Source organism: Glycomyces tritici, from assembly GCF_030403505.1.
This window is the reverse complement of record NZ_JAUEMJ010000001.1, coordinates 1066617-1123041: the sequence shown is the minus strand read 5'-3', so window position 1 is coordinate 1123041 and position 56425 is coordinate 1066617. Positions and strand designations below refer to the sequence as shown.

General features: G+C 70.9%; 55 protein-coding genes and 1 pseudogene (1 of these 56 running past the window's edge). 30 read left to right on the top strand and 26 right to left on the bottom strand.

The features are described 5' to 3' along the window. From QWI33_RS05180 to QWI33_RS05170, 3 genes are all read right to left on the bottom strand, one after another. Positions 1–67 carry the start of an EXLDI protein gene (locus QWI33_RS05180; RefSeq protein WP_289955567.1) on the bottom strand. 452 nt of this gene lie to the left of the window's left edge, so the window shows 67 of its 519 coding nt (coding positions 1–67); its start codon is at positions 65–67; its stop codon lies beyond the left edge, outside the window. A 162-nt stretch (positions 68–229) separates the two neighbouring features. Beyond that, positions 230–1006, bottom strand: coding sequence for a sporulation protein (locus QWI33_RS05175; RefSeq protein WP_289955565.1), 777 nt, complete (start codon positions 1004–1006; stop codon positions 230–232). 99 nt (positions 1007–1105) lie between these two features. Continuing rightward, a complete protein-coding gene (locus tag QWI33_RS05170; protein WP_289955563.1) occupies positions 1106–2401 on the bottom strand; it encodes a nicotinate phosphoribosyltransferase in 1296 nt (431 codons plus the stop codon). Positions 2402–2558: 157 nt separating this feature from the next. Here QWI33_RS05170 and QWI33_RS05165 point away from each other — a divergent pair, with 157 nt between their 5' ends. The 8 genes from QWI33_RS05165 to QWI33_RS05130 all read left to right on the top strand — a co-directional run bounded on the left by QWI33_RS05165 (position 2559) and on the right by QWI33_RS05130 (position 9949). Then, a complete protein-coding gene (locus tag QWI33_RS05165) occupies positions 2559–3041 on the top strand; it encodes a M67 family metallopeptidase (protein WP_270115170.1) in 483 nt (160 codons plus the stop codon). Positions 3042–3145: 104 nt separating this feature from the next. Further along, positions 3146–3424, top strand: coding sequence for a MoaD/ThiS family protein (locus QWI33_RS05160; protein WP_289955559.1), 279 nt, complete (start codon positions 3146–3148; stop codon positions 3422–3424). Positions 3425–3442: 18 nt separating this feature from the next. Continuing rightward, positions 3443–4393 carry a PLP-dependent cysteine synthase family protein gene (locus QWI33_RS05155; protein ID WP_289955558.1) on the top strand — a complete coding sequence of 317 codons (951 nt, stop codon included), beginning with the start codon at positions 3443–3445 and terminating at the stop codon, positions 4391–4393. A gap of 240 nt (positions 4394–4633) precedes the next feature. Further along, positions 4634–5110: a hypothetical protein gene (locus QWI33_RS05150; protein WP_289955556.1), complete on the top strand. Its 477-nt coding sequence runs from the start codon at positions 4634–4636 to the stop codon at positions 5108–5110. Positions 5111–5233: 123 nt separating this feature from the next. Beyond that, a complete protein-coding gene (gene murI / locus QWI33_RS05145; RefSeq protein WP_270121045.1) occupies positions 5234–6037 on the top strand; it encodes a glutamate racemase in 804 nt (267 codons plus the stop codon). A 6-nt stretch (positions 6038–6043) separates the two neighbouring features. Continuing rightward, positions 6044–6802 (top strand): MBL fold metallo-hydrolase, encoded by a 759-nt coding sequence (locus tag QWI33_RS05140; RefSeq protein ID WP_289955552.1) that lies wholly within the window; start codon positions 6044–6046, stop codon positions 6800–6802. A 69-nt stretch (positions 6803–6871) separates the two neighbouring features. Further along, positions 6872–8668 carry a hypothetical protein gene (locus tag QWI33_RS05135; RefSeq protein WP_289955551.1) on the top strand — a complete coding sequence of 599 codons (1797 nt, stop codon included), beginning with the start codon at positions 6872–6874 and terminating at the stop codon, positions 8666–8668. Between the two features lie 39 nt (positions 8669–8707). After that, positions 8708–9949 carry a deoxyguanosinetriphosphate triphosphohydrolase gene (locus QWI33_RS05130; protein WP_289955549.1) on the top strand — a complete coding sequence of 414 codons (1242 nt, stop codon included), beginning with the start codon at positions 8708–8710 and terminating at the stop codon, positions 9947–9949. Between the two features lie 132 nt (positions 9950–10081). Here QWI33_RS05130 and trmB read toward each other — a convergent pair whose 3' ends face one another. Together trmB and QWI33_RS05120 are read right to left on the bottom strand one after the other, a co-directional pair. Continuing rightward, positions 10082–10771: a tRNA (guanosine(46)-N7)-methyltransferase TrmB gene (gene trmB / locus QWI33_RS05125; protein WP_289955548.1), complete on the bottom strand. Its 690-nt coding sequence runs from the start codon at positions 10769–10771 to the stop codon at positions 10082–10084. Positions 10772–10827: 56 nt separating this feature from the next. Next, complete coding sequence (locus tag QWI33_RS05120; protein WP_289955545.1) at positions 10828–11658, bottom strand: hypothetical protein; 831 nt, start codon at positions 11656–11658, stop codon at positions 10828–10830. Positions 11659–12037: 379 nt separating this feature from the next. Between QWI33_RS05120 and QWI33_RS05115 the strand changes: the two genes are divergently transcribed. Further along, positions 12038–14707, top strand: coding sequence for a sigma-70 family RNA polymerase sigma factor (locus tag QWI33_RS05115; RefSeq protein ID WP_289955543.1), 2670 nt, complete (start codon positions 12038–12040; stop codon positions 14705–14707). A 59-nt stretch (positions 14708–14766) separates the two neighbouring features. Then, on the top strand, positions 14767–15294 hold the full coding sequence (locus tag QWI33_RS05110) for a GtrA family protein (protein ID WP_289955542.1): 528 nt from the start codon (positions 14767–14769) through the stop codon (positions 15292–15294). A 67-nt stretch (positions 15295–15361) separates the two neighbouring features. Here the strand turns inward: QWI33_RS05110 and QWI33_RS05105 are convergent, their stop codons facing one another. The 3 genes from QWI33_RS05105 to QWI33_RS05095 all read right to left on the bottom strand — a co-directional run bounded on the left by QWI33_RS05105 (position 15362) and on the right by QWI33_RS05095 (position 17929). Next, the gene (locus tag QWI33_RS05105; RefSeq protein WP_289955540.1) at positions 15362–15886 is read right to left on the bottom strand and encodes a PH domain-containing protein; all 525 of its coding nucleotides are present in this window, start codon (positions 15884–15886) and stop codon (positions 15362–15364) included. A gap of 194 nt (positions 15887–16080) precedes the next feature. Further along, positions 16081–17073, bottom strand: a complete 993-nt coding sequence (locus tag QWI33_RS05100; protein WP_289955538.1) for a hypothetical protein — start codon at positions 17071–17073, stop codon at positions 16081–16083. A 58-nt stretch (positions 17074–17131) separates the two neighbouring features. Further along, positions 17132–17929 carry a biotin--[acetyl-CoA-carboxylase] ligase gene (locus QWI33_RS05095; protein WP_289955536.1) on the bottom strand — a complete coding sequence of 266 codons (798 nt, stop codon included), beginning with the start codon at positions 17927–17929 and terminating at the stop codon, positions 17132–17134. Positions 17930–17962: 33 nt separating this feature from the next. On the opposite strand from QWI33_RS05095, the gene QWI33_RS05090 reads away from it, so the two are divergent. From QWI33_RS05090 to QWI33_RS05075, 4 genes and pseudogenes are all read left to right on the top strand, one after another. Beyond that, entirely contained in the window at positions 17963–19546 is a 1584-nt protein-coding gene (locus QWI33_RS05090; RefSeq protein ID WP_353895399.1) for an acyl-CoA carboxylase subunit beta, read from the top strand. Positions 19547–19817: 271 nt separating this feature from the next. Continuing rightward, complete coding sequence (locus QWI33_RS05085; protein ID WP_289955532.1) at positions 19818–20831, top strand: NYN domain-containing protein; 1014 nt, start codon at positions 19818–19820, stop codon at positions 20829–20831. Between the two features lie 6 nt (positions 20832–20837). Next, positions 20838–21047, top strand: a complete 210-nt coding sequence (locus QWI33_RS05080; RefSeq protein WP_289955529.1) for an acyl-CoA carboxylase subunit epsilon — start codon at positions 20838–20840, stop codon at positions 21045–21047. Then, positions 21044–21691, top strand: a pseudogene (locus tag QWI33_RS05075) (Maf family protein); the annotation flags it as partial. The gene QWI33_RS05080 and the pseudogene QWI33_RS05075, both read left to right, overlap by 4 nt. A 90-nt stretch (positions 21692–21781) precedes the next feature. Here QWI33_RS05075 and QWI33_RS05070 read toward each other — a convergent pair. Next, positions 21782–22471, bottom strand: a complete 690-nt coding sequence (locus QWI33_RS05070; protein ID WP_289955528.1) for a GntR family transcriptional regulator — start codon at positions 22469–22471, stop codon at positions 21782–21784. 112 nt (positions 22472–22583) lie between these two features. Here QWI33_RS05070 and QWI33_RS05065 point away from each other — a divergent pair, with 112 nt between their 5' ends. Then, positions 22584–23762, top strand: coding sequence for an amidohydrolase (locus QWI33_RS05065; RefSeq protein WP_289955526.1), 1179 nt, complete (start codon positions 22584–22586; stop codon positions 23760–23762). 149 nt (positions 23763–23911) lie between these two features. On the opposite strand, the gene QWI33_RS05060 is transcribed toward QWI33_RS05065, so the two are convergent. Continuing rightward, positions 23912–24454: a thioredoxin family protein gene (locus tag QWI33_RS05060; protein ID WP_289955524.1), complete on the bottom strand. Its 543-nt coding sequence runs from the start codon at positions 24452–24454 to the stop codon at positions 23912–23914. Positions 24455–24578: 124 nt separating this feature from the next. On the opposite strand from QWI33_RS05060, the gene QWI33_RS05055 reads away from it, so the two are divergent. After that, positions 24579–25436 carry a sulfotransferase domain-containing protein gene (locus QWI33_RS05055; protein ID WP_289955522.1) on the top strand — a complete coding sequence of 286 codons (858 nt, stop codon included), beginning with the start codon at positions 24579–24581 and terminating at the stop codon, positions 25434–25436. 165 nt (positions 25437–25601) lie between these two features. Here the strand turns inward: QWI33_RS05055 and QWI33_RS05050 are convergent, their stop codons facing one another. Next, positions 25602–26384 (bottom strand): MerR family transcriptional regulator, encoded by a 783-nt coding sequence (locus tag QWI33_RS05050; protein WP_289955520.1) that lies wholly within the window; start codon positions 26382–26384, stop codon positions 25602–25604. 95 nt (positions 26385–26479) lie between these two features. Here QWI33_RS05050 and QWI33_RS05045 point away from each other — a divergent pair, with 95 nt between their 5' ends. From QWI33_RS05045 to QWI33_RS05035, 3 genes are all read left to right on the top strand, one after another. After that, positions 26480–27175 (top strand): DUF2306 domain-containing protein, encoded by a 696-nt coding sequence (locus tag QWI33_RS05045; protein WP_289955518.1) that lies wholly within the window; start codon positions 26480–26482, stop codon positions 27173–27175. 22 nt (positions 27176–27197) lie between these two features. Further along, a complete protein-coding gene (locus tag QWI33_RS05040) occupies positions 27198–27623 on the top strand; it encodes a GNAT family N-acetyltransferase (RefSeq protein ID WP_289955516.1) in 426 nt (141 codons plus the stop codon). 115 nt (positions 27624–27738) lie between these two features. Next, positions 27739–29880, top strand: coding sequence for a HelD family protein (locus QWI33_RS05035; protein ID WP_289955514.1), 2142 nt, complete (start codon positions 27739–27741; stop codon positions 29878–29880). A 3-nt stretch (positions 29881–29883) separates the two neighbouring features. Here QWI33_RS05035 and QWI33_RS05030 read toward each other — a convergent pair whose 3' ends face one another. The 3 genes from QWI33_RS05030 to QWI33_RS05020 form a co-directional block, all read right to left on the bottom strand. Beyond that, the gene (locus QWI33_RS05030) at positions 29884–30126 is read right to left on the bottom strand and encodes a hypothetical protein (protein WP_289955511.1); all 243 of its coding nucleotides are present in this window, start codon (positions 30124–30126) and stop codon (positions 29884–29886) included. Further along, entirely contained in the window at positions 30123–30425 is a 303-nt protein-coding gene (locus QWI33_RS05025; RefSeq protein WP_289955510.1) for a hypothetical protein, read from the bottom strand. Before QWI33_RS05025 ends, QWI33_RS05030 begins: the two co-directional genes overlap by 4 nt. A gap of 312 nt (positions 30426–30737) precedes the next feature. Beyond that, complete coding sequence (locus QWI33_RS05020; protein WP_289955508.1) at positions 30738–31424, bottom strand: lysoplasmalogenase; 687 nt, start codon at positions 31422–31424, stop codon at positions 30738–30740. Between the two features lie 222 nt (positions 31425–31646). Here QWI33_RS05020 and QWI33_RS05015 point away from each other — a divergent pair, with 222 nt between their 5' ends. Next, positions 31647–32486 carry a class I SAM-dependent methyltransferase gene (locus QWI33_RS05015; RefSeq protein WP_289955506.1) on the top strand — a complete coding sequence of 280 codons (840 nt, stop codon included), beginning with the start codon at positions 31647–31649 and terminating at the stop codon, positions 32484–32486. A 50-nt stretch (positions 32487–32536) separates the two neighbouring features. Here QWI33_RS05015 and QWI33_RS05010 read toward each other — a convergent pair whose 3' ends face one another. Genes QWI33_RS05010 through QWI33_RS05000 form a run of 3 tightly spaced genes read right to left on the bottom strand, consistent with a single transcriptional unit; the run spans position 32537 to position 35091 of the window. Then, positions 32537–33133, bottom strand: coding sequence for a histidine phosphatase family protein (locus QWI33_RS05010; protein ID WP_289955505.1), 597 nt, complete (start codon positions 33131–33133; stop codon positions 32537–32539). Positions 33134–33169: 36 nt separating this feature from the next. Continuing rightward, positions 33170–34150, bottom strand: a complete 981-nt coding sequence (gene egtD / locus QWI33_RS05005; RefSeq protein ID WP_289955503.1) for an L-histidine N(alpha)-methyltransferase — start codon at positions 34148–34150, stop codon at positions 33170–33172. A 53-nt stretch (positions 34151–34203) separates the two neighbouring features. Further along, positions 34204–35091: a carbohydrate kinase family protein gene (locus QWI33_RS05000; protein WP_289955646.1), complete on the bottom strand. Its 888-nt coding sequence runs from the start codon at positions 35089–35091 to the stop codon at positions 34204–34206. Between the two features lie 234 nt (positions 35092–35325). Here QWI33_RS05000 and QWI33_RS04995 point away from each other — a divergent pair, with 234 nt between their 5' ends. After that, positions 35326–36015 carry a DUF4245 family protein gene (locus QWI33_RS04995; RefSeq protein ID WP_289955501.1) on the top strand — a complete coding sequence of 230 codons (690 nt, stop codon included), beginning with the start codon at positions 35326–35328 and terminating at the stop codon, positions 36013–36015. Positions 36016–36116: 101 nt separating this feature from the next. Here QWI33_RS04995 and QWI33_RS04990 read toward each other — a convergent pair whose 3' ends face one another. Together QWI33_RS04990 and xseA are read right to left on the bottom strand one after the other, a co-directional pair. After that, positions 36117–36338, bottom strand: coding sequence for an exodeoxyribonuclease VII small subunit (locus QWI33_RS04990; RefSeq protein ID WP_289955499.1), 222 nt, complete (start codon positions 36336–36338; stop codon positions 36117–36119). After that, on the bottom strand, positions 36335–37540 hold the full coding sequence (gene xseA, locus QWI33_RS04985; protein ID WP_353895398.1) for an exodeoxyribonuclease VII large subunit: 1206 nt from the start codon (positions 37538–37540) through the stop codon (positions 36335–36337). The genes QWI33_RS04990 and xseA overlap by 4 nt, the downstream gene beginning before the upstream one ends. A gap of 188 nt (positions 37541–37728) precedes the next feature. Between xseA and QWI33_RS04980 the strand changes: the two genes are divergently transcribed. Then, positions 37729–38691: a 4-hydroxy-3-methylbut-2-enyl diphosphate reductase gene (locus QWI33_RS04980; RefSeq protein WP_289955496.1), complete on the top strand. Its 963-nt coding sequence runs from the start codon at positions 37729–37731 to the stop codon at positions 38689–38691. 137 nt (positions 38692–38828) lie between these two features. On the opposite strand, the gene QWI33_RS04975 is transcribed toward QWI33_RS04980, so the two are convergent. After that, positions 38829–39968, bottom strand: a complete 1140-nt coding sequence (locus tag QWI33_RS04975) for a DNA recombination protein RmuC (protein ID WP_289955493.1) — start codon at positions 39966–39968, stop codon at positions 38829–38831. Positions 39969–40009: 41 nt separating this feature from the next. On the opposite strand from QWI33_RS04975, the gene QWI33_RS04970 reads away from it, so the two are divergent. The 3 genes from QWI33_RS04970 to QWI33_RS04960 all read left to right on the top strand — a co-directional run bounded on the left by QWI33_RS04970 (position 40010) and on the right by QWI33_RS04960 (position 44499). Next, the gene (locus QWI33_RS04970) at positions 40010–40777 is read left to right on the top strand and encodes a hypothetical protein (protein WP_289955492.1); all 768 of its coding nucleotides are present in this window, start codon (positions 40010–40012) and stop codon (positions 40775–40777) included. A gap of 265 nt (positions 40778–41042) precedes the next feature. Then, positions 41043–43757 (top strand): S8 family serine peptidase, encoded by a 2715-nt coding sequence (locus tag QWI33_RS04965; RefSeq protein WP_289955490.1) that lies wholly within the window; start codon positions 41043–41045, stop codon positions 43755–43757. Between the two features lie 199 nt (positions 43758–43956). After that, positions 43957–44499 (top strand): hypothetical protein, encoded by a 543-nt coding sequence (locus QWI33_RS04960; protein ID WP_289955488.1) that lies wholly within the window; start codon positions 43957–43959, stop codon positions 44497–44499. Between the two features lie 18 nt (positions 44500–44517). On the opposite strand, the gene dgoD is transcribed toward QWI33_RS04960, so the two are convergent. The 3 genes from dgoD to QWI33_RS04945 are packed head-to-tail and all read right to left on the bottom strand — an operon-like array spanning position 44518 to position 47675. Continuing rightward, positions 44518–45663, bottom strand: coding sequence for a galactonate dehydratase (gene dgoD / locus QWI33_RS04955; protein WP_289955486.1), 1146 nt, complete (start codon positions 45661–45663; stop codon positions 44518–44520). Between the two features lie 28 nt (positions 45664–45691). Next, positions 45692–46429, bottom strand: a complete 738-nt coding sequence (locus QWI33_RS04950) for an SDR family NAD(P)-dependent oxidoreductase (RefSeq protein ID WP_289955484.1) — start codon at positions 46427–46429, stop codon at positions 45692–45694. Positions 46430–46439: 10 nt separating this feature from the next. Continuing rightward, positions 46440–47675 carry an ROK family transcriptional regulator gene (locus tag QWI33_RS04945; protein WP_289955482.1) on the bottom strand — a complete coding sequence of 412 codons (1236 nt, stop codon included), beginning with the start codon at positions 47673–47675 and terminating at the stop codon, positions 46440–46442. Between the two features lie 116 nt (positions 47676–47791). Here QWI33_RS04945 and QWI33_RS04940 point away from each other — a divergent pair, with 116 nt between their 5' ends. From QWI33_RS04940 to QWI33_RS04925, 4 genes are all read left to right on the top strand, one after another. Beyond that, positions 47792–49156 (top strand): extracellular solute-binding protein, encoded by a 1365-nt coding sequence (locus tag QWI33_RS04940; RefSeq protein ID WP_289955480.1) that lies wholly within the window; start codon positions 47792–47794, stop codon positions 49154–49156. Further along, positions 49153–50142, top strand: coding sequence for a carbohydrate ABC transporter permease (locus QWI33_RS04935; RefSeq protein WP_289955479.1), 990 nt, complete (start codon positions 49153–49155; stop codon positions 50140–50142). Before QWI33_RS04940 ends, QWI33_RS04935 begins: the two co-directional genes overlap by 4 nt. Continuing rightward, positions 50142–50978 carry a carbohydrate ABC transporter permease gene (locus QWI33_RS04930; protein ID WP_289955477.1) on the top strand — a complete coding sequence of 279 codons (837 nt, stop codon included), beginning with the start codon at positions 50142–50144 and terminating at the stop codon, positions 50976–50978. The genes QWI33_RS04935 and QWI33_RS04930 overlap by 1 nt, the downstream gene beginning before the upstream one ends. A 439-nt stretch (positions 50979–51417) precedes the next feature. After that, complete coding sequence (locus tag QWI33_RS04925) at positions 51418–52248, top strand: SDR family NAD(P)-dependent oxidoreductase (protein ID WP_289955476.1); 831 nt, start codon at positions 51418–51420, stop codon at positions 52246–52248. A gap of 10 nt (positions 52249–52258) precedes the next feature. On the opposite strand, the gene QWI33_RS04920 is transcribed toward QWI33_RS04925, so the two are convergent. Continuing rightward, entirely contained in the window at positions 52259–53902 is a 1644-nt protein-coding gene (locus QWI33_RS04920; RefSeq protein WP_289955644.1) for an N-acyl-D-amino-acid deacylase family protein, read from the bottom strand. Positions 53903–53941: 39 nt separating this feature from the next. Further along, the gene (locus QWI33_RS04915; protein ID WP_289955474.1) at positions 53942–54349 is read right to left on the bottom strand and encodes a RidA family protein; all 408 of its coding nucleotides are present in this window, start codon (positions 54347–54349) and stop codon (positions 53942–53944) included. 35 nt (positions 54350–54384) lie between these two features. Between QWI33_RS04915 and QWI33_RS04910 the strand changes: the two genes are divergently transcribed. Beyond that, the gene (locus tag QWI33_RS04910) at positions 54385–55608 is read left to right on the top strand and encodes a type III PLP-dependent enzyme domain-containing protein (RefSeq protein ID WP_289955472.1); all 1224 of its coding nucleotides are present in this window, start codon (positions 54385–54387) and stop codon (positions 55606–55608) included. Between the two features lie 20 nt (positions 55609–55628). Here the strand turns inward: QWI33_RS04910 and QWI33_RS04905 are convergent, their stop codons facing one another. Next, positions 55629–56036 (bottom strand): (deoxy)nucleoside triphosphate pyrophosphohydrolase, encoded by a 408-nt coding sequence (locus QWI33_RS04905; protein WP_289955471.1) that lies wholly within the window; start codon positions 56034–56036, stop codon positions 55629–55631. Positions 56037–56425 lie beyond the last annotated feature (389 nt).

Genomic DNA, 56425 nt, shown 5'->3' with positions numbered 1-56425 from the left:
CGAGTTCCTGCGCTCGGGTGTAGAGCGGCAGGTCCTTGTCGGCGACGTAGATCGTCTTGTTGGGCATGACGGCATCTTAACCTCCTTCCAGGGGCTGTCCTTCGTATACGTAGATACTATACGTATACGTAGAACATGCGCAAGTCCGCTCCCTAAGTTTTCCGCCGGCACGCGAGAAGGCGGCCCCGCGATTGCTCGCGGGACCGCCCCTTGGCTCTTCTAGCTGCGCTTATGCGCCCTTCTGGGCCAGCAGCTGCGTCAGCTGCGCCTTCACGGTCTCCGTCACATCGCCCGGCTCGGCCGTCGGCAGCGAGAACCGGATCGTCGAGTTCAGGTCCGGAGCCAGCAGCTCCGCCGAGTTGTCCGCAGCGAACACCACATCGGTGTTCGCCTCGCCGGCCACGAACACGACCTCCAGCTCGCGCACCCGGCCGTGGAACTCGCCCTCGGTCGCCCAGAACTCGACCTCCTGGTAGAACGGCACCGTCGCGCCCTGGATCGTGCCCAGCTCGAGGTCCGTCTCCTGGAACGCGAAGCCCAAGGCCTCCAGCGCCTCCCAGACCGCCCGGTGCACCGGCAGCGCCTCCACCGTCAGCCAGTCCAGGTCGCCCTTGTCCAGGGCCTGGTCCAGCGACAGGTGCGTCGACACGCCCAGCTTCATGCCGCCCACGAGCGGGCGCTCGGCGACATTGTTGAACGGCGTCTCCCAAGGCACCTGCACCTCGAACGCGATCGGGTGGGCAGTGCCTTTCGCGAGGTCGAACTTGCCCGAGATCTCCGCCCGGAAGTAGTCGTGCACGACGCCGGCCGCGTCCTCGCCCTTGCTGTCGTCCTCGACCAGAGCGGTGAACTCGATCTCGACGCTCTCCACCGCGGCGTCCACCTCGGCACCGGAGATCCGCACCTCGCCCTTGATCACGCCGCCGGGGACGACGTGCTTCTCGTGCAGGAGCGTGTCGACTTGGATGCCACTACCGAGAATGGCCTTGAGCTTGCTGAACACCATTGGGGCGGTTCCTTTCGGGGAGGATCGCAGGTACTACGAAGGCACAGGGGGTGGGAACGCGGACAGGGGCGCGTCGATCGTATCCCGAAAGCGCCGCCGCTATTCGCCCCCATGCAGCTGGACCACCGGAATCGCCGGATCGCCGGGGGAGAGTTTCAGCCCCTCCCAAGGGATCGAGATGAGCCGCTGGCGCAGCAGTTCGCGCGACTCCTCAAGCGACGACTGCTGCACGAGTTCGCCTTGGCGGAACAGCGGCGTCTGCAGCAGCTTGTCGCCCGGCATCGACTCCGGCACTCCCTGGGAGACGATCACTTCCTCCGTCGCCGTGCCCGTCGGCTTGTGCCGGCGCACCGCGACTTTGCGACCTCCATTGGTGCCCTTGTGCTCCGAGCGCTTCGCAACCGGGCGACCCTCCACTTCGACCAGTTTGTAGACCAGCTGTGCCGTGGGCGCGCCCGACCCGACCACGACCGCCGTGCCCGCCCCGTAGATGTCCACAGGGGCCGCCGCCAGCGCCGCGATCGAGAACTCGTCCAAGTCACCGGAGACCACGATCTTCGTGTCATGCGCTCCCAGTTCGTCCAGGAGCTCCCTTGCGCCGGTGGCCATCACATCGAGGTCGCCCGAGTCGATGCGGATCGCGCGCAGGCGCGGCCCCGCCACCGCGATCGCGTTGCGGATGCCCTGCGTGATGTCGTACGTGTCCACCAGCAGCGTCGTGTCAGTGCCGAACGCGTCGATCTGCGCCTGGAACGCCTCGACCTCGGACTTGTGCAGCAGCGTGAACGCGTGCGCGCTGGTACCCGAGGTCGGCACGTCGTACCGCCGCCCGGCCTCCAGGTTCGACGTCGCCACGAACCCGGCCAGGTACGCCGCGCGCGACGCCGCGATCGCCGCCGCCTCATGCGTGCGCCGCGAACCCATCTCCAGGATCGGCCGGCCGCGCGCGGCCGTGACCATGCGGGCGGCGGCGCTGGCGATCGCGCTGTCGTGGTTGAGGATCGAGAGGGTCAGCGTCTCCAGGAGCACGCACTCGGCGAACGTCCCGGTGAGGGTGACGATGGGGGAGCCGGGGAAGTACAGCTCGCCCTCGGCGTAGATGTCGATGTCGCCCTTGAAGCGGTAGTCGGCGAGCCACTCGGCCGTGGACTGCTTGACGACCCCGCGCGAAGTGAGGTCCTCGAGGTCGCTGTCCTCGAAGCGGAAGCGCTCGATGGCCTCGGAGAGGCGGCCGATGCCGGCGACGACGCCGTAGCGGCGGCCGGTGGGCAGGCGGCGGCCGAAGACCTCGAAGACGCACGGCGTCTCGGCGGTGCCGTCGCGGAGGGCCGCTTCGAGCATCGTGTACTCGTAGTGGTCGGTGTACAGGGGCGTGCGCGGCAGCGTGACGGACATAGTGGTGAGCGTAATGCACCTGTGGAACGCGCGGGCCCCGTGAGCGAGCGGTGTTCACACCCGTCCGTTTATTCCCTCCCATTGCAGGTGGAGGGCCTTGTCTCACGCTCTGAGCGAGGGCTTCTGGCCCCGTCGCGCCGCGTGTACGCTTGCTTGCGTGTTGCGGATCGCGCATGAACTGGTCGAGGCGATGGTCGCGCACGCCCGGGCTGACCACCCCGACGAGGCGTGCGGTCTCATCGCGGGCCCCGAGGGCACGGGAGCGCCGAAGAGGCACATCCCGATGATCAACGCTGCCCGCTCCGCCACCTTCTACGAGTTCGACTCGGAAGAGTGGAAGCAGGTCTACGACCAGATGTGGGACAACGACGAGGAAGTCGTCGTGGCCTACCACTCCCACACCCACACCGAGGCCTACCCTTCGCGCTCAGACGCGGGGATCGCCTCGCAGCTGGGCCTGCCGGGCGCGCACTACGTGCTGGTGACGACGAAGGACCCGGACATCGCCGAGGTCCGCTCGTTCCGCATCGCCGACGAGGTGATCACCGAGGAGCCCATCGAGGTCACCGGTGCGCCCGAGGCGGTGCAGAGCTACAAGTTCGCCCACACCCCCGACTCGACGGTCTACGACTGTTCCTGAGTTCCCGCCGGGCTCGACCGGCGTTCGTCATGCAGTACCCGCTGCGCGTCAGACACATCGACGGCCCCTGCCGGGCTGTTCAGAGAATCGAAGGAAAATCCATCATGTCCGTTGAAGTCCGCGTTCCCACCATCCTCCGCACCCACACCGGCGGCCAGAAGCTCGTCTCCGGCGAAGGCGACACCCTGGCGAAGCTGTTCGACAGCCTCGACTCCCAGCACGCCGGCCTCAAGGGCCGCATCGTGACCGACGAGGGCACCCTGCACCGCTTCGTGAACGTCTACATCAACGACGAGGACGTGCGGTTCATCGGCGGCCTCGACGCCCCGCTCGCCGACGGCGACCAGGTCACCATCCTCCCCGCCGTCGCGGGCGGCATGTAGTTCGGGAAAGGAATGGCCGTGGCACGCTTCACGGACATCACCGCGACGGTCGGCGACACGCCGCTCGTCGGACTCCCGCGGCTCTCGCCCTCGCCGGACATCCGGCTGTGGGTGAAGCTCGAGGGCGCGAACCCGACCGGCTCGGTCAAGGACCGGGTGGCCGCCAAGATGATCGAGGCGGCCGAAGACGACGGGCTCTTGCAACCCGGTGCGACGATCCTCGAACCGACCTCGGGGAACACCGGCATCGCCGTGGCGATGCTGGCGCGGCGCAAGGGCTACAAGCTGATCGCCGTCATGCCCGAGAACACCTCGCTGGAGCGGCGGCAGCTGCTGACCGCGTTCGGCGCGGAGATCGTGTTCTCGCCGGCTGCGGGCGGCTCGAACGCGGCCGTCGCGAAAGCCCGTCTCATGGCCGCCGAACGTCCTGACCTGGTGATGCTCAACCAGTACGCGAACCCGGCGAACGCCGCCGCGCACTACGAGGGCACCGGGCCCGAACTGCTGCGCGACCTGCCCGAGATCACGCACTTCGTGGCCGGGCTCGGCACCACGGCCACGCTCATGGGCGTGGGCCGGTACCTGCGCGAGCAGGCGCCGGGCGTGCAGATCGTGGCGGCCGAGCCGCGGTACGGCGAGCTCGTGTACGGGCTGCGGAACCTCGACGAGGGGTTCGTGCCCGAGCTGTACGACGAGAAGGTGCTCGACCGGCGGCTCTCGGTGGGCACCGAGGACGCGCTGCGCCGCACTCGCGAGATCCTGAGCGAGGAGGGCCTGTTCGTGGGGCTCTCCACGGGCGCGGTGCTGCACGCGGGGCTCGCGCTGGCGCGCGAGGCCGCGAAGGCGGGCCGGGCCGCGGACATCGCGCTGCTCGTCGCCGACGGCGGTTGGAAGTACCTCTCGACCGGCGCGTACTCGGACGGGATGGACGACGCGGCGAACGCCCTCGACGGTCAAGTCTGGGCCTAGCGAGGCAGAGTGCTGGAGGGCCGGGCCCGCGCGGATGCGCGGCCCGGCTTTCGTTTGCGCTGGTCCGGACCCCGGGGTCGGGTGTGTCGGGCGCGAACGCCCCGAGTACAAGGGTCCCGCGGGGGTACGACATCGCGCGGGCCCGGCCCGCTTGCCCGGCCTTTCGTTCCGCGAGGTCTGCGCCGCACCGCTGCGGTGCGATCCTGAGTCGTCCTCAGTGGCTTTGCTAGCCTGGGCCGTATGAGTCCCGCCGGCAAGCTCAAGCTGCGTTCCGTCTCGCTCCGCAAGCCGAGCGGTCCGCCAAAGCAGGGCACGGCCCCCGAAGGCGCGGCCGCGGAGAACGCCTGGGGGAGCAGCCCGGTGCCGAAAGTGGAGAAATCCGCGCTCGGCAGCATCCAGGGCGGCATCACGGCTGCGAAGGACCCCGCGCCGCTGCGCCCCGAGAAGCCCGCGGTGCGCCTGCGCCGGCTCGCCGGCGTCGCCAGCTGGGCGCTCGTGCTCGTGCTCGCCGGGGTCGCGACCGCGGTCGTGGGCCTCTTCCGCGTCTTCGGTGAAAGCCCCGCCTGGTTCACGCCCGCGTTCATCACCTGCGGCGTGATCGGCATGCTCCTGACGATGATGGCCTTCGCGACACTGCGCTTCAAAGGCGTGCCGTGGATGTTCATGGCCGCCGCCACGATCACCCTCTTCGCCGCGTTCGTGATGCTGCGCGCCTAGCACGCCGGGCCCCGCCGCTCGTTCGAACACCGATCTTGTGGCGATCGCCACCCTGTCATTTTGGCGACATTCCCGTGACGAGCAGGGGCGCTTCAGGCCCGTTTGGACGTACGCTCGTAGCCCATGAACGACGCGCCCATCGGGATCTTCGACTCCGGTGTCGGAGGCCTGACCGTCGCCCGATCGATCAGCGAACTGCTGCCCGCCGAGCAACTGGTCTACGTCGGCGACACCGCCCACGTCCCGTACGGTCCCAGGCCCATCGCCGAGGTCCGCAAGCTTTCACTCGACGTCTGCGACCACCTGGTCGAACAGGAGGTCAAGGCGCTCGTGATCGCCTGCAACTCCGCTTCGGCCGCGAGCCTGGCCGACATCCGAGACCGCTACGACATTCCCGTCGTCGAGGTCATCCGGCCCGCCGTCCGCCGCGCCGTCGCCACGACGCGCACCGGCCGGGTCGGGGTCATCGGGACGGTTTCGACGATCTCCTCGGGTGCGTACCTGGACGCGTTCAACGCCGTCCCGGACGTCAAGGCGACCGCAGTGGCCTGCCCGGCGTTCGTGGATTTCGTGGAACGCGGTGTGACAACCGGCCGACAGCTCCTGGGCCTCGCCCAGGGGTACCTTGAGCCGCTACAGCAGTCGGACGTCGACACTGTCGTGTTGGGCTGCACCCACTATCCGCTGCTGTCGGGACTCATAGGACTGGTGATGGGAGAGGACGTGACACTGGTGAACTCCGCGAGCGAGAGCGCGCGCGAACTCTACCGCGTGCTCACCGACCACGACCTCCTGGCCGCCCGCACCGACACCCCCGAGCACCGGTTCCTCGCGACCGGCGACCCGGAGGCCTTCACCAGGACCGCGCGGCGGTTCCTGGGGAACCTGTTCCCGAACGCGGCGGCGGCCGTACTGGACAAGGTGTGATCTGCCATGAAACTGACGGTTATCGGCTGCGCCGGCTCGTTCCCGGCACCCGACACCCCCTGCTCGGCCTACCTGGTCGAAGCGGGCGGCTACCGACTGCTCATCGACTTCGGCACCGGATCCCTCGGTGAGCTGCAGAAGCACCTCGACCCGCACCTGATCGACGCGGTCATCGTCACCCACCTGCACGCCGACCACTTCTTCGACGCCTGCGCGTACGCCGTCATGCGCCGCTACGCCTCCGACGCGCCGAAGCACCCGCTGCCGCTCTACGGCCCCACCGGCGTCGCCGACCGCATCGTCGCCGCCTACGGCGGCCAGGGCGAGCTGTGCAGCCCGAACATGCGCGACGTCTACGACTTCCGCGAGCTCCAGTCCGGCACGTTCGACCTCGGCCCGCTCACCGTCACCGTCGACCGCGTCGCGCACCCCGTGGAGACCTACGGCCTCCGCGTCGAGCACGCCGGGTCCTCCCTGGCGTACACCTCCGACTCCGGTCCGTGCCAGGCGCTCGAAGCGCTCGCCACCCATTGCGACGTGCTCCTCGCCGAAGCCTCCTACCTGGAGGGCCGCGAGAACCCGAAGGACGTGCACCTCACCGGGAAGGAAGCGGGGGAGTACGCCACGAAGTCCGGGGCCGCCCGCCTGCTCCTCACCCACCTCGTCGAGCCCTGGAACTCCAAGGACCAGACCCTCGCCGAGGCCCGCGCCGCCTACACCGGACCGGTCGAGGTCGTGCGCCCCGGCCAGGTCTACGAGTTCTGACCGCCCACCGAGCCGCATTTGGCACGTTCCCGGGATTCGGTTGTTGCACAAGGGCCGTAGCGTCGAAGGATGTCGAGCGATGCCAGCCCCCAGCCGTACCCCGGCGACCCCAACCAGCCGCCTCCGGGCGCTTACGGGCCGCCGCCGGGCGCGTACCAGCCCCCGCCCGGGGCCTACCAGCCGCAGCAGCCCCAGCCCTATGTGGAGCAGGGCGTGCCGCAGCAGCCGCCCGGGGCCTACGTCCCGCCCGGCGCGTACGCACCGGTCCCGGTGCAGGGCGGGAACCCGCGCGGGCGCGGCCCCAAGGTCGCCGTCGCCGCGATCCTCTCCGTCGTGCTCCTCGCCGCCGTCGGCGCGGTCGTCCTCTTCAAGTTCGTCCTGAACCAGGGCCCCGACCCGGCCGAGAGCTTCCCCGCCACCGCGACCATGTACGTCGAGCTCAACCTCGACCCCTCCTTCGACCAGACCCCGAAGCTCCTCGAGCACCTCCAGAAGTTCGAGGACCTCGAGGAGTACGACGACACGAACGAGCTCATCGACGGCTTCATCGACGAGTCCGGCATCGAAGGCGTCGACGCCGACGAGGACATCAACTCCTGGCTCGGGCGCCGCCACGGCCTCGCCACCTGGGAGCACGACGACCAGACCTTCGCCGTCCTGAGCCTCGCCAGCACCGACGCCGAGGCCGCCGAAGACGGCATGGCCCAGATCCGCACCGCCGCCGGCACCACCGAGGAGCAGTTCGCCTACACCGTCGAGGACGACCACGTCCTCGTCGTCATCGGCGAGACCGGCGCCGCCGACGCGCTCGCCGCCGCCGAGACCGAGGCCTCCGACCAGCCGCTCGCCGAGTCCGACCAGTACAGCGAGGCCCGCGCCTGGCTCGACGAGGACCAGCTCCTCGTCCACTGGGTCGACATGGAGGCCGTCGGCGACCTCGCCGAGATGACCTACGGCACCGAGAGCGAGGCCGTCAAGGACCTCTACTCCGGGCACCTCATCTACGGCTTCTCCGCCTTCGACCAGGGCTTCCAGCTCACCTACCGGATGTTCGGCGACGCCGACCACCTGTGGACCGGCACCGACGGGCTCGTCGAGTCCACGGGCGACCTGCCCGCCTCCGACATCGCCGTCTCCGCCTACGTCCCCGAGAACATCGACGAGGTCACCAAGACCTGGCTCGGCTTCTTCGAGGACTTCTACGGCGTCGACGCCGCCGCGTCGGAACCGGTCGAAGCCCCGCTCACCGCCGAGGAGTACGCCGAGTACCTGGAGCTCGACGCCCAGTTCTGGGCCGACACGCTCGCCCCCGAGGACGAGGCGCGCTACGCCGAGCTCGAGTCCCGCTTCTGGGCCGCCGGCACCGAGGACGACCCCTACGTCGAGGAGTCCTACGGCCCCGACTTCGGCGAGGTCGAATCCACCGTGAACGACCTCACCGGCCTCCTGGCCGGCGCCACCCTCAGCGGCGGCGGGAACTTCAGCAACGACGACGACATCGACCCCGACTCGCTCCACTTCGCCGCCCACCTCGCCGAGGAGCGCGCCCAGGAACTCCAGGAACTCATCACGACCTGGAGCGAGGGCGAGCCCCTCCCCGAAGGCATCGAAGTGGACGGCTCGGAACTGAGCTACGCCGGTCCGGCCACCGCCGAAGGCACGCTCGCCGAAGACGACCGCTTCAGCGACTTCGCCGCGAACACCCCCGGCAAGTGCTCCGTCGTCGCCTGGGTCGACCTCGGCCGCGCCGCCGAGGAGTACCCCGACGACTTCGCCGGCCTCGAACCGCTCTCGGCCTTCGCGTGGGCCCACGGCGCCGAGGACGGCGACGGCACCGGCGTCATGCGCCTCTACCTGAAGGATTAACGACTGTCGAACGGGATCGGCCGCGCTACGCTCGATGGCGTGACCGATCCCGTTCTCCGTACCCACCAGGCGCGCCGGCCCGCCGAGGAGCGGCTGGTCGCAGAGCCCGACTCGGTCCGCACCCCGTTCCAGCGCGACCGCGCCCGCATCCTCCACTCGGCCGGGTTCCGGCGCCTCGCCGACAAGACCCAGGTCCACACGGCCGGCACCGACGACTTCCTGCGCACCCGCCTCACCCACTCCCTCGAAGTCGCCCAGATCTCCCGCGAGATGGGCCAGGACCTCGGCTGCGACTCCGACGTCGTCGACGTCGCCGGGCTCGCCCACGACCTCGGCCACCCGCCCTTCGGGCACAACGGCGAAGACGCCCTCCACGAGGTCGCCGGTCCCTGCGGCGGCTTCGAGGGCAACGCCCAGACCCTCCGCGTCCTCGCCCGCCTGGAGGCGAAGGTGCTCGACGGCGAGGGCCGCTCCGTGGGCCTGAACCTCACGCGCGCTTCGCTCGACGCGACCTGCAAGTACCCGTGGACCGCCCGCGAGGGCGTGCGGAAGTTCGGCGTCTACGAGGACGACCGGCACGTCTTCGAATGGCTCCGCGACGGCGCCCCCGAAGGCGTCAAATGCCTTGAGGCCCAGGTCATGGACTGGTCCGACGACGTCGCCTACTCCGTGCACGACGTCGAGGACGGCCTCCACGGCGGCTACATCAACCTCGCGAAGCTCATGCGCGACACCGACGAGCAGGCCCGGGTCTGCGACGCCGTCGCGGGCCGCTACTCCGACGAGTCGCCCGCGGCCCTCGGCGAAGCGCTCCGCGACCTGCTGGCGGACCCCGTCCTGGCCGGCATCCACGACTACGACGGCTCGTTCGGCGCCATGGTCGCGGTCAAGAACTTCACCTCGACCATGGTGGGCCGCTTCGTGAACGCCGCCGCCAAGGCCACCAGGGAGCGGTTCGGCGACGGCCGGTTCCGCCGCTACGACGCCGACCTCGTCGTCCCCGAACGCGAACGCGTCCAATGCGCCCTGCTCAAAGGCATCGCCTGGTGCTACGTGATGCAGCCCCGCAGCGACGAGACCTGGTACACCCGCCAGCGCGAGATCCTCCAGGACCTCGTCGCCCTGCTCTGCGACCGCGGCGCGGACGCCATGGAACCGATGTTCGCCGAACTCTGGAACCGGGCCTCGGACGACACCGCACGACTCCGCGTCGCCATCGACCAGGTCGCCTCCCTCACCGATGCCTCAGCAGCGGCCTGGCACCAGCGCCTCACGGCCTGAGGCTCAGCCGAGCAAGCGAGCATCCCGTTCGCGCAGCACTGGCATCACCGATGCCGCGGCGCGGAAGTCCTCGCCGACGCGGAGCACCGTGAGGTCATGGCGGACCGCGGTCACGCAGACGAGGTACCCCTCTCAGCGCTTGGTGAAGATCAGGTCGAAGATCTCGCGGTCGGCCTTCACACCGCGGCGCTCGAACTTCGTGACCGGGCGGTGATCGGGGCGCGGGGCGTAGCCCTCGGCGGTGTTCGCGAAGGCCTCGTCCGCCGTGAGGACCTCGAGCATCTGCTCCGCGTAGTCCGCGATGTCCGTCGCGCAGTGGAGGACCCCGCCGGGGCGCAGGAGCCCTGCCATCGTCTTCACGTGCTCGGCCTGGATGATGCGGCGCTTGTGGTGGCGCTTCTTCGGCCACGGGTCGGGGAAGTACACCCGGATCTCGTCGAGCGACCCGGGCGCGATGCCCTTCCACAGCAGCGGCAGGGCGTCGCCCTGGTAGATCCGCAGGTTCGTGAGGCCGCGCGCTTCGGCGCGGTCCATGAGGTCGGCGATGCCCTGCGGGTAGACCTCGACGGCGAGGAGGTCGCGGTCCCGGTCGGCGTCGCCCATCGCGGCGGCGGCCTCGCCGTTGCCCGAGCCGATCTCGAGGATCACGGGCGCGGTGCGGCCGAACAGCTTCGCGAAGTCGATGCGGCCCTCGTCCGGCTCCCAGTCCAGGCCATAGCGCGGCCACAGGCGCGCGAAGGCCTCGTCGTGGCGGGGCTTGTTGCGTCCTTGACGGAAGTTGAACGTCAGGATGTGGCGGTGCTGCGATTCCTCATCAGGCATAACCGGGCAAGTTTAGCGGCAGGCCCGGTGTGCGCTGCTTCATGAGCGGCGCGGCGTCAGCGCTCGAGCTTCGCCGGCGCCTCGTAGGAGCGCCCGCGCACGCCCGCGGGGCCGTCGGGACGGCGCGGGTCGGGGCGCGGCGGCGGCGGGGCCTCCTCGTCGAGCGAGCCGTTCTCGAACAGGAACGACTCGCGGGGGCCGAGCTCCTCGTCGTCGTCCTCGTCCCCGTCGGGCTGCTCGGGCACGTAGGTGGGCGGGCCGACCTCGTCGTGCTCGGGCTCGGCCGTGATCATGGCCTTGGGCCGGCGGCCCGCCCGGCGCCGGCGCTTGGCGCGCTCGCGCAGGAAGTAGACGTAGCCGCCGAGGGCGACCGTGGAGAGGCCCGCGCCGACCCAGAAGCCGGGGCCGGCGATGGCGACGCCGGCGAGTTCGAGCACGGTCAGTGCGATGAGCACGTAGAGAATGCGGCGGTGGCGCCGCCGCCACCATTCGGCGCGCATCCGCCGGAGCCTGGCCTGCTCGTGCATCTCGGGGTCCTCGCCGGTGTACGACTCGTCGGCCTTCAACCGTACCGAGTCGCCGCGGCGCGTGCCGCGCCGCTCCCACCCGCGTGAGTTCGATTGCGCCGGAAGGTCTTGGCCGTCGAGGAGTTCGTCGAGGGAGTCGTCCTGCCCGGACGGGCTCCCGGCGTGCTGGAGTTCGAGCTCGGCGGTGTCGTGGGAGGCGGGCCGGGTGGGGCGGTGGCCTTCGCGGTCGAGGACGCGGGCGTCGGACGAGGCCCGGTCGGCGATCATGCGCTCATCAGGGTCGTAGCGGCGCACCAGGGCCGGGGTGAGGGCCAGCAGGGCGGTGGCGGCGAGGAGTGCGAGTAGGACGGACGCGGGCATCGTTCACCTCCCTTGCGTCGAAGTCGGCCGGGAATGCGTTAGCAAACTGTACGCAATGGCCTGACGTAATTCCGACAGTTGCCTGGAACCAGGACGGGAAGTCCCAATACGATCACACCTGGTCACAATCACATCACAATCCATGGTTATGACGGGTTTTTGCCCTAAACTCACTGCAATGTCCAGTTCGCCGGAAGCCTGCCCGAACGGCTGAACGGGCGCAACTCGAGACGTACTCGATCGTTAAGTCAAGGAAGGCTCGCAAAGGGGGACGGCGAGTACACCTCCCACTCGGCAGTGAAGTCCCCGCCCGCGAGCAGACACCCGAGCCCCCCGATCGTACGAGCTCGGCGCAACCTGGAAGGAGCACCGGCGAACGATGCCCGAGACCGTCCCCGCCGGCGATCCCCGCCACCTGGACCCGGACCCCGGCGACAACCCCGAGACCCGCTCCGATCCCGAACTCATCGCCGCCACCCGCGGCGGCGACACCACGGCCTACGCCGTGCTCTACGAACGCCACGTCCACTCCGCGCGCCGCCTCGCCCGCGTCCTCTCCCGCGACCCCGCCGGCGCCGACGACCTCGTCTCCGAGGCCTTCGCCAAACTCCTCCACACCTTCCGCGAAGGCGGCGGCCCCGACCTCGCCTTCCGGCCCTACATGCTCCAGACCCTCCGCAACACCTTCTACGACCGGGTGCGCCGCGACAAGAAGGTCGAGTTCACCGACGACCTCACCGCGCACGACTCCGGCGAGATCTACGTCGACCCCGCCGTCGAGGGCCAGGAGCGCCGCTACGCCGCGCTCGCCTTCGGGAAGCTCCCCGAGCGCTGGCGGATGGTGCTGTGGCACACCGAGGTCGAGGAGGACTCCCCGGCCAAGATCGCCACCATGCTCGGCATGACCCCGAACGGGGTCTCCGCGCTCGCCTACCGCGCGCGCGAGAAGCTGCGCCAGAACTACCTGAGCGAGCACGCGGCCGACTCCCCGCGCGAGGAGTGCCGCTGGACCGTCGACCGGATCGGCGCGCGCGTGCGCGGCAAGCTCGGCGAGCGCGACGCCACCAAAGTGGACGACCACCTCGACTCGTGCGTCACCTGCAACCTGCTGTTCGCCGAACTCACCGAGTTGAACTCGGGCCTGCGCGGCGTCATCGCCGTGATCTTCCTGGGCGGCGCGGCCTCGCCGTACCTGGCGGCGGGCGCGGTCTCGGCCGCGGGGATCGCGTTCGGCGGCGTGCTCGCGTACCTGTTCACGCCGTTCAAGGCCGTCGCGAACTGGATCCGCCGGATCGTGCAGCAGCTCGGCACCAAGGGCACCGTCGCCACCAGCACCGCCGCGGCGGTGGTCGCCGTCGTCGCGATCGTCGCGCTCAGCGGCGAGGAGGAGCAGCCGCCGCAGGCCGCCCCCGAGGAGCCGGTGGTCCAAGCGGACGACCCGGAGGCCGAGCCCACGGCGCCCGGGCCCCCGCCGCCCGACGACGTGCCCGAGCCCGACCCGGAGGACCCGGCCGATCCGCAGCCCGAACCCGAGGACGAGTCCGAGGCGCCCGCCGAGCCGGCCGCGTACGCGATCGAGCACGGCCTGGGCTCGAGCGGCCTCGTGGCCGGCGGCGAGGCGATCCTCCCGATCCGCCTCGCACCGCCCGGCGGCACCGGCGGCGGCTACGCGCCGGTGACCGAGCGGGCCGAGAGCGAAGACGGTGCGGGCGACGCCGATGCGAATGAACGACCGGCCGAATCGTCTGGGGCGCAAGCGGATACAGAAGCTGCAGAACGACGCGGCGGCGGCTACGCGGCCCCCGTCGGGCGAAACGACGGCGAAGCGGCCCCGTCCCCGCCCAGCGGTGACGGTCAGGCGGCGCTGCTCGAACGCAGTGGTACCGGCGAAGCGGCCCCGGTCGAACGGCACGGGCAGGCCGCCGCTGATCGCGTCACGCTCGACATCACGATGCCCGCGGGCATCACGCTCGCTTCGGAGACCGCCGATCCCGGCTGGACGTGCGACGAGGACGGCGCGGTCGTCCGCTGCACGATCCCGGCGATGCCCGACCCGGCGGAGGCCAACGTGCGCATCCTCATCGGGGAGGAAGTGAGCGGCTACCAGACGTTCGAGGTCGCGGTGGAGGGCCCGGGCATCAGCGGCACCACGTCGCTGCAGGTGCCGATCGCGCCCGCCGGCAGCGAGGTCGGGTACGCGAGCGTGGACGCCACGGGCGTCACCGCGGCCGGGAACACCTGGCTGACCTGCTCCGTCCCCGGCTGCAGGGAAGTGGTGCGCATCGGCGGCGGCGAGCAGTGGCCGATGAAGGCGTACAAGGCCGCGACCGCGCCCGCGGGGCGCGAAGGCGAGGCCGTCTCGGGGGCGGTGCTCGAGGTGCCGGAGGGGGCCGAGATCCAATGGGCGGGCCTGTACTGGGCCGGTGTCGAGGACGGCCTGCCGACGGCGGTCTCGCTCGCGGGGCCGGGCGGGTCCTGGACCGCGCTCAGCGCCGAGGCGATGCGGGACACGAGCCCCGGGAAGCAGGCGTTCGTCGAGGTCACCGACCTCGTGTCGGACGGCGGCGCGTACTGGGTCGCGACCGACAACCACCAGCTGCCGACCAGCGAATGCGACCACTGGCCGATCGACCTCGGCGCCGAGTGCGCCGAGCGGCGCTGGGCGGGCTGGTCGCTCACGGTGGTGTACGCGGAGCCGGGGGCGCCGGCCACGGAGGTCGCGGTCTACGACGGTCCGCGCGCGGCTGACACCGAGATCGAGGTCGAGGACGGCGGCGAGGTCCAGGTCGCGGCGACGCTCTGGGGCGGCTCGGGGTACCGCCGCGGGGACAGCCTGAGCGCGGGCGGGCAGGGGCTCGGCGAGCCGGCGACCTGCCGCGCGCACGGGGCCGTGGAGAACCCGGACTGGTACGCCTTCGGCGTCGACGTGAACGTGTACCGGGTGGCCACGGGCGAGGACGCGGTGATCCGCTTCGAACGCGGCGACGACCCGTTCACCGTGGGCGTGGTGGCGGTGGCGGCCCCGGTCGGCGACGACACCACGAAGTAGGCCCGGCCGCGCATCTCGGCGGTATCGCTCCCGCGCTGCTCCGGGTAGGCTGTGGCTTGATGTCGACCTCCATTGAGACTCCGTCGCCCCCGGCCCGCCGCGGCCTCACGGGTCTGTTCGTGCGCGCCATTGACCTGCTGAAACGCCACGCGGCCGAGCTGATCCGCTTCGCCGGGGTCGGCGGTGTGGCCTACGTGGTCGACATCGGGCTGTTCAACCTGATGTTTCTCGGCCTCGACTGGTCCGAGTGGTACGCCAAGATCATCTCCGCCGTCATCGCGATGACCGTCGCGTTCTTCGGGAACCGCCACTGGACCTGGCGCGAGCGCCGCGGCAGCGCCGCCGCCCACCGCCAGTACGCCCTCTACTTCTTCTTCAACGGCATCGGCCTGCTCATCGCCCTCGCCTGCCTCTGGGCCAACTCCGGTCTCGCCGCGGTCTGGCCGCAGTACTTCGACAACGACCTCGCGGTGAACATCGCAGGCAACATCGTCGGCGTCGGCCTCGGCTCGGTCTTCCGATTCTTCGCCTACCGCACCTGGGTCTTCCGGCACGACCCCGAACTGGCCCGGTCCTCGGTCGGCTGACGCAGCCCCGGTCGACGCAGAAGGCCCGCGCCGCAACGGCACGGGCCTCTCGTCACGCCTCGGGCGGTCAGGTGCCGTCGGCCGCGCCGGCACGACGCGAGCGGTCGTCCTCGGCCAGCTGGTACAGCAGCGCCTTGGTCTTGTCGACCTTCGGGACGTCGATCAGGTTGATCTCGCCGTCGTCAGAGGCCGAGTCGATGTTCATGTCGCCGAACCCGAAGATCCGCTCCCAGACGTTCTGGGTGTACGACACGGTGTTCACGCGCGCCAGCGGGATGTGGCGGCTCTCGCGGGTCACGAGGCCTTCGCGCCACATGATGCGCTGGTCGGTGATCACGTAGTGGGTGGAGCGCCAGCGGATCCACGGCAGCACCGAGAGCCAGATGAGCAGGGCCAGGAAGAGCACGACTTCGGCGAGGATCAGCCACAGGGACCAGCTCTCGTCGATCCGCGCGGTGAACGTGATCGCGATGGCGCCGATGGCGAGGAAGACGACGAACCACAGGACGGGGCCGACACCTTCCTTCCAGTGCGGGCGGGTGTGCAGCTTGACCACTTCACCGCGGGCGAGTTGATCGTCGGGATATCCCACTGCGGACCTCCAGGAGTGAGAACGGGCGGGGGCAGGACGCATTCACGGCCCGCAGGCTTCACCGAGGCTGCCAGTCCGCGGTTCGCAAGTCGTGCCATGGGTACAAATACCAAAAGCACAGTACAACACCCAGGCATCGCGGTTCGTCCCCCGATTCGGGCGAAATCCCTGAACCCGTCGGCCGCTCGCTTTTGCTATGGCACCCAACCGTTCTTCGCGGCGTGCCAGCCCAGCTGGATGCGGGTGTCCACGTCGGCCAGATCCATGAGCTCGCGCACGCGGCGCTGCACGGTCCGCAGGCCGATGCCGAGCTTCGACGCGATCGACTGGTCCGTGAGCCCGGCGATCAAGAGCCCCAGCAGGACCGCGTCGTCCTCGTCGATCCGCTGGGCGCTGCTGGACGCGGTCGTCGCGGGGATGCCCGCCGACCACAACTGGTCGAACAGCGCGCCCGCGAGCTCCACGATGGAGCGGTTGCTGGTGACGATCGCCTTCGGGCGTCCGCCGCCCTCCTCCATGAGCGCGGTCTTGTCGTCCACGATGAGGAGCTTGAGCGGCAGCCGCTTCGCGAACCGCACCTCGTCGCCCGAGGCGAGCGCGTGGCGCAGGTAGTCCGAGTACGGGTCGATGTCGAGCACGCTGCGGTCGAAGAGGATGCGGTGGCAGACCCCGCGGGCCTGCAGGCCCTCGTGCAGTGCGGTTTCGGGGACGGGCAGGACCATGGGCGGGCGCACGAACGTGCGCAGCCGCTTCTCGGCGCTGGCCTTGAGCTGCCGCAGGCGCGAGCGGATCGCGACGGGGCCGGAGACGACCTCCCAGCTGCCCTGCTCGCGGCCGCCCGGGCCGGGGCCGGCGCGGTGGATCTCGAGGAGTTCGCGCAGGGCCTCGTACTCGCCGAGGACGTCGCCGAGCTGAGAGGCGATGCGCCCGCCGAGGACGGTGTCGGGTCCGACGGCGCGGAAGCTGGAGTCGGCGACCATCGTGGCGAAGCCGTCGTCCACCAGGCGCATGAGGACGTCCCTGGTGCGGCCGGGCGGGAGTCCCGAGTCGGCCGCGAGCTGCGAGACGGAACCGTCCGACTTGGACAGCAGGAGCCGGTAGAGCCCTTCGGCCTCGGGGTCGAGGCCGGTCGGCCCCGGAGGCTGCCGGGCCTCGAAGGGTTCGTCGCCGTGCGCCTGGTCGGCCAATGCGCTGCTCCTTCGCTGCTGTGCTTCACGGCGCCGCGCCGCGCGGGATGTCGGGGCGCTAGCCCTGGGGCCGCAGGTGGACGATGTCGCCGGCGGCGACGGTCTCCACGGTGCCGTCAGGGGCGGCGATCCGCAGGCAGCCGTTCTCGTCGATGCCCGCGGCGCGGCCGGTGAGGTTGCGGCCGTTGGGGAACGATACCGCGACGTGGCGTCCCAGAGTCGCCGAATTGCGGCGCCACCGCTCGATCACGGAGCCCGGTCCGCGCTCGTTCCAGGTCTCGTAGACGGCCGCGACGTGGGCGAGGAAACCGGCGGCGATCTCGGTGCGGTCCAGTGTCGAGGCCCCGGCGATCTGCAGCGAGGTGGCCTCGGGGACCGGCAGCTCCTCCTCGGTGAGCGAGACGTTCAGCCCGGCGCCGACGATCACCGCGTTCCCCTCGACCTGGGCGAGGATGCCGCAGACCTTCCGGCCGTCGATGAGGACGTCGTTGGGCCACTTGAGCTTCGCACTGACGCCGCACACGGCCTTGAGCGACTCCTCGAGGGCGACGGCGGTGAGGAGGCTCAGCGTGCCCCACTGCTCGCGCGGCACGGTGGGCCGCAGGAGGAACGACATGGTGAGTCCGGCGCGGGGCGGGCTCACCCACTGGCGGTCGAGGCGGCCGCGGCCGTGCGACTGCTCCTCGGCGATGAGGACCTTCCCCTGGGGAGCGCCGTGCTTGGCGGCCTCGGCCAGGTCCGCGTTCGTCGAACCGGTGACTTGCACCACATCGAGCTCGGTCCAGAAGCCGGACTTCTCCGACAACAGCGACCAGAGCTCGTGCCGGTCCAGTGGCTTTCTCATCGGTGTGCTCACGCACATAGCGTAGCCACAGGGAAGGCCGATACGATCCGAGTCGTGACCGACATCGACTTCCACACGACCGCCGGGCGGCTCACCGACCTGGCCGAGCGCCTCTCCGAATCGGCCACCGGGAACCCCCGGGCGATCGAGAAGCAGCACGAGAAGGGCAAGCGCACCGCCCGCGAACGCCTCGAGCAGCTGCTCGACGAGGGGTCGTTCGTCGAACTGGACGCCTTGCGCAAGCACCACTCGACCAGCTTCGGCATGGAGGCCAACCGGCCGTACGGCGACGGCGTCGTCACCGGCTACGGCACCATCGAAGGCCGCGAGGTCTGCGTGTTCGCGCAGGACTTCACCGTCCTCGGCGGCTCGCTCGGGCAGGTCTCGGGCGAGAAGATCACCAAGATCCAGGACCTCGCGCTGCGCACCGGCCGCCCGATCATCGGCATCTCCGACTCCGGCGGCGCCCGCATCCAGGAAGGCGTGGCCTCCCTCGGCGGCTACTCCGAGATCTTCTTCCGGAACGTGCGCGCCTCCGGCGTCATCCCGCAGATCTCGCTCATCATGGGCCCCTGCGCCGGCGGCGCCGTCTACTCGCCGGCGATCACCGACTTCACCGTGATGGTCGACCAGACCAGCCACATGTTCATCACCGGACCCGACGTCGTCCGCGCCGTCACCGGCGAGGACGTCGGCATGGAGGAGCTCGGCGGCGCCCGCACCCACAACGCGGTCGCGGGCAACGCCCACTACCTGGCCTCGGACGAGACCGACGCGCTCGAGTACGTCAAGCACCTCCTCTCGTACCTGCCGTCGAACAACCTCGACGAGCCGCCCGCCTACGAGTCCAAGGACGTCGAACTCGACCTCACCGCCACGGACCTCGAACTCGACACCGTCATCCCCGACTCGGCGAACCAGCCGTACGACATGCACAAGGTCCTCGAATCGGTGCTCGACGACGGCGAGTTCCTGGAGACCCAGGCGCTGTTCGCGAAGAACATCATCACCGGGTTCGGCCGCCTCGACGGCAAGCCCGTCGGCGTCGTCGCCAACCAGCCCATGCACTTCGCCGGCTGCCTCGACATCGACGCCTCGGAGAAGGCCGCGCGGTTCATCCGCTTCTGCGACGCCTTCAACATCCCGATCATCTCCTTCGTGGACGTCCCGGGCTTCCTGCCGGGCACCTCGCAGGAGCACGACGGCATCATCCGCCGCGGCGCGAAGCTCATCTACGCGTACGCCGAGGCCACCGTCCCCAAGCTCACCGTCGTCACCCGCAAGGACTACGGCGGCGCGTACTGCGTCATGGGCTCCAAGGGCGTCGGCGCCGACCTTAACCTGGCGTGGCCGACCGCGGAGATCGCGGTCATGGGCTCCCAGGGCGCGGTCAACATCCTCTACCGGCGCGAACTCGCCAAGGCCGACGACGAGCAGGCCAAGCGCGCCGAGCTCATGGCCGAGTACGAGGAGAAGCTGAACAACCCGTACGTCGCGGCCGAGCTCGGCTACATCGACGCGGTCATCCAGCCGCGCGAGACCCGGGCGATGCTCGTGCGCGGCCTGCGCATGAACGCCTCCAAGCGCGACGAGCTGCCCGCCAAGAAGCACGGCAACATCCCGCTGTAGCGGGCACCGAGAGGGCGGCGGGGGCCGTCGCGCAAGCACGGTTCGCACGCTTCACCGCGGCCGGCCCCGCCGCCCTTTGCCGTTTCCTCTCACCCGATCCGGTGAGACCCCCACGCGTCCGCCACGCCGCCCGCGCCCGCTACCGGGCGAAACCGCTTTGCCACCCAAAGCGTCGCGCACCACTCCCATCCCTGGAGCCCGATCCGGGTACCGTCTTATACAGCTGGGGGAAGCGGGACAATTCGTCCCGCCCGACGATTGGGAGTGGGCCATGACACCTTTCGGAGGGATGCTGCCAGGATCGCCGTCCCGGCGGTACGCCATATTGATCGACGTCGGCTACCTCTACGCGGCGGCGGCGGAGCTCCTGCTCGACGCCACCTCCCGCCGCGACTACCGCGTCGACGCCGAGAAGCTCATCAAATCCCTCATCGAACGCGCCGCCCACCACCTCTCCGACGGCGAACTGCTCCGCCTGTACTGGTTCGACGCCGCCCGCGACCGCGTGCCCACCGTCGACCAGCGCGTCATCGCCAACATGGAATTCGTCAAAGTCCGCCTCGGAAACCTCAACTCGCGCGGCCAGCAGAAAGGCGTCGACGCCCAGATCCGCTCCGACCTCGAACTGCTCGCCCGCCACCACGCCGTCCACGAGGCCATCCTCCTCGCCGGCGACGAGGACATGGTCCCCGCCGTCGAGGTCGCCCAGGCCTACGGCGTGCGCGTCCACCTCTGGGGCGTCGAGCCGCCCTACGGCACCAACCAGGCCGAGCGCCTGGTGTGGGAGTCCGACACCGTCGCCACCATCGAAGCCGAAGACCTCCGGGCGTACTTCACCAAGAGCGGCACCGCCGCCGCGGCCACGTACAGCATGGTCGGCGCGCCCATGACGCAGCCCGAACCGCGTGTGCCCAGCCCGGCCGCGGTCTTCGGCCAGCGCCAGTCCGTGGCCGTCACCATGAACGCCGCCGAGGCGCTGGCCCAAGCCGAGTCCGCTCGGCCGAAATTCGTCCGCACCACGCAGACCGGTGAGAAGCTCGACCCCGAGACCGTGCGCCAGATCGGGGAGTACGTGGGCCACAAATGGCTCCTGACCAGGGGCGCGGACAACATAGCGGATCTGCTCCCCGGCCCCCAGCTGCCCACGGTCATCGACAAGGAGCTGCTGGTGGAAGCCGAGAAGGAACTCGGATACTCTCTACGCGACCACCCGGAAGCGCGGATCTGGGTCCGCGACGGCTTCTGGGAGCGGGTGCACCGCGAATTCGATATCGACGAGGAGTAGTTCTCGATGAGTCTGGAACTCAAGGTCGTCCGTGGCAACCCCACAGATGAGGAGCTCGCCGCGCTGGTCGGGCTGATCACGGCCCTGCCGCGCCCGGTCGAGGAGTCCGAGGCGCCGAGCCGCCGGGCCGCCTGGTCGAACCCGGGGCTGCAGCTGCGGGTGCGCCGGTCCTGGCGCGACACCGCGGTCCCGGCCCGCAGGGGCATGGACCGTTGAGCCGACCGTTCGTCCTCGCTTCGCAGTCGCCTGCGCGCCGCGAGCTGCTGAAGGCGGCCGGGATCGAGCCGCAGGTGATCGTCTCCGGCGTCGACGAGAGCCAGGTGATGGGCCACGACCCGGCCGAGCTGGCGGCGACGCTCGCGGAGATGAAGGCGAACGCGGTCCTGAACCTGGTGGGCCCTGATTCGCTGGTGCTGGGGTGCGACTCGGTGCTGCACTTCGGGCACGAGATCCTCGGCAAGCCCGGCGGGCCCGAAGAGGCGACGTCGCGGTGGAAGCGGATGCGCGGGAACTCAGGGACGCTCTACACCGGGCACTGCCTGATCGACGTGGCCGCCGACCGGCAGATCGTGCGCTCGGCGGGGACGGTCGTGCACTTCGCGGAGGTCTCCGACGAGGAGATCGCCGCGTACGTGGCGACGGGGGAGCCGCTGCACGTGGCCGGCTCGTTCACGCTCGACGGCTACGGCTCGGCGTTCATCGACCGCATCGACGGCGACCCGGGCACGGTCATCGGCCTCTCGATGCCGCTGCTGCGCAACATGCTCGGTGAGCTGGAGATCGCGCTGCACAGTCTCTGGCGTTACGCGTTACGCGTTACGCGTTACGCGTTACGCGCCGGGGCGACGGCCGCGGCGCGTAGGGCATGCCCCTTCCCACCCGCATCCGCCTCCGACCAACCGAAAAGGACCACACTCCCACAAGGGTCCGACATTCCGCGTATCCGCAGGTCAAGACGCCTGCGGCTTCGCCGTGCGCGCCGGTCGGCGGCGGGTCTTCGTGGCCTCGTTGGGGTCCACCGCTTCGAGCCGCCAGCGGCGCGTCGCCGCCAGGGTCGGGCCGCGCCCGTCCTCGATGTGCGCCAGGGCGATCGCGGCGGCCCGGTCGGGGTCGGCCGCTTCGAGCGCTTCGAGGAGTTCGGCGTGCTCGAGGCGCTGGCGGTCGGGGTCGCGTTCGGCGGACAGGTGGAAGAGCCAGCGCATGCGCGCTTCGAGGGGCTCCATGATCTGGGCGAGGAGCGGGTTGCCCGCGGCGGCCGTGACCTCGCGGTGGAAGGCCGCGTTGGCCTCGGTGAGCGCTTCAGGGTCGGCCTGGGGGCGGACGCAGTCGCGCAGGCGGGCCAGGGCCTCGGGCCCGGCTCCGGTGGCGGCGAGGCGGGCGGCGAGCGGTTCGAGTCCGGCTCGCACGTCGAGGAGGTCTTCGATGTCCTTCGGGGTGGGCACGGTGACGATGCTGCCCTGGCCGGGGACCGTGGTGACGAGGCCGTCGGCCGCCAGGCGCTGCAGCGCCTCCCGCAGGGGGATGCGGGAGACCTCGAACTCGGCGGCGAGGTCGCGTTCGATGAGCCGCGCGCCGGGCGTGAGGGCGACGGTGACGATGCGCTCGCGCAGGGCCTGGTAGACCTGTTCGGCTCGGGTCATGGCGCTTCTCTCTCCGCGGGCCCGGCCGGTGGCCGGGGGTCGGTGCAACGGTATACCGTCTCCATTAGTGGTATACCGCTATGGGCGGGAACTGAGGCGAGAGGATCTGCACATGACCGACCTGCTGCTGCGCGACGCCCGGCTCTGGGGCCGTGAGGGACGCACCGACCTCCTGGTCCGCGACGGCACCATCCACGCCGTCGCGGACTCGCTCGAGAGCGACGGCGCGATCGTCGAAGACCTCGCCGGCGCCGTCGTCATCCCCGGGCTCGTGGACGCCCACGCCCACGTCGACAAGACCCTGTGGGGCGGCCCCTGGGTGCCCCGCACCGCCGGGCCCGGCCTCGCCGCGGCCATCGCGTACGGCGCCGAGCGCCGCGCCGAGTTCGGCGTCCCCAACCCCGACTTCATCACCGCGCTCCTCACCAACATGGTCGTCTCCGGCACCACCCACGCCCGCTCCCACGTGGACATCGACCCCGGCATCGGCATCGGCGCCGTCCACGCCGTGCGCGAGGCCGCCGAACGCCTCGCCGGGCGCATCGACGTCGAACTCGTCGCCTTCCCGCAGACCGGCATCCTCGCCAGTCCCGGCACCGCCGCCCTCCTGGACGAGGCGCTGCAGGTCGGCGTCAAGTCGATCGGCGGCATCGACCCCGAGGGCTTCGACGGCGACGCCGAACGCCACCTCGACCTCGTCTTCGCCCTCGCCGAGAAGCACGGCGCCGAGATCGACATCCACCTCCACGACGGCGGCGACCTCGGCATCCGCGAGTTCGACATGATCATCGAGCGCACCCGCGCCCTCGGCTACACCGGCAAGGTCGTCATCAGCCACGCCTTCGCGCTCTGCGACGCCGACGACGCCACCCGCGCCCGCCTCATCGCCGACCTCGCCGAACTCAAGATCGGCCTGACCTCCGTGGCGCCCAAGAAGATCCTGCCGCTGCGCGAACTCGACGAAGCCGGCGTCGCCATGGGCATCGGCAACGACGGCGTGCGCGACCTCTGGAGCCCCTACGGCACCGGCGACAACCTGCAGCGCACCCAGTGGTTCGCCCGCAACGCCGGCTACAGCAAGGACGCCGACATCGAACTGGCCCTGGAGGCCGCGACCTTCGGCGGCGCCCGCCTGCTCAAGCTCGACGGCTACGGCCTCGCCGTCGGCGACAACGCCGACCTCGTCGCCGTCGCCGGACGCAACCCGTCCGAAGCCGTGCTCGAGCACCACCGGCGCAAGCTCGTCGTCAAGAACGGCACCGTGGTCGCCCGCGACGGCGCACTCGTCTGAACCGCGGGGCGAACGACGCTCGGGCCGCAGAGCGAACGACGCTCGGACCGCCGGACGGCCGACTCGTCCCAGCCGCCGGGCGGCCACTTCGTAGGGGCCGCCGACGACCACGCCGTCCGGGCCGCCGGGCGGCTACACCTGCTGAACGGCTACGACCGCCACTTGATGCCGCACCCCGTCGACGGGTAGTGCGGCTCGGGCACCGGCTCGCCCCGGCGGACCAGCTCGATCGCGCCGGCCAGGTACTCCCCGGTGACGGGCACGCCGTTGCCGGGGGTCGAGCCGTCGAACGCGCCCCGGTAGGCGAGCGTGCGGTCGGGCCCGTACAGGAAGAAGTCCGGGGTGCAGGCCGCGCTGTAGGCGCGGGCGACCTCCTGCGACTCGTCGACCAGGTACGGGAACGTCCAGTTCGCGCGCGCCACCTGGTCGGCCAGGCCCGCGGGCGCGTCGTCGGGGTAGTTCACGGCGTCGTTGGAGCACACCGCGACCACGTCCAGGTCCACCTGGCCGGCGGCGAAGGACCCGAAGGCCTGCTCGATGTGCCGCACGTAGGGGCAGTGGTTGCACACGAACGCGAGCAGCAGCATCGGCGCGTCGAAGCCCGCGAGCGACCGCACCTCGCCCTCGAGGTCCGGCAGCGAGAAATCGGGGGCGGGCGTGCCGAGCGGCACCATGCTCGAGTTGAGGGCCAAGGGAATCGCACTCCTCACTAGTCGGACCGTCCACCCATCGTAGGCGGCCGCGCAGAAAAAGGCTGCGTCCGTTCCCCTGCTGCCCTAAGCTCTTCCGGTGCTTCCCCACAGATACGTCTCAGACATGGAAGACAGCCACCGCTGGCTCGGCTTCCCCGCCCGCGACGGCGACATCGTCATCAGCACCCGCTCCAAACACGGCACCACCTGGACGCAGATGATCTGCGCCCTCCTGGCCTTCCAGACCCCCGAACTCCCCGCGCCCCTGTCGGAACTCTCGCCCTGGCTCGACTGGACCATCGCGCCCGCGGACGAGGTCTTCGCCCGGCTCGAAGCCCAGCGCCACCGCCGCATCATCAAGACCCACACCCCGCTCGACGGCATCCCGATCCGACCCGAGACCCGCTACATCGTCGTCGCCCGCCACCCCCTCGACGCCGCCGTCTCCCTCTACCACCAGGGCGACAACATCATCCGCGAACGCGTCGCCGAACTCACCGGCGAGCCCGTGCCCGAAGCGAGAAGCGGACCCCGCCCCGAACTCCGCGACTGGCTGGCCGGCTGGACCCGGTCCCACCACGACCCGCGCGAAGCCCCCGACATGCTCCCCGGCGTCATGGCCCACCTCGCCGACGCCTGGGCCCGCCGCGATGCGCCGAACCTCCTCCTCGTCCACTACGCCGACCTCGCCGCCGACCTCGACGGCGAGATGCGCCGCATCGCCGCCTGGCTCGACATCGAAGTGGACGAATCGCGCTGGCCCGAACTCGTCAAAGCCGCGACCTTCGGCGAGATGAAGGCGAAGGCCGCGCACACGGCCCCGGACCCGGCGGGCCTCTTCCGCAGCCGCGACGCCTTCTTCCGGAACGGCACGTCGGGTTCGGGGGCGGCGCTCCTGGGCGACGAGGCGCTGGCGGCCTACACGGCACGGGTCGCGCAGATGGCCCCGAAAGAACTGCTGGACTGGCTCCACCGGCCGTGAGCCGGGAGCCGTGAGAAGTGCGGCGGGGCTCCAGGCCAGGTAGATGGAGCCCCGCCGCCGGCCGTCTCGACTACCCCACTTCGTCGGACGGCCTCCTGGTGATGGCGGCAAAGTCTCTCGTCGAGCAGGCTTGGCCTCTGCCGCCGCGCCATCAGGTGCGTGGAATCAGCGTAGAACCGCCCATTCGACTTGCACAGTCGAAAACCCGACAAGTGCAGACATTGCCATTTTCGCATGGACGGGCTCCGCGACGGGCGCGGACGGTCCGGCATCAGCATCCCTTGTGGATAAGGAACATTCAGGATCGGCCCGATCGTGATCGGGCCCTTTGATGTCGCGGCCGGAGATCTCGACCTGGGCGATGCGCCGGAGGGTCGTCAAGAGCGCGTCGCCGAGCACGGTCCCCACGATCATCGTCTCGAGAATTTCGTCGCGCTCCTCGCGCTGCATGAGGAGGTGGATGTCGGCCTCGGCCACCTGCTCGGCCGCGAGCGCGTACCGGTCCTCGTGTTCGACCATGTCGGCGAGGCCGAGGAGGCGCAGGCGCCCGATGACGTCGGCGAGCGTCCGCAGATGCGGGTGGTCGAGCGGAATCCGGTCCCAGCCGCGCCGCCGCACGATCGCCCGCGCCGTCTCGAGGTCGGCCTCCTCGGGCTCCTCGATCGGCGCGCGGTGGCTGGCGAGGGCCCGGCTGGCGACGCCGAGGGCGCTGTCGAGGTCCCGGCCCGGCTCCTCGACCTCGGCGATGACCTCGCGGACCTTGGCGATCGGGAGCGCGCCGGTCTCGACCATGGCGCGGACCAGCCGCAGCCGCCGCACGTGCTCCTCGCCGTAGCGGACCTGGTTGTGGCCGGTCCGCTCGCCGCCCGAGACGAGGCCTTCGCGCACGTAGTACTTGATCGTGGCCACGGGGACCCCGGTCCTGGCGCTGAGCTCTCCGATTCGCATGCGTCCTTCATACCCGAGCGGCGGTTGTGACCTGTCCGATTTAGTGATAGCTTGACTATCGATAGTTTAGCTCACGACACTAGGAGCACCCCCTCATGAGCGCCACCCTCACCGCCCCGAAGCGGGCCGGCTCGAGACGCGGCCGCATCGCGGTCGTCGTGGTCGCGGTCGCCGGCGTCGCGATCGTCCTCAGCGCCGTACCGCCCTACCTCGCGGGGGTGGAACCGCGCGTGGACCTCCGCGAGAACGTCCCGTTCCACCTCCCGGTCCTCGTCGCCCACGCCGCCGCCGGGGGCATCGCGCTCCTGGTGGGGCCGTTCCAGTTCTTCGGCTCGATCCGCCGCAGGCACCCGAAGGCCCACCGCGTCCTCGGCCGCGTCTACCTGCTCGGCGGGATCCTCCCGGGCGCGCTCACCGGCATCGTCGTCGCCGTGCTGACCACGGCCGGGCCGATCGCGCTCGTGACGTTCGTGTTCCTCGACGTGTTCTGGCTCTACTCGGCCTGGCGCGCCTACCGGGCGGTGCGGGCGCGCGACTTCGCCGCGCACGAGCGGTGGATGCTGCGCTCCATGGCCGCGACCTTCGCCGCCGTGATGCTCAGGGTCTACCTGGGCCTGTTCATCGTCGTGCAGCTGCCGCTGCTCGACGGGTTCTACGGCGGCGACTTCGACGCGCTCTTCAGCGTCGCCTACACGGCCTCGATCGTCGGCTCGGTGGTGCTCAACCTGCTGTTCATCGAGGTCTACCTGCGCCGCAAGGAGAGCCGCCGGATTTCCGTTGGCGCGGCCTGAGCGGCGGGCATAGGTTGGAGCGATGAGCGACGCGTACACGATCTCCTCCGACCCCGACCGGCTCGACCGCGAGTGGATCCACAAGGTCATCTCGACCGACACGTACTGGGCGATGGGCCGCACCCGCGAACGCAGCGACCTCGCCATCGACCACTCGCTCCCATTCGGGCTCTACGACGGCGACGGCCGCCAGCTCGCGTTCGCGCGGCTGGTCACCGACCACGCGTACTTCGCGTGGCTCAGCGACGTGTACGTCGACCGGGAGGCGCGCGGCAAAGGGCTGAGCAAGCGGCTCATCGCGCACATCCTGGAAGAGGCCGAGCGGATGGGCCTTAAACGGGTCCTCCTGGCGACCGGTGACGCGCAGGGCCTCTACCGCCAGTTCGGGTTCGAGGAGATCGACGACGACTACTCCTGGATGTACCGGGTGCGGCCCGCGCAGCCCTGAGGAGGGCGGCGGCGGGTCCCCAGGGTGCGCAAGCACTCCCTCGTCCATGATCGCCGGACGGGTGTCGTCGCGACGCGCTAGGCTGGTGCGTTCCCGAATTCGAGCGAGGAGCGCAGTGTCCCAGGAACCAGGCCCCGCCGACGCCCAGCACGACCAGGACGTCGACACGACGCACGCCGTCCCCGTCCCCGATCCGGCCAGCACCCCCGAGCAGGAGATCGCGATCGAGCAGCGCTTCGTCGACCGCGTGTACGCGCGCGTCGACGTGCTCCGCGGTGAAGCCGAGGGCAACCGCGACTCCGGCTACGCCCATCTCGCCGCCACCGTCCCCGGCGCGCGGTACGAACGCGACGTGTTCGTGTTCCAAGCCGCCCGCCGCATCGCCGACCTCGACTCCCAGCACGAGGGGCTCGTCTTCGGGCGCCTCGACTTCGACGACGGCAAGGTCCGCCACGTCGGCCGCCTCGGCGTGCGCGACGAGGAGTACCGCACCCTCCTGGTCGACTGGCGCGCGCCCGCCGCCGCCCCGTTCTACCGCGCCACCGCCCTCGACCGCCAGGAGGTCTCGCGGCGCCGCGTCATCCGCTCCTTCGGCCGCACGGTCGAAGAGATCAGCGACGACCTGCTCAATGAGGACGCCGGCGAACGCCTCCCCGTGATCGGCGACGGCGCGCTCATGGCCGCCTTGGGCCGCAAGCGGACCGGGCGGATGCGCGACATCGTCGCCACGATCCAGGCCGAGCAGGACGCCGCCATCCGCGCGCCCGGGCGCGGCGCCACCATCATCACCGGCGGGCCCGGCACCGGCAAGACCGTCGTGGCCCTGCACCGCGCCGCGTTCCTGCTCTACCAGGACCGCAGCCGGTACGAGGCCGCCGGCATCCTCGTCGTCGGCCCCTCGGCCGTGTTCATGAAGTACATCGGGCGGGTCCTCCCCAGCCTCGGCGAGGAGACCGCCGCCCTGTACTCGCTCGGCGAGCTGTACGCCGGCGTCGAGGCCACCCGCCAGGACCGGCCCGAGGTCGCGGCCGTCAAGGGCGGCACCGTGATGCTCCCGATCCTGCGCCGCCTCGTGCGCCAGACGCCCCCGGGCGCCCCGAGCGAACTGCGGATCGTCTACCGCGGCGACGTGTTCAAACTCGACGCCGCCGAGCTCGCGGCCGCCCGCGCCCGCGTCTTCGAGAAGGAGCCGCGCCCCAACCTCGCCAAGACCGAGGCCGGACGCGCACTGCTGGTCGCCTTGTGGCGCAAGATCAAACCGGTCATCGAAGAGGCCGAGCCGGCGAAGTTCTCCCGCGACGTGGGCTCGCGCGGGGAGTTCCTCACCTTCCTCGACCACTGGTGGCCCGACCTCGACCCGGCCGACGTGCTCGGCTGGGGCGGCGACGTCCGCCGCCTCGCCTCCGCCGCCGAAGGGCACATGAAGAAGGAGGCGATCGAAGGCGTCGCCGCCTCGCTGCGCGAGACCGACTTCTCGATCCCCGACGTGGCCCTCCTCGACGAGCTGCGCATCCTCCTCGGCGTGAAGCCCCAGCCCCGCGGCCGCGACCGCATCCGCTCGTGGGACGGCATCCAGGAGGTCTCCACGGTCCAGGACCGCTACTACGACCGGCCCGAACGGCAGGCGCGCGACGCGTTCTACGAGGACTACGCGCACGTCATCGTCGACGAGGCCCAGGACCTCTCGCCCATGCAGTGGCGCATGCTCGGACGCCGCGGACGCGGCGCCGGGTGGACCATCGTCGGCGACGAGGCCCAGTCGAGCTGGCCGCGGCCGAGGGAGAGCGCCGACGCCCGCCGCCGCGCCGTCCCCAGCGGGCGCCTCCACGAGTTCCACCTCACCAAGAACTACCGGAACTCCAAAGAGGTCTTCGAATACGCCGCCGACTGGGCGAAACCGCGCCTGCGCAACATCGACCTCCCCGAGGCCGTGCGCGAGACCGGTGTCGCCGTCGTCGAGAAGACCGTCGCCGCCGACGCCCTCCTCCCGGAGGTCGCGGGCGCGGTCGTCCAGGCCCTCGCCGCCGTCGAAGGCACCGTCGGCATCATCGCCCCCTACGGGCGCCACGCCGAACTGGCCGACATCGTCCACGACGGCCGCGTGACCCTCGTGGGCCCCTTGGAGTCCAAGGGCCTCGAATGGGACGCGGTCATCGCCGTGGACCTCGAAGCCGTCGCCAAGGCGCACGGCGCGGGCGTCGCCTATGTGGTCCTCACCCGGGCCACGCAGCGCCTCACCAGGATCGACCTCGCCTAGCCGTCAGCCCTCGGGAGTGTCCTGGCCGCGACGCCGCTCGGACCTCCTGAGGGCGTAGAAGAACAGGACGGCCACCAGGATCCCCGGCCCCATGTGGACCAAGAGGACGCCGATGAGGCTCGGGCCGCCCCAGTCGTTCTCATAGCTCGACGGGTCGCCGAAGTCGATCACGAACGGCTCGATCAGGGCCCGGACGATGAAGAAGCCGCCGATCACGAAGGCCAGCAGCCACAAGACGCGTTTCATGACCCGACTCTAGTGCCGCCCGCCACCCGGCGCTGGTACCGCTTGAGCAGCGCCGCGGACAGCGCGGTCGCAGCGACGAGCGTCGCCGTAGGCAGCCACACCAGGTTCGGGCGGTCCTCAGCGGACACCGGCTGCCAGTGGGAGCCACCGGAGCCGAGGAACGCGAAATCGGTCCATCCGGAGGACGAGTAGCGGGCGACCCGGTCCCCGGGCTCGACGGCATCGCCCGTGACGACCTCGATCGCCTCCGACCACGGCGCGGGGCCCTGTCCCCATGCGGTGTAGCGGTACTCCGTCACCTCGCACGAGCGGACGACACCGAAACCGAGCGGGCCGCGCTCGCACCCGCCGACCCCGACCACCTCCACAGTGGGATAGGCGCGCTCCGAACGGGGCGCCGTACGCGAACCGGACTTCGACCGCCAGCTGTACCAGGGCGATGACGGCCAGCACGCCGACGAGGTCGACGAGCATCCTGCGCCGACTGCGCGACCACTTGGGCCGTTCGGACCGGTGAGGCTCAGCGGGGATCAGGAAGCGCAGCGCCAACGTCACGCCGCCGAAGACCAGGAACGCGAACACGAGGATCGCGGCGATGTCGACCAGCGAGCTCATGCGGCGGCCTCGCGGGGAAGCGCCCTGATGGTGCCGAGGACCAGGAGCAGTTGCGCCGCAGCATACGTCGCCATCACCGCCTGCGACTGCAGCGGGAAGTCCACACCGGCCACGCCCAGACCGAGGACCAGGTCCGAGACCACGAACAGCACCCCGCCGAGCGCGGCCTCGCGGTTGAGCCCGGCCGCTGCCGCCGCCATCGCCACCAGCAGCAGGCTGTACACCGCCACCGGAACCGCGAGGTCCCCGAGTCGCGGCCACAGGACAAGGTTGGCGCCCAACCAGACCGCCAGATAGCAGGCGGGCGCCAGGAAGCGCCGCCGCAGCGGCAGCGCCCCCAAGCGGGCGAAGACCGTGAAGTACGTGATCTGCATGAGGCCGAACAGGCCCATGCCGACCAGGAACGCCGTCTCGCCCTCCACCAGCAGCGCGATGTCCGCTGCGCAGGCCAGCAGCAGGCCGAGCCCGAACAGGCGGGCCGGGCGCATGCCCGGCTGCGTCGAGACGATCAGATGGGCGAGCAGCAGGAGCGCCAGCGCGGGCTTGGACGCCCAGCGGAGCGCACCGAGATCGAGGCTGATCGCGGCGAGGTCCACCGCGATGGCGATCGCGAACGCCCACAGCCAGAAACGCGCAGGGAAGCGCACCAGCAGCGAGCGGGCCACCAGGAGGGGAGGGTTCATGGGTGCCGGAGCCTATCAGAGCCCGCGCCCGCCGCCGACCGGTCGCGGGCCGGTCGTCGGCACGCGTCGGCGCTCGGCGCATCGATCGCGGATCGCCTGGAAGCGCCGGCGCGGTGCTCGCGGAGCCTCGCCTGCCGCGGACCACGCGGATCGCCGGAAAAGCGCTGGCACTCTGCGGGCCGATCGGCGATGCTGCGTCGATGAGCAACGGGAGCCGCTCCGATGACCGCTGACGCCGCCGCATGGGAGTGGGACGAGACCCTCTTCGCCGGCAGCGCCGCCCACTACAGCGTCGGCCGGGTGCCCTACCCGACCGGCCTCGCCGACGCCGTGCGCGTCGCGCTCGGACTCGACGGCACCGGCCGACTCCTCGACGTCGGCTGCGGCCCAGGCTCGCTGACACTGCCGCTCGCCCCGCACTTCGCGTCCACTGTGGGCGTCGACCCGGACGCGGGCATGCTCGCCGAGGCCGCCCGGCGCGCCGAGGAGGCCGGACTCACCGGCATCGAATGGCGGCAACTGCGCGCCGAAGCGCTCCCCGACGACCTGGGCGTCTTCAAGGTCGCGGCGTTCGCGCAATCCTTCCACTGGATGGACCGCCCGCTCGTGGCCCGCCGCGTTCGCGCCATGCTCGAACCCGGCGGGTTCTGGATCCACGTGGGCGCCACCACGCACCGCGGTGCCGAGGTCGGTGCACTGCCCCATCCGGCGCCGCCATGGGACCGCATCGGCGAACTCGTCGCGGGCTACCTCGGGCCGGTCCGCCGCGCCGGGCAGGGCTTCCTGCCGGGCGGCACCGCGGGCGGCGAAGAGGACATCATGCGCGAAGCCGGGTACACCAAGGTCGCCCGCCTCCAGGTCGACGACGGCAGGGTCTTCGAACGCGACGTCGACTCCGTCGTCTCGGCGGTGTTCTCGCTGTCGAGCTCGGCGCCGCACCTGTTCGCGGAACGCCTGCCCGCCTTCGAGACCGAGCTGCGGGCGCTCTTGGCCGACGCGGCGCCGGACGGCCGGTTCTCCGAGCGCGAGGTGTCCACCGGCGTCGTCATCTGGCGGCCTTGACCGACCGTGGGGGAGAAGCGGTTCGAGCGTCCAGCGTCACCCGGGCGGTGTCACCGCTCGCCGGTCGCGGCCGCCGCCGTGAGGTTCCACAGCGTGATCGCGTGGTGCCCGTGCTCGTAGCCGAGGGCGGCGATCGAGGCGGTGTCGATCTTGAACTCGCGGCCGTCGCGGGCCGGCCGGCCGAGCCAGCGGGCCGCCGCGACGCGGAGGCTGTGGCCGTGGGCGATGAACGCGACGTCGCCGCGTTCGAGGAGCGGTTCGGCCTCGGCGAGGGCGCGGTCGAGGCGGGCGGCGACCTCCTCGGCCGTCTCACCGCCGGGGCCCTTGCCGCCGTCGGTCCAGAGCGACCAGTCGGGGTTCTCGGCCTCGATCTCCTCGCTGGTGCGCCCTTCGTAGTCGCCGTAGCCCCATTCGGCCAGGTCGGGGACGACGGCGCTGATCGCGAGGCCGGCCAGGTCGGCGGTGATGAGCGCCCGTTTGCGCGGGCTCGACCAGACCGCGGCGAACTCGCGTCCGGCGAGCAGCGGCGCGAGCGCTTTCGCCTGGGCCACACCGTTCTCGGTGAGCTCGAGGTCGGTGACGGACGTATGCCGGCCCGACGCGGACCAGGTGGTCTCGCCGTGGCGGATGAGCACGATCTCTCCCATGCCGACCACCTTAGTGCGGCCCGGCCCGGAAGGCCCCTAGATCGCGCGGGCGAGGAACACGCCCATGTACCCGTGCTCGTCGGTCCAGCAGCGGGTGGTCTCGAATCCGCTGGCCTGGAGCTGGTTCTGGAGTTCGCCTCGGTGGAACTTGGTGGAGATGCCGGTGTGGATCTCCTCGCCGATGCGGAAGGCGATGTCGATCGCGAGCGCCGCGATGTCCACCTTCATCGGCTTCATGGCGCGCAGGCGCATGTCGATGGTGGCGGTGTCGTTGTCCCACAACGCGATGTGCTCGAAGTTGTCGGGTTCGAAATCGGCGTCGAGGCGGTGGTTGAGGACGTACAGGACGTGCCGGTTGAACTCGGCGGTCACCCCGGCGGCGTCGTTGTAGGCCGCGAGGATCACGTCCGGGTCCTTCACGAGGTCGGCGCCGAGGAGGAACCAGTCGCCGGGGCGCAGGGACTCGCGCAGGTCGCTCAGGAACTGGCTGCGCTCCATGCCGGTGAAGTTCCCGAAGGTGCCGCCGAGGAACGCGACGAGCCGCATGTCGTGGTGGTCGGGCAGGTGCGCGAGGTGGCGGGTGAAGTCGCCGATGATGCCGCCGAGGCGGGCGTCGGGGTAGGCCGTGGCCAGTTCGAGGAGCACGTCCCGGACTTCGCCCTCGGCCACGTCGAAGGGCCAGAACGCGTCGAGCCTCCCGGCCGCCGCGAGGGCGCTGAGGAGCGGCCGGATCTTCTCGGCCCTGCCCGCGCCGAGCTCGATCACGGAGACCGGTTCGGTGCCGAGCGCTTCCGCGATCTCGGCGGCCCGGTCGTGGAGGACCGCCCGCTCGCTGCGCGTCTGGTAGTACTCGGGCTGGCGGGTGAGCTCGGCGAAGAGCGTCGAACCGCGGCCGTCGTAGTGCAGGCGCATGGGCAGGTGCTTGGGGTGCGCGGTCAGGCCCCGCCGGACGTCGCTCTGCAGCGACGCGTCGAGGTCGGACACGTCGAGGCAGATACGCAGTTCAGGAGCAGGCACACCACGATCTTATGTCGACTCGGGGCGTGTTTCGCCTCAGTGGGCGCCTGGTGTCACGGCGCGCCGGGGACGGTGCAGGCCTGGGCGGCGACCTGGGCCGCGTAGCGCAGGGCCGCGGTGACCACGGCCTGGTTGCCCCAGGCGGGGAGCCGGTCGAGGCGCATCCAGCCCGCCGAGGTGAGCCAGCCGATGAGGCCCGAGGTGAACGCGTCGCCCGCGCCGATGGAGTCCACGAGGTCGACCGGCGGGGCCGTCATCTCGGTGGTGTGGTTGCGGTGGAACGCCACCGAGCCGGCGTTGCCGAGGGTGACGACCACGAGTTCGGGGCCCGTTTCGAGCCATCTGCGGGCGATCTGGTCGACGGCGGTGCCCGGGTAGAGCTGGGCGAGGTCGCGTTCGGAGACGCGCACGAGGGTGGCGAGGCCGACCAGGCGCTCGGTGCGTTCGAGGACTTCGGCGTGGTCGCCCATGGCGCTGAGGCGGATGTTCGGGTCGAAGGAGACGGGGACGGCGCGGCGGGCGCGGTTCACCCAGTGCTCGATGGTGCGGGCGGTGGGCTCGAGGTAGGCGGCGAGGGAGCCGAAGTGGATGAGGTCGACCTGGGCGGGGTCGGCTTTGGGGAGGGGGCGGGTGTCCGAGGTGAAGTCGGCGGTGCCGGTCGTCCAGTAGTCGTAGTCGGCGGTGCCGTCCTCGTGCACGATCGCGAGGCCGAGGGTGGAGGGGAGGTCGGTGCGCAGCAGCCAGTTGCGGTGGACGCCCGCGGCGATGTGGCGGCGCCAGACCTGGCGGCCGAAGTGGTCGCCGCCCACGGCGCCGACGAGTGCGGTCGGGATGCCGCGCCGGGCGAGTGCGACGGCGGTGTTCGCGGGCCCGCCGCCGCAGGTGGGGCGCAGTCGGCCGCCGGGGGCCGGTACGAGGTCGATGATGTTCTCGCCTGCCACGAGGATCAAAGGGGGCTCCTTCCGTCGGTTGCGGGTGCCGCTGCGGAGAGGGTATTGCAGGTGCCGGACGGCCCGGAAGTCGGATTCGCGTCACGATGGGCGGGCGCGTCCCGGTTGCAGCGGCTGGAGGGCGTTCGGCCGGTCTCGTGCGCCGGGTTTCGGGTGCGGGCTTCGTGCGCCACGCCGGGGCGGGCCGGTGCGGCGGGCGGCGGGGCGGTCGTTCAGGATGGAGGCATGTCCACCGAAGAGGTCAAGGTCGAAGCCGAGGTCGCTGGAGGCGCGGTCCAAGGCGGCACCGGTGCTGCCGAAGAGAGCGCTGGCGGAGGCGGCGCCGTCGACGGCGCGGCTCCGGGTGGTGCGGAGCGCGGCGCGGCCGCCGATGAGGCCGTCGCGAACGCCGACGCGGCCAAGTCGGCGCGCCCGAAGCAGCGGCGGATGCGCGACATGGCGATGTCGATGGCGGTGCTGCTGGTGCCGATCGGCCTGTTCTACGTCGGCTGGCAGTGGCTGGCCGAGGACCGGCAGGTCAGCGTGGTCGACACGAGCGCGAACTACTCCACCGCGGCGAGCCTGGGCCTGGCGGTGATCGAACCGGAGCTCAGCGGCGAGTGGAAGGCGATCTCGAGCGACCTCGCGGTCGAGGGCGAGACCGTCACGCTCCGGACCGGCTACTACTCGCCGGAGGGCAACGGCCTCCAGCTCTCGGAGACCAACGGCACGGCCGCCGACGTGAACGAGGACCTCCAGGGCGCCGGCACCCCGGTCGAAGCGGCCGGGATCGCATGGGCCTCCTACACGTCGGACATCGGCGAGACCTGGGTGGCCGAGATCGGCGGCGAGACCATCGTGCTGAGCGCCGAAACCGACGGTGCCGGCGACCTCCCTGAACTCGCGGCAGGCGTGGCCGAAGCCGCGGGCGCTTAGCGAAGCGTTACGCCCGCGGCCGAGCCACACCCCCATGCCGGCATGGAACCGGGGAACCCAAGGGGTGGCCCGATGTGCAGGCTGATGCCGAAAACGCGGCGTTAGTCCTCGTCGTTTGCTTCCGGTTCCGTGCGGGCCTTCAGGCGCTCCCTCGCGCCCTCCAGGTGCGACTGGCACAGGTCGGCCAGCTTCTCGCCCCGCTCCCACAGCGCCAGCGACTCCTCCAGCGTGGCACCGCCCGCCTCCAGCCGCTCGACCGTGGCCACCAGCTCCGCCCGGGCCTCTTCGTAACTCAACACCGTCTTCGACTGCTCAGTGCTCACTGCTCGTCCTCCCTCGTGTGCACGACTGCGGCCCGCAGCGATCCCGCCGCCAGCCGCACTTCGATCGCTTCGCCCGCATCGGCCGCCTCCCGCAGCACCGCACCGGTCTCGGTGTCCGTGACGATCGCGTAGCCCCGGTCGAGCGTCGACTGCGGCGACAGCGACCGCAGCCGCGCCCGCAGGTGCTCCAACTCGTCCGTCGACCGCTCGAGCCGCGAGTCCACGCGGGCGCGCATGCGGTGCTGGAGATTCGCGACCACCTCGCCGCGCGCTTCCAGCATCGTCTCGGGCCGCGCCAGGACCGGGCGGGCGCGCATCGCCGCGAGGCCGTCCGCCTCGCGGGTCAGCATCGCGCCCAGCGCCTGGCGCAGCCGGGTGCGGCTGATGTTCAGGCCGCGCTGCTCCTCCGCGAGGTCAGGGACCACTTTCTTCCCGGCCTCGGTGGGGGTCGAGGCCCGCCAGTCGGCCACGTAGTCGAGGATCGGCGTGTCCGGTTCGTGCCCGATCGCCGAGACCACGGGCGTCACCGCTTCGGCGACCGCGCGGCACAGCGTCTCGTCGGAGAACGGCAGCAGATCCTCCATCGAGCCGCCGCCGCGGGCGATCACGATGACCTCCACGTCAGGGTCCCGGTCGAGTTCGGCCAGCGCCGCGCACACCTCCGTGACCGCGCGAGGCCCCTGGACGGCGACCTCGCGGACCTCGAAATCGGCGGACGGCAGGCGGGCCTTGGCGTTCTTCAGCACGTCGCGCATCGCGTCCGACGCGCGGCCGGTGATGAGGCCGATCCGATACGGCAGGAAGGGAAGCGGCTTCTTGCGCTCGGCCGCGAACAGGCCCTCGGCGGCGAGCAGCTTCTTGAGGCGTTCGAGGCGGGCGAGGAGCTCGCCGAGGCCGACCTGGCGGATCTCGCGCACATGCAGCGAGAGCGAGCCGTTCTTGTCCCACCACTGGGCCTGGGCGCGGATGACGACCTGCGCGCCGTCCCGCAGCGGCGGCTCGCAGGCGGCGACGGCGCCGGTGAAGTCGACGACCCGCATCGAGACCTCGGCGGAGGGGTCGCGCAAGGTCAGGTAGACGGTGCGGCCCCGGTGGCTGATCTCGGTGATCTGGCCCTCGGTCCACACCTCGCCGAGGCGGGCGAGCCAGTCGCCGATCTTCTTCGAGACGACCCGCAGCGGCCACGGGTTCTCAGCGCTCATCGGCACGCCCGGGCCCGTCGCGGCCGGTTTCGCCGCGCCCGGACCGGCGGACCTGGCCGCGGCTCCCGGCTGCTCCGGGGTGCCGGGTCGTTCCGAGGTGCTGTCGGTGGCGCTGCTCGCTGCGTCGGTCACGTGGCCAGACTAACTGCAGGGTGTGACGAAACCGGGCGGCCGGATACCATCGAGGCGTGGCAGACCCGAAGCGAGTGTTGTTGGCCAAGCCGCGCGGGTACTGCGCGGGCGTGGACCGGGCCGTGGTGACCGTCGAGAAGGCGCTGGAGCTCTACGGCGCTCCCGTCTACGTGCGCAAGGAGATCGTGCACAACCGGCATGTGGTGGAGACCCTCGCCGGCAAGGGCGCGGTGTTCGTGGAGGAGAACGAGGAGGTGCCGCCGGGCTCGGTGGTGGTCTTCTCGGCGCACGGCGTGGCGCCCGAGGTCCACGACCAGGCGGCCGAGCGCGGCCTGAAGGCGATCGACGCGACCTGCCCGCTGGTGACGAAGGTGCACAAGGAGGCCGTGCGGTACGCCGAGGAGGACTTCGACATCCTGCTCATCGGCCACGAGGGCCATGAAGAGGTCATCGGGACCTCCGGCGAGGCGCCCGACCACATCCAGCTCGTGGACGGCCCCGACTCGGTCGACCAGGTCACCGTGCGCGACCCCGCGAAGGTCGTGTGGCTCTCGCAGACGACGCTCTCGGTCGACGAGACCATGGAGACGGTCGACCGCCTCAAGAAGCGCCTGCCGATGCTCCAGAGCCCGCCGAGCGACGACATCTGCTACGCGACCCAGAACCGCCAGCAGGTCGTCAAGGACATCGCGGACGAATGCGACGTGATGCTCGTGGTCGGCTCGAAGAACTCCTCGAACTCGGTGCGGCTGGTCGAGGTCGCGGTGCAGCACGGCGCGACGACCGGGCACCTGATCGACTTCGCGCACGAGATCGACGAGGCCTGGCTCGAAGGAGCGTCCACTGTGGGCCTCTCCTCGGGGGCCTCGGTGCCGGACAACCTGGTGCAGGACGTACTCGCGCACCTGGCCGAACGCGGCTTCACGAATGTGGAGGAGTTCGAGCCGGTGACCGAGAAGATCGCCTTCTCCCTCCCGCGCGAACTCGCCAAGGACCTCAAGGCCGCCGGCCGCCTCTGAACGCCGACGACCCCTTTCGGGTGACACATTCGTTAACGACGGTAAGAACGGCGGGTTCTTGTCGGACCCGCGCGGCAGACTTGAACCGGGGTCGCCCCCCTGGGAGGGCGGGGGACTGCCCGCCTCCGTGAACGGCACTAAGGGCGCACGTCCTCAGCCGCATCCCAAGTCGGCTTGCGCGTCGGCGTGATCACCGGCGCCGGCGACTCCGGCGCCTCGCCCGCGACCTCCAGCTCGGTGAACCGCCGCGCCGTCACCAGCAGCCGCGACTCCACACTCGCCACCGCCGCGTTGTACGACCCCACCGCCGCCTCCAGCGACGACCCCAGCCGCGAGAAATGCCCCGCCACCGCACCGAGCCGCTCATGCAACTCCCGCCCCAGCTTGTGCACCTCCTTGGCGTGCAACGCCAGCGCCTCCTGCCGCCACGTGTGCGCCACCGTCCGCAGCAGCGCCATCAGCGTCGTCGGCGACGCGATCACCACACCCCGCGCGAACGAGTCCTCCAGCAGCGCCGGATCGCCCCGCAGCGCCGCGTCCAAGAACGCATCCGCCGGCACGAACAGCACCACCATCTCCGGCGTGTCCTCGAACGCCCGCCAGTACTCCTTGCCCGCCAACGACTCCACATGCCGCCGCAGATGCTTCGCGTGCATCCGCAGCAACTGGTCCCGCCCCGCCTCGTCCTCCGACTCCAGCGCCTGCAGATACGACTGGAGCGGCGCCTTCGCATCCACCACCAGGGTCCGCCCGCCCGACAACCGCACCACCAGGTCAGGCCGCACCCCGCGCCCGTCCACCACACCCGAAAGCTGCTCGGAGAAGTCGCAGTGCTCGACCATCCCCGCCGCCTCCACGATCCGCCGCAATTGCACTTCGCCCCACTGGCCGCGCACCTGCGGCGACCGCAGCGCCCCCAGCAGCCGCCCCGTCTGCTCCCGCAGATCCTCCGAGGTCTCCGCGACCCCCGAGAGCTGAATCCGCAACTGCGCGTACGCGTCCACCCGAGCCCGCTCCACATCGCCGAGCCGCGTCTCGTACCGCGCCAACGTCTCCGCGATCGGCGCCAGCACCTGCCCCACCGCCTGCCGCGAGTGGTCCGTCGCCTCGTACGCGACCGCCTTCAACGTCGACTCGAGCCGCTGCTCGTTGTCCGCCGCCGCCTCCAGCCGCGCCGTCGCCGCCGCCAACTCCGCGCTCTGGCGCGACCGCCCCGCGAACCAGCCGCCGAAACCGCCCGCCGCCAGGCACACCACCGCCAATAGGACCCACGTCATACGGGCCAGTCTAGGGTGGTGACCACGGGTACAGTCGGTACATGGAGCTGTGGTTGACCCTGCTGGTAGTTGCGGTACTCGTCATCTTCTTCGTGGTGCAATCCAACAAGAAGCGAGCGCAAGCCGAACTCGCGGACGCCGAGGCCGAGGCCCGGCGCCTCTACGAGCGCCTCGGCGGCCAGACCATGAACCTCGTCGCCCCAGGCGACAACCTCCCCGCGGGCCAGGCCCTCGCCGACGCCGGCGAGCGCTACACCGCCGCGGGCTCCCAGCTCGAATCGGCGCGCACCATCAACCAGTACCGGCTCGTCGCCGAGACCTCAATCGAAGGCCTGCTCTACGTGCGGGCCGCCCGCACCGCGATGGACATGGACCCCGGCCCCGAAGTCCCCACCCTCGTCGGCAAACGCCGCACCGGCGCACTCACCGAACCGGTCAGCGCCGAGGTCGAGGGCCGCACCTACTCCGGCTCGCCCGACCCCAGCGACGAGAACCGCCACTACTACCCGGGCGGCCGCGTCGAAGGCCGCCCCGTGCCCGCGGGCTGGTACAACACCCCGTGGTGGCAGCCGGCGCTGGCGGGCGCGGCGGGCGTGTTCGTCGGCATGATGGTCTTCGACGCGATGATCGCCCCCGCTTACGCGATGGGCGCGGTCGAAGGCGCCGACAGCGGCGATTCGGGTGGCGACGGCGGTGACGCCGGTTCTGACGGCGGGGACGCGGGCGGCGATGCCGGTGGCGACGCCGGCGGCGGTGGCGACTTCGGTGGCGGTGACTTCGGCGGCGGAGGCGACTTCGGCGGGTTCTAGTACGCGCTGACCTGGCTTCACCGGCCCCGGACCGCACGATGGTCCGGGGCTTTTCCTTGCCCTGAAACCAGAGTCGCCAAGAATTTCCAGTGCCTAAAACGTGACGCATGCAACCGTCCCGGTCCTTCAGGGCGTACCGAATTTGGGGTCGCCAATGTGGAGCTACCCCAGCGAACCTGTCCATAGTCACCAAATTCCTGCCTCTCGGAGACCACCCCCGGTCTCGCGGCCGGCACCGCGAGGCCACCCCCAGCAAGGAGAGTTCGTGACAGTTGCACAGCGGCGTTCACGCCGCATTCTCGCCGCCGCCTTCGCCGGCGCGCTCGTCCCGGCCGCGGTCGCCACCGGCGCCGCCGCCCAGGAATCGGAGACCGAGATCCTCATCGAGGAGAAGGTCGCCCCCGAACTGCTCGAGGAGATCGACGACCAGGGCGACGCGGAGCTGTGGCTCCTCTTCGCCGGATCGCCCGACTACAGCACCGCGCTCGCCGCGGACACCAAGGAGGCCAAGGGCGCCGCGGCGGTCGAGGCCGCCAAGGAGTACGCCGAGACTTCGCAGGCGGGCGTGATCGCCGCGCTCGACGAGGCCGGCGCCGACTACGAATCCTATTGGGGCGCTTCCACGGTGAAGGTCGTCGGCGACGCCGGCCTGCTCGCCGACCTGGTCGCGTTCGACGAGGTCGAGGCGGTCGTGGCCGCGCCCGACTACTCGATGATCGAGCCGATCGCCCCCGACGACAAGCCCGAGAACGACTTCCAGACCTGGGACGCGGTCAAGGAGGCCGCCGTCGAATGGGGCGTCGAGGACGTGGGCGCGCCCGACGTGTGGGAGCAGGGCTTCACCGGCGAGGGCATCGTCGTGGCCAGCATCGACTCCGGCGTCCAGTACGACCACCCGGCGCTCGTGGACCAGTACCGCGGCAACAACGGCGACGGGACTTTCACGCACGACTACAACTTCTACGACATCCAGGACGTCTGCGAGGGCGACGCGCCCTGCGACGACGACGGCCACGGCACCCACACGATGGGCACCATGGTCGGGTCCGAGGGCATCGGCGTCGCCCCCGGTGCGGAGTGGATCGCCGTCAACGGCTGCTGCCCCGACATCGAGACGCTGATCCTGGCCGGGCAGTGGCTCGCCGCGCCCACCGACTCGGAGGGCCGCAACCCCGACCCGCTGAAGGCCCCGCACGTGGTCAACAACTCGTGGGGCTCGACCATCCCGGGCTACGACCCGATCTACGCCGAGGTCGTGGACCTGTGGCACGCCTCGGGCATCATCCCGGTGTTCGCGGCGGGCAACAACGGCCCGGCGTGCCTGACGATGAGCACCCCCGGCGTGTACGAGAACGTGATCGCCGTGGGCGCTTACGACGAGAACCACGAGATCGCCGAGTTCTCCTCGCGCGGCCACGGGTTGAACGGCGTGCTGAAGCCCGACCTCTCGGCCCCGGGCGTGGGCATCCGCTCCTCGCTCCCGGGCGACGAGTACGGGCTCGGCGACGGGACCTCGATGGCCACACCGCATGTGGTGGGCACGATCGCGCTGCTCATGTCGGCCTCGCCGTCGCTGGAAGGCGATTACGAGGCGGTCTACGAGACGCTCACGGGCACCGCCGTCGACACCGCGGACGACCAGTGCACGGGCGACAAGGAGGCCAACAACGTCTACGGGCACGGCCGTGTGAACGTCGAGGACGCCGTGGACGAGGCCCCCGCGGGCAAGTTCGGGTCGCTCTCGGGCCAGGTCACCGACCAGGACGGCGAGCCCGTCGCGGGCGTCCGCCTCGTGTTCGAGGGCGCGGTGGTCCGCGAGGCCGCCACGAACGCCGACGGCGTCTACGACTTCGCGCGCATCCCGGCCGGGCGCTACCACGTGACGGTCTCGAAGTTCCTGTACGGCACCGTCACCGGCTCCGTGCGCATCAAGAACAACGGCGAGGCCGTCTTCGACGCCGAACTGCAGAAGGAGGCGACGCAGGTCGTCGAGGGCACCGTGGTCGACGGCGGCGGGCACGGGTGGGCGCTCGACGCCACCGTGTCGACCGCGGGCGACGAGGTGGTCGCCCAGACCGACCCGTTCACCGGCGCGTTCAGCATGGAGGTCCCGGCCGAGGGCGACTGGCCGCTCACCGTCGAGACCGCCTACCCCGGTTACGAAGTGGTCCAAGTGGATCCGGCGGACGCGGGCCTGGTCGAGGTGCCGGTCCTGCCCGGGTGCCTCGCCCCCGGCTACGGGTCCGACGTGCTCGACGAGGGCTTCGAGTCGCGGGCGCTGCCTGCGGGCTGGGAGGTCGTGGACCGCGGCGAGACCGCCGGCTGGGTCTTCGACGACCCGTTCGGGTACGGCAACCGGACGCCGGGCTCGGGCGGCTTCGCGGAGGCGAACTCCGATGCGGCCGACCCGGACCACCAGGTCGACACCGACCTCATCACCCCGGCGTTCGACCTGAGCGCCGCCGAGGACCCGACCCTGTCGTTCGCGAGCTTCTTCGTGGACGGCCTGATCGGCTCCGAAGCGGAAGTGCTGCTCTCCGTGGACGGCGGCGCGACCTGGGAGCAGATCTGGTACTCCAATGAGGACCTGGAGGCCACGGTCGAGTCCGTCGACCTCGCCGCCTGGGCCGACCAGACCGCCGTGCAGCTGAAGTTCCACTTCAACGACAACGACACGTGGGCCTACTGGTGGATGGTCGACAACGTCCGCATCGGCTGCGGCGAACTCGAAGGCGGCCTCGTGCGCGGCACCGTCACCGACGCGGCCACGGGCGACCCGATCGAGGGCGCGGTCGTCACCGACCCCGCCACCGGCCGGGCCGCCACCACCGAAGCGGACGGCTCCTACGTCCTCTTCACCGACGCCGGCCCGGCGAGTCTCGAAGCGGGCCTTGAAGGCTGGACCACCGGCACCGCCGAGGCCGAAGTGGAGGCCGACGCCGTAGTCGCCGCCGACTTCGCACTGGAGGCCGACGCCTGACCTGGCTGAAAGCCGAGGGGCTCGCGCCGCACTGCGGCGCGAGCCCCTTCGTGTGCGGTGGGGTGCCTGCCCTCGACGATGCACGCCGCGGTCCCGGCGAGCGCCGCACCGTTTCGACTGGCCGGATCCGGCTATCGTGGGCCGCGCGAAACCCCTTGCCCCCGAGCGCAAGGGACGGCCGAGCCAGTGAGGAGCCCAGATGCGGTACCGGGATTTCATCGTCGGACGGGACCTGGTCCCCCTGCTCACCGCGACGTACGACGGCGAGCGGTTCGTCGTCTACGGCGCGGCGGACCAGCCTCGCAGCGCCGCCTTCGCGGTGCCCGGCCGCCCCGGCGTGCCGAAGCGGACGGGGGAGGAGGGCGGCAAGCCGCGGGTCGGCATGGTCGTCGCCAGCGCCGACCCGGCCGGCACGGCGGTCCGGATCGCCGACTTCCTGGCCGGTGAGGCCGGCGGGTACCTCCTCACCGACCGCCGCTTCACCGCTTTCCGGCTCGTCCCGGCGGATCCGAGCCTGAAGAAGCCCACGTTCGGGGACGGCCTGGTCGATCTGGGCCGCTTCCTGACGAAGAAGGAGGAGCTGCCGGTCTACCCGATGGCCTGCGAGCCGGTCGTGGAGTTCCCCGCGCAGCACGCCTCCTATCAAGGCGTGCAACGGGAGCAGCCGCACAACTGCCGCAAGGCCGACTACCACCGGATCGCCTTCGCCGACGGTTCGGTGCTCGGCCTGCTGGCGAGCTGACCGGTACCGCTCAGCCGATCACCACTCTGCGAAGGAGCCGTCCTTCAGGCGCCAGATCTCGTTGCGCCAGCGGTGGGGGTCCTCGGCGGCCTTGCGGACCGCCGCCTCGTCGACGTCGATGCCCAGGCCGGGGCCGGTCGGGCGCGCGACGTGCCCGTCGGTGAACGCGAAGACCGCCGGGTCGACCAGGTAGTCGAGCAGGTCGTTGCCCGCGTTGTAGTGGATGCCGAGGCTCTGCTCCTGGATCAGGAAGTTCGGGGACGCGAAGTCGACCTGGAGGCTCGCGGCGAGCGCGATCGGCCCCAGCGGGCAGTGCGGGGCCAAGGCCACGTCGTACGCCTCGGCCATGGCGGCGATGCGGCGCACCTCGGAGATGCCGCCCGCGTGCGAGAGGTCCGGCTGCGCGACCGCGATGCCCGTGCTGAGCACGTCGCGGTAGTCCCAGCGCGAGTACAGGCGCTCGCCGGTGGCGATCGGGATCGAGGTGCTCGCGGTGATCCGGGCGAGGTCGCGCGAGAACTCCGGCAGCACCGTCTCCTCGACGAACAGCGGGAACAGCGGTTCGAGGAGGGGCAGGACGCGGCGGGCCATCGCGGTGGAGAAGCGGCCGTGGAAGTCGATCGCGAAGTCCATCTCGTCGCCGACGGCGGCGCGCAGCTCGGTGAACTGGTCGACGATCCGGTGGACCTGCGCGGCGGTCTCGATGCGGCCGAGCTGGGCCGCGGCGTTGCACTTGACGGCGTCGAAGCCGTTCGCCTTGGCGCGCAGGGCGTCGTCGGCGAGGGCTTCGGCGGAGTCGCCGCCGATCCACGTGTAGACGCGGGCCTTGTCGCGCACCGCGCCGCCGAGCAGCTCGTACACCGGGACGCCCAGGGACTTGCCCTTGAGGTCCCACAGGGCCTGGTCGATCCCGGCGACGGCGCTGGAGAGCACGGGCCCGCCCCGGTAGAAGCCGCCCTTGGTCATGACCTGCCAGTGGTCCTCGATGCGGGAGGCGTCGGCGCCGATCAGCCGGTCGGCGAGCGCTTCGACGACGCTCGCGACCGCTTCGGCGCGGCCCTCGACGATCGGCTCGCCCCAGCCGACCAGGCCGTCGTCGGTCTCGACGCGCACGAAGAGCCACCGGGGCCGGACGAAGAAGGTCTCGATTCTGGCGATGTTCAAGGGAGCCTCTATCTCTTGTGGAGGTGGGTCAGCGGTGCCGGATGAGCCAGCCGCCGTCGACGGGCAGTTCGGCGCCGGTGATGAAGCCGGCCTCGTCGGAGGCGAGGAAGGCGATGGCGGCGGCGACTTCTTCGGCGCCGCCCATGCGCCCCAGGAGGGTCCGTCCGGTCTCGTCGGCGATGCCTTCGGCCGGGACGGGGTCCCACTGGGGCGTGAGGATGGGGCCGGGCACGACGGTGTTGACGCGCACGGCGGGGGCGTACTCGATGGCGAGCTGCCGCGCGAGCGCGCTGACGCCGCCTTTCGCGGCGGCGTAGGCGGCGAATCCGGGGAAGGACGCGTGGGCGTGCACGGAGGAGACGGCGACGACCGCGCCGCCGGCCTCGGGCAGGAGCGGTGCGAGGGCTTTGACGCCGAGGTACAGGGCTTTGAGGGTCACGTCGAGGACCCGGTCCCAGTCGTCCTCGCCGAGTTCGTGCGCCGCACCGAAGCGGATCGCGTACGCGTTGGAGACGAGCACGTCGACGTTCCCCTGGGCGCCTTCGATCTGGGCGGCGAGCGCCGCCCAGTCGGCGGCCCGCGCCACGTCGCATTGGACGAAGTGGACGTTCGGGCCGAGGTCGGCGGCGGTCTGCTCGCCCTGCTCGCGGTCGATGTCGGCGAGGTACACGACCGCGCCCTCGCTCGCGAGGCGCTGCGCGGTGGCCGCCCCGATGCCTTTGGCGCCGCCGGTGACGACGGCGGTCTTGCCCTCGAATCGATGCATGCGGCCGACCCTATCGCCCGCCGGCGGTCGTATCGCCCGGCTGCGCGCCGGGTTCGGTGAGGTCGACCAGGGCCGAGGCGAGGCCGGGGCGCTCGCGGAGGATGAGGGCCGCGCCGCCGACGGCGCCGGCGCGGGCGCCGAGGTCGAGGGCGGCGGGGACGACGTCGACGTCGCGCACGAGGGTGAGCGCGTACCTGCGGATCGCGGTGCGCAGGGGGTCGAGGAGCACTTCGCCGGCGCGGGCGAGCTCGCCGCCGACGACGATGCGCTCGGGGTTGAGCAGGTTGCAGAGGCTGGCCAGGACGCGGCCGGTCATCTGTCCGACGTCGGCGAGCACGCCTTCGCACGCGCGGTCGCCCGCCGCCGCGGCGGCGAGCACGTCCTCCACGGTCGCCTTGGCGCCCAAGTGGGGCCGCAGCGCGGTGAGGACGGCGGGGATGCCGGCGTGGAGGACGAGGCAGCCGCGGTTGCCGCACGGGCACGCCGGTCCGTCCACATTGATCGAGGTGTGGCCGAGTTCCCCGGCGGCGCCGACCGCGCCGCGGAAGACCCGGCCGTCGAGGATGAGCCCGGCCGCGATGCCGCTGGACAGGCCCACGTACATGAGGTCGCGCACGCCCCGGCCCGCGCCGCTGTAGGCCTCGGCCACGGCCTCGAGCCGGGTGTTGTTCTCGATGGCCACGGGCAGGCGGAGGCGTCGCTTGAACTCGTCCGCGGCGTGCACATGGGACCACGGCTGGTCGGGCAGCGAGGTGGAGACGATGCCGGTGGCCTGCTCGATGGGGCCGGGCAGGCCGACGCCCGCACCCACGATCCGGCCCCGGTCGAGCGCGTGCTCGCCGATGAGCCGGTCGAGGAGGTCGGCGGCGACGTCGATGCGCTCGGCCCAGCCCAGGTCGGGGTCCACGGCCCGCCCGGCGCCCGCGATCTCGTTGTGCGCCAGGTCGGAGAGGTGCACCCAGACGTGGTCGAAGGTGAAGTCGAGGCCGAGCGCGACGGCCGCGCCGGGATTGACCGCGAGGGTCTCCTTGGCGCGGCCGTCCCCGTGGGGGTCGCCGTCCCGTTCGATTACGAGACCGCGCGCCATCAGGTCGGTGACGATCGTCGACACGGTCGTGCGCGAGAGGTCGGCGCGGCGGGCCAGCTCGGCGCGGTGCGTGGGTCCCTTGCGCAGCAAGAGGGTCAGCAGCCGTTCCTGGTTCGCGCGGCGCAGTGACTGGAGTGATCCGCTCTTCGTCCGGGGCATGAGCCGATCATACAGGCGGTCCAACAATCTGTGTCAAGACTATTGACGTACTTATGTGACGAGGGCTAGCCTTCGTCCACAGACTTTCGTACCCCTTCCCTGAAAGGCGAAAACCCATGCGTGGATCCCTCGGGACGCCGGTGTCCCAGGCACCCTTGACCCGCCGCAACCTCATGCGCGGCACGGCCCTCGGCGCGGCGGCCGCCGCCGGAGCCGGAACCCTCACCGCCTGCGCCCCCTCCGCAGGCGGCGGCGCCGGCGGCAAGACGACGCTGACGATCATGGCGCCGGAGAACGAGTTCAGCCCCGAATTCCTCAAGACCGCGGAAGCGCAGCTCGACCTCACGATCAAGCGCGTCGAAGTCGACAACACCAAACTCACCGCCATGCTCGCCAGCGGCACCGCGCCCGACCTGGTCCGCGGCCTCGGCGCCGTCGAGACCCCCTACTTCGTCGCCCGCGACCTCGCCCTCGACCTCGACGACTACTTCGCCTCCAGCGAACTGCTCAAAGCGGACGACCTCGACCCGGTCAACGACGTCTGGCGCTACGACGGCACCGTCCAAGGCCAAGGCCCCCGCTACGGCATGGCCAAGGACTACTCCCAGGACGCCATGTTCTGGTACAACACCGCCCTCTTCGACGCCGCCGGCCTCGCCTACCCCTCCGAGACCGAACCCGTCACCTACGACGCATGGCTCGACATGGGCAGAGAACTCACCCAGAAGGACGGCGGCACCACCACCGTCTACGGCCTCTCCGCCGGCGGCCTCGGCCTGTTCATCAGCCTCGCCAACATGACCGCCTCCGCCGGCGGCAGCCTCCTCTCCGAAGACCTCGGCACCGTCGACTTCTCCTCGCCCGAAGCGCAGCAGACGCTCACCTGGTACCTCGAATACGCCCGCGCCAAAGTCGGATTCTCACCCGTGGAACCCAACCCCGACGGCTGGGACTGGCCCCCCTACCAGACCGGACGCCTCGCCCAGACCTGGTCCGGCTACTGGTTCGGCGGCGCGATCGCCGCCGAACCCGAACTCGCCGCGACGTCCCGCCTCGCCCCCGCCCCCACCATGGGCGGCGAGCGCATCAGCCCCTGCTTCGGCGCCACCGGCTACTGGATCCCCAAGGCCTCCAAGCACCACGACGACGCCTGGCGGCTCTTCGAATGGTTCATGGGCGGCGACCCGGCCAAAGAACGCGCCGCCGGAGGATGGGGCCTGCCGAGCCTCCTCTCCCTCCGCGCCGACCTCCCCACCGGCACCCCCGCCCAGGAGCAGGCCCTCGCCGCCGCCGAAGCCGAAGCCGACTACTTCAAGGTCCTGTCCTTCTCCCCGTACGTCAAGGTCGAGGCGCTCGACGCGGTCCTCAACCAGTACCTGCCCGACGCGATCAACGAAGGAGTCTCGGCCGGCGCGCTGGCCGACACGCTCAACACCGACATGCAGGCGCTCCTGGACGAAGGCAAGGAGCTGGTGAAGTGACCGCGACGCTGCCGGCGTCGCGAGCGACGCCCCCCGCGGCACCGGCCCGGCCCCGCCGCACCCGGGGCCGGGCCGGGCAGCGGACGCGGACGTTCTACCTGTTCGTCGGCCCATGGATCGCCGGGTTCGTGCTCCTGACGCTGTTCCCGCTGGGCTACGCGTTCTGGATGAGCCTCACCAACACCGACGGGCTCTCACCGAACTGGTCCTATGTGGGACTCGACAACTACGTGCGGGTCTTCCAGGACCAGCAGACCCTCGCGTCCCTCGGGCGCACCGGGATCTTCATGCTCGCCACCGTGCCCACCGGCGTCGCCGCCGGCCTGGTCATGGCGGTCATGCTCAACCGCGACTTCAAGGGCCGGACGCTCTTCCGCGCCCTGTTCTACCTGCCGGCCGTGGTGCCCGGCGTGGCCGCCGCACTGACCTTCAAGATCATCTTCGACAAGAACGCCGGTGCGGCCAACGCCGTCGTCGGCGCCGCCGGCGGCGAACCGGTCTCGTGGCTGGCCGACCCGTACACCCGCTTCGTGCTCATCCTGATGATCCTGTGGGGCGTCGGCGGCTCGATGATCATCTCCCTCGCCGCCCTGCAGGACGTGCCGAGGGAACTCCTCGAAGCAGCCAAAGTAGACGGCGCGAGTCCGGCCTACTCGTTCTTCAAGATCACCCTGCCCCTGCTCAGCCCCATCATCTTCTTCCAGGTCGTCACCGGCGTCATCGGATCGCTCCAGGTCTTCGTGCCCTCGCTGCTGCTCGCACCGGTCAACGGCCCCGCCGCGGTCACGGCCGTGCCGGAGGGCAACTACCTGTTCATGGTGCACGTCTACGCCGAGTACTTCGCCAAGAGCCACTTCGGGTACGCCTCGGCCCTGCTGTGGGTGCTGTTCCTGTTCGTCCTGCTCATCACCGGCATCGTGTTCAAGATCGGGAACCGCGCCGTCTTCTACGGCGGCGTCGACCCCACCGAGCGGAAGGAGGGCTGATGAACGTCGACATCGCGCGCCGAGCCCGCCTCACGGCCCTGTACCTCACGCTGATCACGCTCGCCGTGATCTTCTCCGGGCCACTCGGCTGGCTCGTCCTCACCTCGCTGAAGGCCCCGGACGAGCTCTCGGTCTTCCCGATCCAGCTGTTCCCCGCGACCCCGCAGTGGCACAACTACATCGACGCCCTGACCTTCATCGACTACCTCGGCTACGCCCGCAACTCGCTGATCCTCGCCACGATCACGTCGGTGCTGACCACCGTCTCGTCGGCGTGGATGGCGTACGGGTTCGCGCGGCTCTCGGCCCCCGGCAAGAAGTTCTGGTTCGGCCTCTTGATCTCCACGATGATGATGCCCGGCATCATCACGCTCATCCCCACCTACCTGATGTTCGCCAAGGCCGGGCTGGTCGACACCTACGTGCCGTGGATCCTGTGGGGCCTGTGCGGCGCCGCGTTCATGGTCTTCCTGTTCCGCCAGTTCTTCGCGGGCATCCCGAAGGAGCTGGAAGAGGCGGCGATCCTCGACGGGTGCGGCCATGTGCGGATCTTCTGGCAGGTCTTCATCCCGCAGTCCGGACCGATCCTGGCCGCCTGCATGGTCCTGACCTTCACCGCCAGCTGGGGCGACTTCATCGCCCCGAGCCTGCTGCTCAGCGATGAGACCACGACCCTGGCGGTGAAGATGACCGCCGGATACGTCAACGAGAAGGGCTTCCCGATCCAGAACCTGCTCGCGGCCGGCAGCACCATGTTCATCCTGCCCGTACTGCTGATGTTCCTGTTCTTCCAGCGGTTCTTCGTGCAGGGCTTCTCGACCTCCGGCCTGAAGTAGGCGGCTCGACGCGATCGGCTTGCAGTGAAAGGCGTCCGGCGCGCCGCTCGCCGAAGCCCGCTTCGCGAGCATCGGCGCAGTCGTCTCGGCGGGGCGCCGGTGCCGTGCCGAAGTGGCGGGGCGCCGGTGCGAGACCGGGGCGGCGGAACGGAAGAGGGGGCAAGCCTCCGTTCCGCCGCCCCTCAGCCTGCCGGGGGCCAGCGGCGCGACCCGGCTGCCGCCCTCGGAAAGACGACGCTCCCGCCGAGTCCGGGGAGCGGCACCGCACTCGAACGAGCCGCCGTTCAGATGCCACCCCTCCCGGGGCGGCCGCACCTCGTCGCGACGCCGTCGAACGGTGTGTGTCGTGCTTCATAGCGGCCTTCTGTCAGGGATTCGGCGCCCGTCCGGTTCAAGTACCGAACGCACGTCATCCACTGATGCAGAAGGAGACACCACCATGAGCAAGGTCTGGTTCGTCACCGGTTCGTCCCGCGGCCTCGGCCGCCAGTTCGTCGAAGCCGCCCTCTCGCGCGGCGACAAGGTCGCCGCCACCGCCCGGGGCGTCGAGGGCTTCGGCGGCCTCGTCGAGACGTACGGCGACGCGGTCCTGCCCCTCGCGATGGACGTCACCGACCGGGCCGCGGTCTTCTCGGCCGTCGAGCGCGCCGTCGGGCACTTCGGGCGCATCGACGTGGTCGTGAACAACGCCGGGTACGCGCAGATCGGCGCCGTCGAAGAGCTCTCCGAGGCCGAGCTGCGGGACCAGATGGAGACCAACGTGTTCGGCGCCGCCTGGGTCGTCCAGGCCGTGCTGCCGCACCTGCGCGAGCAGGGCAGCGGGCGGATCTTCCAGCTCTCCTCGGCCGCGGGCCTCATCACCGTCCCGCTCGGCGCGGCCTACAGCGCCTCCAAGTGGGCCCTCGAAGGCTTCAACGAGGCGCTCGCCAAGGAGGTAGCCGAGTTCGGCATCAAGGTGACCATCATCGAGCCCGGCGGGTTCGCCACCCGGCAGGGTGAGAACCCCGACCCGATGAACAACGGCCACATGGCCGAGAAGCTCCCCGCGTACGACGCCCTGCGCGAACGCCTCGCCGGGTTCGCGGGCAAGCAGCCCGCGGGCGACCCGGCCGCCGCCGCGCAGGCGCTCCTCACCCTCGCCGACCACGACGACCCGCCCGTGCGGATCCTGTTCGGCACCGGCTTCTACCCGATGGTCCAGCAGGCCTACGCCGACCGGCTCAAGACCTGGGCCGACTGGGAGGACCTCGCCGTCGCGGCGCAGGGGTGACCCGGCCTCCTCAGCGAGTGAGCGAGGGGCGGCGGATCGAACGGCCCGACAGGGCGTCGGTCCGCCGCCCGTCCTCGATCGCCAAGGCGCCGTTGACGAACACGTAGGGGATGCCGGCGGCCTGCTGCCTGGGTTCGGCGAACGTAGCGCGGGCGTCCACGGTCTGCGGGTCGAACAGGACCAGGTCCGCCGCGAAGCCCTCCCTCACGAGGCCCCGGTCGTTCAGCCCGAGTACCGCTGCGGGCCTTCCGGTCAGGTGGGCCACGCACTCCTCGATCCCCATGAGGCCGAGTTCGCGGGTGTAGTGGCCGAGGTAGCGGGCGAACGAGCCCCAGGCGCGCGGGTGGATCTTGTCGCCCGCGAGCACGCCGTCGGTCGATCCGGTGTGGACGCCGTGGCGCATGATCGCGCGGACGTTCTCCTCATTGCCCACGTGCATGAGGCAGGCGGTCCCGAACTCGTCGCGCTCGACGAGGTCGAGGAAGAACGCCGAAGCGGGCCGCTCCCCGGCGGCCTCGCTCACGCGGAGGCCGACCAGGTCGCGCAGCTCCGGTTTCGCGACCCCGGCGATCTCGATCTTCGACCAGTCGACCGGGACGCCGTTCGCGCCGTCGGTGCCCTCGACGTCGAGTTCGCGGATGATCCGCGCCCGCAGCTCGGTGCTGCGGAGCCGCTCGGTCAGGGCCCCGTAGCCTCCGGCGACCGACCAGCTCGGCAGCAGCGCCGCGAGCATCGTCATGCCCGGCAGGTACGGGTACGTGTCGAGGCTGATCGGCAGCCCTTCGTCGAGCCCTTCGTCGACGAGCTTGAGGAGTTCGGCGGCGCGGCCCTCGTTGACGCCGTAGTTCAGGGTGGCGTGGGCGAGGTGCAGGGCGCAGCTCGCCCCGCGGCCGATTTCGATCATCTCCGCGTAGCCCTCCATCGCGCCCGCGCCGTAACTGCGCTGGTGGGGGCCGAAGTAGCCGCCGTAGCTCGCGACCACCTTGCACAATTCGACCAGCTCGCCGGTCTTGCCGTACATGCCCGGCGCGTAGCTCAGCCCGGCCGAGAGGCCGAACGCGCCGTCTTCCATGCCTTGGGCGACCTGGGCTTTCATGGCCTCGAGTTCGGCGGGGGTCGGTTCGCGGTCGTCCCAGCCCATGGCGAGCATCCGCACCGTCCCGTGGGGGACGAGGTAGGCGGCGTTGGTGGGGATGCCGCGGTTGTCGATGCCTCGGTCGAGGCGGTCGAGGTACTCGCCGACGGTGCGCCAGTCGTAGTCGACGTCGAGGCGGCCGTTCCATGCGGCGATGGCCTCCCACATCTGCGGGGCGGTGGTCTCGTCGACCGGCGCGTAGGAGAGGCCGTCCTGGCCGAGCACTTCGAGGGTGCAGCCCTGGCCGAGCTTCGCGAGGTGGTCGTGGTCGGCGAGGACGGCGAGCTCGGAGTGGGCGTGCATGTCGATGAACCCGGGGGCGAGGACGAGTCCTTCGGCGTCGATGACGCGGGCGCCGTCGAGCTGGGCGCTGTCGTGTTGGGCACGGTCGAGCCGAGCACTGTCGTGACGGTCGGCGCGGATGGCCGCGATGCGGCCGTCCTTGACGCCGACGTCGGCGCGGAACCGGGGCGAGCCGGTGCCGTCGGCGACCTCGGCTCCCCGGATCACGATGTCCATTGCGGCCACTCGGCGCCCTCCCTCGTTCGGCACGGAGCGTCAGTCTATGCAGGCCAGGGCGTCGATCTCCACCAGCATCTCGGCCCTCGGGAGGGTGCAGATCACGGTGGTGCGGGTCGGGAACGGCACGCCCGCGGGGGTCTTCTCGGTCAGGAACGCCTCGTAGACCTCGTTCATCGCGGCGAAGTCGGCGCGGTCGGCGAGGTACACCCGGAGGGTCATCACGTCGCCGATGCCGGCGCCGCCGGCTTCGAGGATCGCGGCGACGTTCTCCAGGGTGCGGCGGGTCTGGGCCCGCACGTCACCGGGGTGGAGGTACGCGCCGGTGGCCGGATCGACGGGTCCCTGGCCGGAGACGGCGAGCAGCGGTCCCTTGCGGACGCCCTGGGGGAAGGCGTGGGCGGGGGCCGGGGCGGCCGTGGTGTGGATCGCGATCTTCTCGGTCATATAGTAAAGATACATTCCAATTAAGGAGGTGGGCCATGGACGAGACCCGGCTGCGCGCCCTCCACGACGAGGTCCTCGACTGGCGCCACAAGGGCGTTCCGGCCTCGGCTCACGGCCTGACGATCGCCGAGTGGATCGCTTCGGGGCCCCCCACCCCCACCCTCCCCACCCCCGTCGTGACGCTCTCGGCGCAGGCCCTTGAGCACAACCTCCTTTCCATGGCCTCCTGGTGCGCCGAGCGGCGCCTTTCGCTCGCCCCTCACGGCAAGGCCACGATGGCCCCCCAGCTCTGGCGGCGCCAGCTCGATGCCGGCGCCGCCGCGATCACCGTCGCCAACCTCTTCCAAGCCGGTGTGGCCCACCGGTTCGGCGTGCCCCGGATCCTCATCGCCAACGAGATCGCCGACCCTGCCGCGGCCGTCCGACTAAGCCTATGGGCCGGTGAAGGGGCCCGCATGTGTCTTTTTTCCGATTCCGAGGTGCCGAAAGTCAGGGTTTCGGAGGCGGCGGCTACGTCGATCGACGTACTCGTCGAGCTCGGCGCGACGGGCGGCCGGGCCGGGGCGCGGGGGATCGAGGCCGCGCTCAAGGTCGCCGCCGGTGTCGAAGCCGCCCCGAACCTGCGGCTCGCGGGCGTCGCTGGATACGAGGGCGCGGTGGCCTCCGGGACCGGCGCGGCCGACCTGGCGGCCGTCGACGACTACCTCGGCGACCTCGCGACCCTGTTCGCGGCCTTGGACTTCGAGACCGACAGGCCGGTCGTCAGCGCCGGCGGCAGCGCCTACTTCGACCGGGTCGCCGCCGTGCTCGGCCCGCTCGCCCCCCGCGCCGAAGTGCTCCTGCGCTCGGGCTCCTACCTCGTCCACGACCACGGCTGCTACGCCCGCACCACCCCCGTGGCCCGCGGCGGCGACGGACCGGTCCTGCTGCCCGCACTGCGCGCGCGGGCGACCGTCCTCTCCCGACCGGAGCCCGGCCTGGCGATCCTCGACGCCGGCCGCCGCGACCTCCCGTTCGACCAGGACCTTCCGATCCCGCTGCGACATAACGGAAGCGGGGCATGGGACGCGACCGCCGCGCGGTGCCCGCAGATCAGCGACCAGCACCTGCACCTCACCGGCGCCGAAGGACTGGCCGTCGGCGACGTGGTCGAACTCGGCCTCTCCCACCCCTGCACCGCCTTCGACAAGTGGCGCCTCATCCCCGTCGTCGACGACGAGACCGGCCTGGTGGTCGACGCGGTGCACACCTTCTTCTAGGGGCGGCTTCTAGAGGCGGTTCAGGAGAGCAGCTCCCGGAGCGTGTCGACGGCCGGGCGGTTGCCCGGGAGCCACGGCACGGAGTCGAGTTCGCCGGGGGCGAGCCACCGCAGCTCCGCGTGCTCCTTGGCGTGCGGTTCGCCCTCGGTGAGGTCCGCGAAGTAGACCCGCAGCAGGTACCTCCCGTTGCCGGTCGCGAGATCGCCGCCCACGCGCTCGCCGACCGCGATCTCGACGCCGAGCTCTTCGCGGCACTCGCGCGCCAGCGCCTCGGCCTCGGTCTCGTCCGGCTCGACCTTGCCGCCGGGGAACTCCCAGAGCCCGGCGAGTTCGGGCGGGTAGGCGCGGGCGGCGGCGAGGATGCGGTGCCCGGCGCGGATCGCGGCGCCGACGACGACCCTCGGCGGCTCAGGACGCGGTTCGTTCACCGCAAGAGCTTATCGGCGCCGCGGTGTCGTCCAGGCTTCGCGGCCGTTGCCGGTTTGAGGGCGTTTCGTTATCTTTCGCGCGTCAGATTACGAACAGTGATCACTAGTGAGCAACGTGTTGTTCATACGTTCGGATGATGTTGCGTCGCCCCTACGGTCAGGAATCGTGTCCACCAGCACAAAACCAGACAAGAACTGTCCCGCGGAAGCCGGTATTACCGATTAATCCCATTTGCCGGTCTGGACAGAAACTGGGAGACGCGCAAGACTCGGTTCAGAAACGATAAAGATCCGGCGACAATTCAGACACGAAGCCCCCGTGTCCGTCGGAGCCGAATCAGACCACCTTACTGATCGGCCGCCGCCCTGCCTAGGCAGGGCACCGCTTT

Bases quoted from the DNA above. Each gene is read 5' to 3' on its own strand.
- QWI33_RS05175 (WP_289955565.1), bottom strand. From the start codon at position 1,006: ATGGTGTTCAGCAAGCTCAAGGCCATTCTCGGTAGTGGCATCCAAGTC.
- QWI33_RS05170 (WP_289955563.1), bottom strand. From the start codon at position 2,401: ATGTCCGTCACGCTGCCGCGCACGCCCCTGTACACCGACCACTACGAG.
- QWI33_RS05160 (WP_289955559.1), top strand. From the start codon at position 3,146: ATGTCCGTTGAAGTCCGCGTTCCCACCATCCTCCGCACCCACACCGGC.
- QWI33_RS05150 (WP_289955556.1), top strand. From the start codon at position 4,634: ATGAGTCCCGCCGGCAAGCTCAAGCTGCGTTCCGTCTCGCTCCGCAAG.
- murI (WP_270121045.1), top strand. From the start codon at position 5,234: ATGAACGACGCGCCCATCGGGATCTTCGACTCCGGTGTCGGAGGCCTG.
- QWI33_RS05140 (WP_289955552.1), top strand. From the start codon at position 6,044: ATGAAACTGACGGTTATCGGCTGCGCCGGCTCGTTCCCGGCACCCGAC.
- QWI33_RS05135 (WP_289955551.1), top strand. From the start codon at position 6,872: ATGTCGAGCGATGCCAGCCCCCAGCCGTACCCCGGCGACCCCAACCAG.
- trmB (WP_289955548.1), bottom strand. From the start codon at position 10,771: ATGCCTGATGAGGAATCGCAGCACCGCCACATCCTGACGTTCAACTTC.
- QWI33_RS05120 (WP_289955545.1), bottom strand. From the start codon at position 11,658: ATGCCCGCGTCCGTCCTACTCGCACTCCTCGCCGCCACCGCCCTGCTG.
- QWI33_RS05115 (WP_289955543.1), top strand. From the start codon at position 12,038: ATGCCCGAGACCGTCCCCGCCGGCGATCCCCGCCACCTGGACCCGGAC.
- QWI33_RS05110 (WP_289955542.1), top strand. From the start codon at position 14,767: ATGTCGACCTCCATTGAGACTCCGTCGCCCCCGGCCCGCCGCGGCCTC.
- QWI33_RS05085 (WP_289955532.1), top strand. From the start codon at position 19,818: ATGACACCTTTCGGAGGGATGCTGCCAGGATCGCCGTCCCGGCGGTAC.
- QWI33_RS05080 (WP_289955529.1), top strand. From the start codon at position 20,838: ATGAGTCTGGAACTCAAGGTCGTCCGTGGCAACCCCACAGATGAGGAG.
- QWI33_RS05070 (WP_289955528.1), bottom strand. From the start codon at position 22,471: ATGACCCGAGCCGAACAGGTCTACCAGGCCCTGCGCGAGCGCATCGTC.
- QWI33_RS05065 (WP_289955526.1), top strand. From the start codon at position 22,584: ATGACCGACCTGCTGCTGCGCGACGCCCGGCTCTGGGGCCGTGAGGGA.
- QWI33_RS05055 (WP_289955522.1), top strand. From the start codon at position 24,579: ATGGAAGACAGCCACCGCTGGCTCGGCTTCCCCGCCCGCGACGGCGAC.
- QWI33_RS05050 (WP_289955520.1), bottom strand. From the start codon at position 26,384: ATGCGAATCGGAGAGCTCAGCGCCAGGACCGGGGTCCCCGTGGCCACG.
- QWI33_RS05045 (WP_289955518.1), top strand. From the start codon at position 26,480: ATGAGCGCCACCCTCACCGCCCCGAAGCGGGCCGGCTCGAGACGCGGC.
- QWI33_RS05040 (WP_289955516.1), top strand. From the start codon at position 27,198: ATGAGCGACGCGTACACGATCTCCTCCGACCCCGACCGGCTCGACCGC.
- QWI33_RS05030 (WP_289955511.1), bottom strand. From the start codon at position 30,126: ATGAAACGCGTCTTGTGGCTGCTGGCCTTCGTGATCGGCGGCTTCTTC.
- QWI33_RS05020 (WP_289955508.1), bottom strand. From the start codon at position 31,424: ATGAACCCTCCCCTCCTGGTGGCCCGCTCGCTGCTGGTGCGCTTCCCT.
- QWI33_RS05015 (WP_289955506.1), top strand. From the start codon at position 31,647: ATGACCGCTGACGCCGCCGCATGGGAGTGGGACGAGACCCTCTTCGCC.
- QWI33_RS05010 (WP_289955505.1), bottom strand. From the start codon at position 33,133: ATGGGAGAGATCGTGCTCATCCGCCACGGCGAGACCACCTGGTCCGCG.
- QWI33_RS04995 (WP_289955501.1), top strand. From the start codon at position 35,326: ATGTCCACCGAAGAGGTCAAGGTCGAAGCCGAGGTCGCTGGAGGCGCG.
- xseA (WP_353895398.1), bottom strand. From the start codon at position 37,540: ATGAGCGCTGAGAACCCGTGGCCGCTGCGGGTCGTCTCGAAGAAGATC.
- QWI33_RS04975 (WP_289955493.1), bottom strand. From the start codon at position 39,968: ATGACGTGGGTCCTATTGGCGGTGGTGTGCCTGGCGGCGGGCGGTTTC.
- QWI33_RS04970 (WP_289955492.1), top strand. From the start codon at position 40,010: ATGGAGCTGTGGTTGACCCTGCTGGTAGTTGCGGTACTCGTCATCTTC.
- QWI33_RS04960 (WP_289955488.1), top strand. From the start codon at position 43,957: ATGCGGTACCGGGATTTCATCGTCGGACGGGACCTGGTCCCCCTGCTC.
- QWI33_RS04950 (WP_289955484.1), bottom strand. From the start codon at position 46,429: ATGCATCGATTCGAGGGCAAGACCGCCGTCGTCACCGGCGGCGCCAAA.
- QWI33_RS04945 (WP_289955482.1), bottom strand. From the start codon at position 47,675: ATGCCCCGGACGAAGAGCGGATCACTCCAGTCACTGCGCCGCGCGAAC.
- QWI33_RS04940 (WP_289955480.1), top strand. From the start codon at position 47,792: ATGCGTGGATCCCTCGGGACGCCGGTGTCCCAGGCACCCTTGACCCGC.
- QWI33_RS04930 (WP_289955477.1), top strand. From the start codon at position 50,142: ATGAACGTCGACATCGCGCGCCGAGCCCGCCTCACGGCCCTGTACCTC.
- QWI33_RS04925 (WP_289955476.1), top strand. From the start codon at position 51,418: ATGAGCAAGGTCTGGTTCGTCACCGGTTCGTCCCGCGGCCTCGGCCGC.
- QWI33_RS04920 (WP_289955644.1), bottom strand. From the start codon at position 53,902: ATGGACATCGTGATCCGGGGAGCCGAGGTCGCCGACGGCACCGGCTCG.
- QWI33_RS04915 (WP_289955474.1), bottom strand. From the start codon at position 54,349: ATGACCGAGAAGATCGCGATCCACACCACGGCCGCCCCGGCCCCCGCC.
- QWI33_RS04910 (WP_289955472.1), top strand. From the start codon at position 54,385: ATGGACGAGACCCGGCTGCGCGCCCTCCACGACGAGGTCCTCGACTGG.